At 58.9% G+C, this 56,269-nt stretch carries 45 protein-coding genes and 16 pseudogenes (1 of these 61 running past the window's edge); 31 read left to right on the plus strand and 30 right to left on the minus strand.

Features of this window, described 5'->3' with window-relative positions; translation table 11 throughout:
• From YUA_RS0132310 to YUA_RS50450, 6 genes are all read left to right on the plus strand, one after another.
• On the plus strand, positions 1-376 hold the 3' portion of the coding sequence (locus YUA_RS0132310) for a Xaa-Pro peptidase family protein (RefSeq protein WP_027534402.1). Its footprint begins 788 nt before the window's first position; only the last 376 of its 1,164 coding nucleotides appear in the window; its start codon lies off the left edge, out of view; it ends in the stop codon at positions 374-376.
• An 83-nt stretch (positions 377-459) separates the two neighbouring features.
• Complete coding sequence (locus tag YUA_RS52410) at positions 460-582, plus strand: hypothetical protein (RefSeq protein WP_256375394.1); 123 nt, start codon at positions 460-462, stop codon at positions 580-582.
• A 506-nt stretch (positions 583-1,088) separates the two neighbouring features.
• The gene (locus YUA_RS0132320; protein WP_027534403.1) at positions 1,089-1,403 is read left to right on the plus strand and encodes an aldolase/citrate lyase family protein; all 315 of its coding nucleotides are present in this window, start codon (positions 1,089-1,091) and stop codon (positions 1,401-1,403) included.
• A gap of 345 nt (positions 1,404-1,748) precedes the next feature.
• A complete protein-coding gene (locus YUA_RS47225) occupies positions 1,749-2,051 on the plus strand; it encodes a hypothetical protein (protein ID WP_027534404.1) in 303 nt (100 codons plus the stop codon).
• 525 nt (positions 2,052-2,576) lie between these two features.
• Complete coding sequence (locus tag YUA_RS47230; RefSeq protein WP_027534405.1) at positions 2,577-2,852, plus strand: acetyl-CoA hydrolase/transferase C-terminal domain-containing protein; 276 nt, start codon at positions 2,577-2,579, stop codon at positions 2,850-2,852.
• A 116-nt stretch (positions 2,853-2,968) separates the two neighbouring features.
• Positions 2,969-3,340, plus strand: coding sequence for an enoyl-CoA hydratase-related protein (locus YUA_RS50450; RefSeq protein WP_027534406.1), 372 nt, complete (start codon positions 2,969-2,971; stop codon positions 3,338-3,340).
• 556 nt (positions 3,341-3,896) lie between these two features.
• Here YUA_RS50450 and YUA_RS45720 read toward each other — a convergent pair.
• The 3 genes and pseudogenes from YUA_RS45720 to YUA_RS49025 all read right to left on the minus strand — a co-directional run.
• A pseudogene (locus tag YUA_RS45720) lies at positions 3,897-4,379 on the minus strand (beta-ketoacyl synthase N-terminal-like domain-containing protein); the annotation flags it as partial.
• A 181-nt stretch (positions 4,380-4,560) separates the two neighbouring features.
• On the minus strand, positions 4,561-5,736 hold the full coding sequence (locus YUA_RS0132345) for a Xaa-Pro peptidase family protein (RefSeq protein ID WP_027534407.1): 1,176 nt from the start codon (positions 5,734-5,736) through the stop codon (positions 4,561-4,563).
• A gap of 87 nt (positions 5,737-5,823) precedes the next feature.
• Positions 5,824-6,630 (minus strand): annotated as a pseudogene (locus tag YUA_RS49025) (methylmalonyl-CoA mutase family protein).
• Between the two features lie 193 nt (positions 6,631-6,823).
• On the opposite strand from YUA_RS49025, the gene YUA_RS0132370 reads away from it, so the two are divergent.
• The 6 genes from YUA_RS0132370 to YUA_RS51295 all read left to right on the plus strand — a co-directional run bounded on the left by YUA_RS0132370 (position 6,824) and on the right by YUA_RS51295 (position 14,189).
• Positions 6,824-8,017 (plus strand): Xaa-Pro peptidase family protein, encoded by a 1,194-nt coding sequence (locus YUA_RS0132370; RefSeq protein ID WP_027534409.1) that lies wholly within the window; start codon positions 6,824-6,826, stop codon positions 8,015-8,017.
• 41 nt (positions 8,018-8,058) lie between these two features.
• Positions 8,059-9,240 carry an acyl-CoA dehydrogenase family protein gene (locus YUA_RS0132375; RefSeq protein ID WP_245285312.1) on the plus strand — a complete coding sequence of 394 codons (1,182 nt, stop codon included), beginning with the start codon at positions 8,059-8,061 and terminating at the stop codon, positions 9,238-9,240.
• A 6-nt stretch (positions 9,241-9,246) separates the two neighbouring features.
• On the plus strand, positions 9,247-10,758 hold the full coding sequence (locus YUA_RS0132380; RefSeq protein ID WP_035972387.1) for a class I adenylate-forming enzyme family protein: 1,512 nt from the start codon (positions 9,247-9,249) through the stop codon (positions 10,756-10,758).
• Positions 10,755-11,636, plus strand: coding sequence for an amidohydrolase (locus tag YUA_RS0132385; RefSeq protein ID WP_027534412.1), 882 nt, complete (start codon positions 10,755-10,757; stop codon positions 11,634-11,636). Before YUA_RS0132380 ends, YUA_RS0132385 begins: the two co-directional genes overlap by 4 nt.
• A 134-nt stretch (positions 11,637-11,770) precedes the next feature.
• A complete protein-coding gene (locus YUA_RS0132390) occupies positions 11,771-13,195 on the plus strand; it encodes a M20 family metallopeptidase (RefSeq protein ID WP_027534413.1) in 1,425 nt (474 codons plus the stop codon).
• Between the two features lie 280 nt (positions 13,196-13,475).
• Positions 13,476-14,189, plus strand: coding sequence for a hypothetical protein (locus YUA_RS51295; protein ID WP_027534414.1), 714 nt, complete (start codon positions 13,476-13,478; stop codon positions 14,187-14,189).
• Between the two features lie 308 nt (positions 14,190-14,497).
• Here YUA_RS51295 and YUA_RS52025 read toward each other — a convergent pair.
• From YUA_RS52025 to YUA_RS52030, 9 genes and pseudogenes are all read right to left on the minus strand, one after another.
• Positions 14,498-14,740 (minus strand): annotated as a pseudogene (locus tag YUA_RS52025) (ISL3 family transposase); the annotation flags it as partial.
• Positions 14,741-14,812: 72 nt separating this feature from the next.
• A pseudogene (locus YUA_RS45725) lies at positions 14,813-16,461 on the minus strand (IS66 family transposase).
• Between the two features lie 46 nt (positions 16,462-16,507).
• Positions 16,508-16,855 (minus strand): IS66 family insertion sequence element accessory protein TnpB, encoded by a 348-nt coding sequence (gene tnpB, locus YUA_RS0132405; RefSeq protein WP_027534415.1) that lies wholly within the window; start codon positions 16,853-16,855, stop codon positions 16,508-16,510.
• Between the two features lie 145 nt (positions 16,856-17,000).
• Positions 17,001-17,249, minus strand: coding sequence for a transposase (locus YUA_RS49040; protein WP_084293011.1), 249 nt, complete (start codon positions 17,247-17,249; stop codon positions 17,001-17,003).
• A 752-nt stretch (positions 17,250-18,001) separates the two neighbouring features.
• Complete coding sequence (locus tag YUA_RS0132415) at positions 18,002-19,054, minus strand: extracellular solute-binding protein (protein ID WP_198029545.1); 1,053 nt, start codon at positions 19,052-19,054, stop codon at positions 18,002-18,004.
• An 89-nt stretch (positions 19,055-19,143) separates the two neighbouring features.
• Entirely contained in the window at positions 19,144-20,199 is a 1,056-nt protein-coding gene (locus YUA_RS0132420; RefSeq protein WP_051383491.1) for an ABC transporter ATP-binding protein, read from the minus strand.
• Between the two features lie 2 nt (positions 20,200-20,201).
• Positions 20,202-21,002: an ABC transporter permease gene (locus YUA_RS0132425; protein WP_051383492.1), complete on the minus strand. Its 801-nt coding sequence runs from the start codon at positions 21,000-21,002 to the stop codon at positions 20,202-20,204.
• Positions 20,992-21,870 carry an ABC transporter permease gene (locus tag YUA_RS0132430; protein WP_051383493.1) on the minus strand — a complete coding sequence of 293 codons (879 nt, stop codon included), beginning with the start codon at positions 21,868-21,870 and terminating at the stop codon, positions 20,992-20,994. Before YUA_RS0132430 ends, YUA_RS0132425 begins: the two co-directional genes overlap by 11 nt.
• A 53-nt stretch (positions 21,871-21,923) precedes the next feature.
• Entirely contained in the window at positions 21,924-22,415 is a 492-nt protein-coding gene (locus YUA_RS52030; protein ID WP_027534420.1) for a hypothetical protein, read from the minus strand.
• 1,101 nt (positions 22,416-23,516) lie between these two features.
• On the opposite strand from YUA_RS52030, the pseudogene YUA_RS49050 reads away from it, so the two are divergent.
• The 5 genes and pseudogenes from YUA_RS49050 to YUA_RS52415 all read left to right on the plus strand — a co-directional run.
• A pseudogene (locus tag YUA_RS49050) lies at positions 23,517-23,801 on the plus strand (IS66 family transposase); the annotation flags it as partial.
• An 86-nt stretch (positions 23,802-23,887) separates the two neighbouring features.
• On the plus strand, positions 23,888-24,286 hold the full coding sequence (locus YUA_RS0132445; protein WP_027534422.1) for a transposase: 399 nt from the start codon (positions 23,888-23,890) through the stop codon (positions 24,284-24,286).
• The gene (gene tnpB, locus YUA_RS0132450; RefSeq protein WP_027534423.1) at positions 24,283-24,630 is read left to right on the plus strand and encodes an IS66 family insertion sequence element accessory protein TnpB; all 348 of its coding nucleotides are present in this window, start codon (positions 24,283-24,285) and stop codon (positions 24,628-24,630) included. Before YUA_RS0132445 ends, tnpB (YUA_RS0132450) begins: the two co-directional genes overlap by 4 nt.
• A 69-nt stretch (positions 24,631-24,699) precedes the next feature.
• A protein-coding gene (locus YUA_RS45745) for an IS66 family transposase (RefSeq protein WP_371259925.1) occupies positions 24,700-26,329 on the plus strand; the annotation gives its coding sequence in 2 pieces (ribosomal slippage) (positions 24,700-25,239 and positions 25,241-26,329; 1,629 coding nt in all).
• A gap of 1,213 nt (positions 26,330-27,542) precedes the next feature.
• Positions 27,543-28,070, plus strand: a complete 528-nt coding sequence (locus YUA_RS52415; protein ID WP_084293013.1) for an integrase core domain-containing protein — start codon at positions 27,543-27,545, stop codon at positions 28,068-28,070.
• Here YUA_RS52415 and YUA_RS0132470 read toward each other — a convergent pair.
• The 7 genes and pseudogenes from YUA_RS0132470 to YUA_RS52050 all read right to left on the minus strand — a co-directional run.
• A pseudogene (locus tag YUA_RS0132470) lies at positions 28,022-28,318 on the minus strand (IS66 family transposase); the annotation flags it as partial. The gene YUA_RS52415 and the pseudogene YUA_RS0132470 sit on opposite strands and share 49 nt — an antisense overlap.
• 72 nt (positions 28,319-28,390) lie before the next feature.
• On the minus strand, positions 28,391-28,624 hold the full coding sequence (tnpB, locus tag YUA_RS52040) for an IS66 family insertion sequence element accessory protein TnpB (RefSeq protein WP_371259926.1): 234 nt from the start codon (positions 28,622-28,624) through the stop codon (positions 28,391-28,393).
• Positions 28,590-28,739: pseudogene (gene tnpB, locus YUA_RS52790) on the minus strand (IS66 family insertion sequence element accessory protein TnpB); the annotation flags it as partial. The gene tnpB (YUA_RS52040) and the pseudogene tnpB (YUA_RS52790), both read right to left, overlap by 35 nt.
• Positions 28,736-29,032 carry a transposase gene (locus YUA_RS52795; RefSeq protein ID WP_371259927.1) on the minus strand — a complete coding sequence of 99 codons (297 nt, stop codon included), beginning with the start codon at positions 29,030-29,032 and terminating at the stop codon, positions 28,736-28,738. The gene YUA_RS52795 and the pseudogene tnpB (YUA_RS52790), both read right to left, overlap by 4 nt.
• Positions 29,033-29,216: 184 nt before the next feature.
• Positions 29,217-29,587: pseudogene (locus YUA_RS45765) on the minus strand (IS66 family transposase zinc-finger binding domain-containing protein); the annotation flags it as partial.
• Between the two features lie 122 nt (positions 29,588-29,709).
• On the minus strand, positions 29,710-30,036 hold the full coding sequence (gene tnpB / locus YUA_RS0132490) for an IS66 family insertion sequence element accessory protein TnpB (protein ID WP_156947410.1): 327 nt from the start codon (positions 30,034-30,036) through the stop codon (positions 29,710-29,712).
• Positions 30,037-30,328: 292 nt separating this feature from the next.
• Positions 30,329-30,499: pseudogene (locus YUA_RS52050) on the minus strand (transposase); the annotation flags it as partial.
• A gap of 1,973 nt (positions 30,500-32,472) precedes the next feature.
• Here YUA_RS52050 and YUA_RS0132505 point away from each other — a divergent pair.
• The 5 genes and pseudogenes from YUA_RS0132505 to YUA_RS0132535 all read left to right on the plus strand — a co-directional run bounded on the left by YUA_RS0132505 (position 32,473) and on the right by YUA_RS0132535 (position 37,108).
• On the plus strand, positions 32,473-33,816 hold the full coding sequence (locus tag YUA_RS0132505; protein ID WP_027534428.1) for an LLM class flavin-dependent oxidoreductase: 1,344 nt from the start codon (positions 32,473-32,475) through the stop codon (positions 33,814-33,816).
• Between the two features lie 235 nt (positions 33,817-34,051).
• Positions 34,052-34,228, plus strand: a pseudogene (locus tag YUA_RS49075) (hypothetical protein); the annotation flags it as partial.
• A 93-nt stretch (positions 34,229-34,321) separates the two neighbouring features.
• Positions 34,322-34,732 (plus strand): annotated as a pseudogene (locus YUA_RS45775) (transposase); the annotation flags it as partial.
• Positions 34,733-35,152: 420 nt separating this feature from the next.
• Positions 35,153-35,679: pseudogene (locus tag YUA_RS52055) on the plus strand (transposase); the annotation flags it as partial.
• A 430-nt stretch (positions 35,680-36,109) separates the two neighbouring features.
• On the plus strand, positions 36,110-37,108 hold the full coding sequence (locus tag YUA_RS0132535; protein WP_027534432.1) for an NADPH:quinone oxidoreductase family protein: 999 nt from the start codon (positions 36,110-36,112) through the stop codon (positions 37,106-37,108).
• A gap of 584 nt (positions 37,109-37,692) precedes the next feature.
• On the opposite strand, the gene tnpB (YUA_RS52800) is transcribed toward YUA_RS0132535, so the two are convergent.
• The 6 genes and pseudogenes from tnpB (YUA_RS52800) to YUA_RS49095 all read right to left on the minus strand — a co-directional run.
• Positions 37,693-37,815, minus strand: coding sequence for an IS66 family insertion sequence element accessory protein TnpB (gene tnpB, locus YUA_RS52800; RefSeq protein ID WP_084293016.1), 123 nt, complete (start codon positions 37,813-37,815; stop codon positions 37,693-37,695).
• Entirely contained in the window at positions 37,788-37,949 is a 162-nt protein-coding gene (gene tnpB, locus YUA_RS52805; protein WP_084293017.1) for an IS66 family insertion sequence element accessory protein TnpB, read from the minus strand. The genes tnpB (YUA_RS52800) and tnpB (YUA_RS52805) overlap by 28 nt, the downstream gene beginning before the upstream one ends.
• Positions 37,946-38,341, minus strand: coding sequence for a transposase (locus tag YUA_RS0132540; protein ID WP_027534433.1), 396 nt, complete (start codon positions 38,339-38,341; stop codon positions 37,946-37,948). The genes tnpB (YUA_RS52805) and YUA_RS0132540 overlap by 4 nt, the downstream gene beginning before the upstream one ends.
• Positions 38,342-38,365: 24 nt before the next feature.
• Positions 38,366-38,551 carry an IS66 family insertion sequence element accessory protein TnpB gene (gene tnpB, locus YUA_RS45785; RefSeq protein WP_035972380.1) on the minus strand — a complete coding sequence of 62 codons (186 nt, stop codon included), beginning with the start codon at positions 38,549-38,551 and terminating at the stop codon, positions 38,366-38,368.
• The gene (locus YUA_RS0132550; protein WP_027534434.1) at positions 38,548-38,961 is read right to left on the minus strand and encodes a transposase; all 414 of its coding nucleotides are present in this window, start codon (positions 38,959-38,961) and stop codon (positions 38,548-38,550) included. The genes tnpB (YUA_RS45785) and YUA_RS0132550 overlap by 4 nt, the downstream gene beginning before the upstream one ends.
• A gap of 277 nt (positions 38,962-39,238) precedes the next feature.
• A pseudogene (locus YUA_RS49095) lies at positions 39,239-39,477 on the minus strand (helix-turn-helix domain-containing protein); the annotation flags it as partial.
• A 539-nt stretch (positions 39,478-40,016) separates the two neighbouring features.
• Here YUA_RS49095 and YUA_RS50465 point away from each other — a divergent pair.
• From YUA_RS50465 to YUA_RS49105, 3 genes and pseudogenes are all read left to right on the plus strand, one after another.
• On the plus strand, positions 40,017-40,787 hold the full coding sequence (locus YUA_RS50465) for a hypothetical protein (RefSeq protein WP_156947412.1): 771 nt from the start codon (positions 40,017-40,019) through the stop codon (positions 40,785-40,787).
• A 1,051-nt stretch (positions 40,788-41,838) separates the two neighbouring features.
• Positions 41,839-42,340, plus strand: a pseudogene (locus tag YUA_RS49100) (transposase); the annotation flags it as partial.
• 395 nt (positions 42,341-42,735) lie between these two features.
• Positions 42,736-44,040, plus strand: a pseudogene (locus YUA_RS49105) (IS66 family transposase); the annotation flags it as partial.
• A gap of 226 nt (positions 44,041-44,266) precedes the next feature.
• On the opposite strand, the pseudogene YUA_RS45800 reads toward YUA_RS49105, so the two are convergent.
• The 5 genes and pseudogenes from YUA_RS45800 to tnpB (YUA_RS0132605) form a co-directional block, all read right to left on the minus strand.
• Positions 44,267-45,445: pseudogene (locus YUA_RS45800) on the minus strand (2-isopropylmalate synthase); the annotation flags it as partial.
• Positions 45,446-46,027: 582 nt separating this feature from the next.
• Complete coding sequence (locus tag YUA_RS0132590; RefSeq protein ID WP_027534438.1) at positions 46,028-46,885, minus strand: isocitrate lyase/phosphoenolpyruvate mutase family protein; 858 nt, start codon at positions 46,883-46,885, stop codon at positions 46,028-46,030.
• 418 nt (positions 46,886-47,303) lie between these two features.
• A complete protein-coding gene (locus tag YUA_RS0132595) occupies positions 47,304-47,555 on the minus strand; it encodes a hypothetical protein (RefSeq protein ID WP_027534439.1) in 252 nt (83 codons plus the stop codon).
• A protein-coding gene (locus YUA_RS45805; protein ID WP_156947416.1) for an IS66 family transposase occupies positions 47,552-49,206 on the minus strand; the annotation gives its coding sequence in 2 pieces (ribosomal slippage) (positions 47,552-48,733 and positions 48,736-49,206; 1,653 coding nt in all). The genes YUA_RS0132595 and YUA_RS45805 overlap by 4 nt, the downstream gene beginning before the upstream one ends.
• A 69-nt stretch (positions 49,207-49,275) precedes the next feature.
• The gene (tnpB, locus tag YUA_RS0132605) at positions 49,276-49,623 is read right to left on the minus strand and encodes an IS66 family insertion sequence element accessory protein TnpB (protein WP_027534440.1); all 348 of its coding nucleotides are present in this window, start codon (positions 49,621-49,623) and stop codon (positions 49,276-49,278) included.
• A 1,599-nt stretch (positions 49,624-51,222) separates the two neighbouring features.
• Between tnpB (YUA_RS0132605) and YUA_RS0132615 the strand changes: the two genes are divergently transcribed.
• The 6 genes from YUA_RS0132615 to YUA_RS0132640 form a co-directional block, all read left to right on the plus strand.
• Positions 51,223-52,458, plus strand: coding sequence for an FAD-binding oxidoreductase (locus tag YUA_RS0132615; RefSeq protein ID WP_027534441.1), 1,236 nt, complete (start codon positions 51,223-51,225; stop codon positions 52,456-52,458).
• Positions 52,459-52,555: 97 nt separating this feature from the next.
• On the plus strand, positions 52,556-53,398 hold the full coding sequence (locus YUA_RS0132620; protein ID WP_027534442.1) for a transporter substrate-binding domain-containing protein: 843 nt from the start codon (positions 52,556-52,558) through the stop codon (positions 53,396-53,398).
• A gap of 4 nt (positions 53,399-53,402) precedes the next feature.
• Positions 53,403-54,374: a proline racemase family protein gene (locus YUA_RS0132625; RefSeq protein WP_027534443.1), complete on the plus strand. Its 972-nt coding sequence runs from the start codon at positions 53,403-53,405 to the stop codon at positions 54,372-54,374.
• A 12-nt stretch (positions 54,375-54,386) separates the two neighbouring features.
• Entirely contained in the window at positions 54,387-55,040 is a 654-nt protein-coding gene (locus tag YUA_RS0132630; protein ID WP_027534444.1) for an amino acid ABC transporter permease, read from the plus strand.
• Positions 55,040-55,906, plus strand: a complete 867-nt coding sequence (locus YUA_RS0132635) for an amino acid ABC transporter ATP-binding protein (protein ID WP_027534445.1) — start codon at positions 55,040-55,042, stop codon at positions 55,904-55,906. The genes YUA_RS0132630 and YUA_RS0132635 overlap by 1 nt, the downstream gene beginning before the upstream one ends.
• A partial coding sequence (locus YUA_RS0132640; protein ID WP_027534446.1) for a dihydrodipicolinate synthase family protein occupies positions 55,894-56,269 on the plus strand: 376 nt, incomplete at its 3' end. The genes YUA_RS0132635 and YUA_RS0132640, both read left to right, overlap by 13 nt.

The following is a 56,269-nucleotide window of genomic DNA, read 5'->3' on the forward strand; positions in this document are numbered from 1 at the left end:
GGGGGCGCACCCCGAGGCTGAGTCCCTGCATGCCGTGGCTGTGGAGGCGCTCGAGGCGGGGATTGCTGCGATCAAGCCGGGCGTCACGGCTGGCCAAGTAGACGCCGCGGTTCGCAGGGTCATCAATCGATCGGGGCGACCCGAACTGTTTCGGCACCGCGCTGGTTACCAAACGGGCATTCACTGGACCGAGCGCGGAAATCTGAGCCTTGAGCCAGATTCCGCTGACATCCTCCAGACTGGAATGACTGTGCATCTACCCGTTATCCTGTTCGGCGAGAGCGGGTATCTCTTTGGATGCAGTGAAAACGTGGTCGTCACGGAGAAGGGTGCTCAAGCCCTCAGTCGTACACCGCATACTCTTTTCCGCGCGTGACTCTCTGGCCAGCCCGCTACACACACACACTTGGTTGATACGGCAGCAAAATCTTGTCCGCCGCTCGCGTTAGCCAGCCGCTTATGCAGGTGAGCGCACTGTGGTTCAATCGCCCCATCGGCAAGAACCAGGCGATCCAGCATTCGCTGGCGGTGAACTGGATGGGGCTCGAGGCGGCGACCCTCATCGTACGCAAGGCGGCTTGACTCTACGACGGCAAGAAGCGCTGCGCCGCCCCCGCCAATGCGGCCAACTGTCTCACTGCGGACGCGGGCTGCCACGCATGCGAACGCGCCGTTCTCATCCACGGCGGCTTCGGCTACGCGAAGCAATATTACGTCGAATACTGCCTGCCTGCGTGAGTCGCTGATCCCGGGCGTCGCCCTCATCAGCTGCGAGCTGATCCCGTGCCACATCGCCGAGCGCACGCTCGGCCTGCCCAAGTGCTGGTGAACCCGATTTGTTGCGATCCTTCCTGCTGTCGCCCGCTGCCCGCCGCGACCTGCTGGCAAAGTTCCCGCGTTTCGGCGTCGACTACTGCGTAGTCGACTTGGAAGACGGCAGGAGGCGTCCGCCCGCTCCACACTGGCGCAGGCGGTGCGAACCGTGCGTGAAGGTGGATATTGGGGCGGGCTGACCGTGCGGTCAACGAACCCAACTCGCCACACATCTCGAGGACCTGGCGGCAGCCTTGGCCTAAGACATCGATGGCGTGGTGATCCCGAAGGGGGAGGAACCCGCGCAGCTGTCGCCGGTCTACCACCAGATTGCCAGGATCGCCGCCGGAGATAGGAACGCGCGGGCTAGGTTCATCATCGCCGGCATCGAGAGCGTGCGTGGTGTGCAGTCGGTGACGCAGCTCTGCCGGACCGAACTTGGCGTACGTGCCGTCTATCTCGGCGCGGAGGACTATGCCGCCGCGATCGCCGGTCGCCGCACGGCGGGAGGCCGGGAGGTGTTCGTTGCCCGATGCATAGTGGTGATCGCGGCCAAGGGGTCGGACTCGACGCCATCGAGCACGCGGTGATCGACATCCGGGACGACGTGCTCTATTTCGCGGACGCGACCGAGGCGCGGGAGCTGGGTCCACGGCAAGTGCTGCGTGACGCCTCGGCAGGTGAAACTCGCACAAGGTGTTTCTGCCCACCGAACAGGAGCGCGACTTCCCCCGCCGGCTGCTTGCCAAGTACAACCGCGCGCTGCGACCTTACGTCGGCGTGATTGAGTTTCGAAGGGCAAGATGGTCTCGATGGCCCCTTGCCCAAGCGCGCCCAGGCGGTGCTGACCGGGAGACGCTCCGTTACGAGCCACCATTCGTGCATCGAGGGATTCGAGTTCGCTCACTACGTGCGCCCCGTGATCCGCCGTTGTCATGGGCCAAGCTGTAGGCGAGCCGACCTCGCTCTCGCGCGCACTCGTGGACCAGAGGGCCACCCTCAGCGGCAGCAGCATCTTCCTGGGTTCTGCATTGTCCAGCAACTTCCAGCCGCTCCATGGCGACCACCTGCGCCTCCGCGGTTTCCGTGCCATCGGCACGGTGCGCAAGCTCGTGAGCGAAGGGCTGCTCGATCCGACTCCCTTCCATGTCTCCACCATCGCTCCCGCGATCGGGCAGGGCGGGATTGCCTGCGACGTGGCCCGGATCCATGTGAACCGCGCCAACGAGCGCGGCTAGCACAGTTTCGGCTGATCTCGGACTACGTACGTGCAGCAGTTGCGCGTGCCTCGGCAGTGATCGCCGAAGTCAACGAGCAGGTCCCATGGACAGTCTGTGAGGCGCCGCTGCGCACCGAGGAGATAGATGTTTGCGGGCACATCGACTGCGCGCTGACCGAGGGTCGCCGACGCCCTTCGGCGAGCGCCAGCGGCAGAGCACTGAGCTTGTGGCCGCGGGAGTTCCGGAACGCGCGAGCAAGTTGGCATCGGCGCGACACCCGAGGCGATCGTCGCGGGCCTGGCCGGACACCGCGATCTTGGCATTCACCCCGGGGTGATCGGCGACTCGGTGGCCGTTCTGATGGAGCGCGGCATCGTCACGAACGCCTGCAAGGGGGCATCGACGAGGGCGTCACGCTCACCGGCAGCCTGATCGGCACCTCTTTACCGCTTCGCCGACCAACGAGGCGCTGCAACTGCGCTCCTCGAGCTAGCTGCAGCGGCTGGTGTCCATCAATTCGGCGCTGGAGGTGGACCTCACCAAGTGAACGCCGAGGCGATCGGGACCGACAATTTACGTACCATTGGTGGCGAGGTCGATTTCGTCCGAGCGCCCGCGCAATCGCAGGACGGCCCGTCCGTGATCGCGCTGCCTGCTGTGGGCAAGCGCGGGGAGGCGAAAATCGTGACTTCCTTGTCGGGGCCGGTCCGCCCGCAGCGCTTGTGTGCGGCAGCGGGTACGCGCCGGTTCGCATCGCGGCACCGGAATATCGGGACGCGCTACTCGCTGCGGCGCGCCGCCCAATGGAAGGAGATCTGAGCGATGTCTGAAGACGTGTTGTTCAAGGTGAAGGGGCCGGTCGCCCTGATCACCCTCAATCGTCCGGCGCAGCTCAACGCCATCAACTCCGGCATCCGCAGCGGCCTGACACACGCATGGAAGTGGTCGAGCAAGACGAGGCGCCCAAGGTGGCGATCCTCACCGGCAGCAGCGAGAAGGTGATTTGCGCCGGCATGGACCTGAAGCAGGCGGCCACCTCGCGCCTGCTGAAGACCCCGCCACGCGACTTCTTCCCGGTGCTGGGCGACAACGTGCACGCTTCCACGCCCATTATCGCCGCCGTCAACGGTGTGGCGTTACGCCGGTGGCTGGCTTTTCGCGCAGATGTGTGGCATTTGCGTCGCCAGCGACAACGCTTCGTTCGGCATCACCGAGGCCAAGGTCGGCCGCGGCATGGCTTGGCCGACCCCACTGATCCATATGCCGCCAAGCGCATCGTGATCGAAAGCTCATCGGCTCACCTCTGAGTGCGCAACGGGCGCTCGAGCTTGGGTTCGTCAATGCCGTGGCGCCGCAGCAGGAACTGCGGGCTGCGGAACCGCGTGCATTCGCGGAAAAGCGGCCGGCGGAATGACAGGGCCGCTGATGGATATCAGCTCACGAAGAAACACGTACGCGTACGTGCCATAGCGCGGGCCTGGCCCCCAGCCGATGCTGATCCGGCTCGTAGTACCTGCGGCAAAAGGGGTAACTGCACTTCCACCCGTAGACGGTGCATTGGAACACAATAGTCGCTTGGAGATCAACCAGCTGCATCGATCAGCGATCGAGGCGCTGGCGTGGAAACTATTGCGCCCTCGAAGCCCTCCCGATGGCTTCCGTTCCGAGCGCGCCTGCGCTTGCTCGATGCCCATTGTCATGCCGGGTGCAGCATGGCGCGAATGTTTAGTTCCCGTATGGCCCCTCGCTGCTTCTGTCGAACAGCGCCACTTCAGAGGGCCGCAGAAGCGCACGGATTTATTTGCCTTAGCCTTCCTTTGAAGGAGCATCTATCGCTAGTCGGCGGCTTCGTCCGCCGCGTGTCATGGCGAGCGCATCGGACTGGTCGCCATGACACTGGAAATAGCTGGCCGCGATCTTGCCGAAGGCGCCCTGCGAACCACCGTCCTCCGGCTGAAAGCTTGCGCAGGTTCTTGCCGATCTCCGGCCCCCGCGTCTTTGTAATCTGCTCGACGCCCACCACGAGCACGACCTTGGCCTGCCGCCAAGAGGATCGCACGAACGCCCTGATGGGACGGCGGCCGAGCTGGTGGCGCAGGCATTCTCAACCCGCGTCGCCCGCTTGAAGCGCAGCGCTGGGTCAGCCTGCAGCACCAGCAAGGCGGTAAAATCCTGCGCCGAGAAGCTCGCGTTGAAATGGCCGATCACGATCTCATGGACTTGGTCGGCGGTGACATCGGCATCGACCAGGGCATCGGTCGCGACACGAACGATGAGACTCTCAATCGTGTCGGCATCCTGCTTGCCGAATGGCGTATCGGCCCAGCCGACGATCGCAGCGCTCATAAGGAACCTCCTTATCGATGACCCATCATGTTAGGCGCGCCAAGCCACGCTAATGGCGAGCGTCCAACCATTTCGGCCGGAGATGCGACGATTTGCCTGGTCGCTGCATCGGCTGGCAAGCTCAACATCATCGTTCGCAGCCAGGCCAACAGACCAGCATCGCCCGCACTCTCGACATGAGCTATTTGACGAATAGCCGTCGAGGCGTGGACGTGAGAGCCTCGTGCCCATTGTCGGTAACGGCGAATGACTGGGTTATCGCGATACCGACATTATCGAGCCATAGCCCCGGCATCATGTGGAACACCATTCGGGGCGCCAAGACCGTCTCGTCACCGCGTCGGAGACTAGCGGTTCGCTCTCCGACGGCAGGGGGGAAGCCAGCGCCGATAGAATAGCCAAGCCTCGCTTCCTTCTCAAAGCCATGACGGGCCAACGTTTCACGGAAGGTGGCTTCGACGTCCGAGCACGTGCGACCTGGCTGCACGGTTTGAAGGCCCGCGTTAAGGGCCTCGACCACAAATTTCGCAAGGTCGTGATAAGCTGGCGCGATCCTACCGACAGCGATGGAGCGGCTCAGGTTGACTTGATACCGATGCCGGTTGCCAAACAGCTCTAGGTTGACGATGGTCGCTCCAGGGAGCCGGTTGTCTGTCCATTCGGCGTGAGGGGCAATTTGCCGTTCACCCACGCAAAGGAAAGGAGGCGTGCAGGCGTAGCCGCCGCCATACTCCGGGGTGCCTGTCATCTGCGCGTGGTATATCACCGCCGCGATGTCACATTCGCGAACTCCCGGTTCGATCACTTCGACGGCCTTCCGCATCATGGAATCCGCGATTTCTCCGGCCTCGCGCATAATCGCAATCTCGGCCGGACTTTTGACAATGCGGATCCAATTCACTAGCACGTCAGCATCGACAAAGGTGGCGTGAGGAAGTGCGCGAGTCAGGTCAGCGTGAGCTTTCGCCGAATAGTAATAAGCGCCCATCTCGACCCCAAGCCGGGCCCTCTCGCCCCCGAATTCTTTGACGATGTCCGCCATGAAATCATAAGGCGACAACGCAGAGTGAACATACTTGTCGGCGTACGCTCTAATGTTGTCTTCCATCAAGTAAGTCGTCATCACCGCTGAAACGCGGTCCATGAATCTTCCTATCCAGATTGGTTCAGGAAGGTCGAGGCCCACCATAACCATCTGAGGGGCATAAAATGAATAAGCATTATACCCCGTTAGGTAATTGTGGTTCGCTGGCTCGGAAAGGAGCAAAAAATCAATGCCTCTTTTCGACATTTCCTTTTTTACATTATCGAGGCGTCCGACAAACTCGGCGCGCTCGAATTGTGTTTCTCTCTTCATCAAAGTCTGCTCCAGGCCTTGCTAAATGGGGCGCCGCCCAAGTATCGGCGTCATTTTTGCCGTCCATCAATACGGGTTCAACGGCGTTCAATCGTAGGATCGGATGTCGCGGTATTTCTGCTGATGTGAGCGCCAAATCGCGGAAATGCTGCCAACTGATCGTCCCATTTGCATACAGTCGCCGACTTGCCCCTCATAAGGATGGCCGCGATCTCCGAGCAACGCGAGTCGCCGCCGGCTGGTCAGGACTGCCGCCAGCTGACAGCCATCGATGTCGCCTTTTCCTGCGTCGCTCCAGCCTACTGTATGTGATAGCCGAGATCGAGATCGAGAACTTCGGCATGTTCGCCGAGGTGAGGGCGAGGATGTCGCCGATGATCCGCATCGATGGGCTGGGCGATAGATATAGGTGTTGCGGACCATGAACTCCTTAAGGATGTCGTTCTGGATGGTCCCTGAGAGGTTGGGCTGCGGTACGCCCTATTTCTCGCCGCGACGATGTAGAGCGCGAGCACCGGTAGGAAGAAGGGCACCGTTCATCGTCATCGACACGCTCATCTGGTCGAGCGGGAGGCGCGAGAACAGCGAGCGCATGTCGTAGATCGAGTCGATCGGGACGCCCGCCACGCCAACATCGGCGCCGACGCGCGGATGATCACTATCGTAGCCGCGATGGGTGGTGAGATCGACCGAGAGACCCTTCTAGCCGGCGGCGAGGTTGCGCCGGTAGAAGGCGTTGGAACCCTCGGCCGTGGAGAAGCCGAGAATATTGCCGGATGTCCAGGGTTGGGTTGACATACATCGTCCGGGGCCGCGCAGATAGGGCCGCAGGCCGGCAGGCTGGTAGACGAAGGGCAGTCCGTCGCGCTTCGGCCGCCCGAAGATTGGCTTCATCGGGCTGTCTCCCGGCGTCAGCCAAGGCTCGTCGGCAGGGAGAAATTGGGCAGCGCAAGTAGCGGAAATGGCGCAGTTTTTATGCGCGATATGGTCAAATTCAGTGGATGCCTGCGCTCCTACGTCCTTAGGCTTAGCAAGGCGCAGTTGACGTGGCGCCACAACCCGACAGGGCCGTAGACGGAGCAACCAAATGAATATCGAAAAGGCGCCGCTAGTGTTTCCCCGAGCGGAGTACGCGCGTAGACTTGAGCTCGTTAAGTCAGAAATGAGGCGTCGAGATATAGAAACTCTTTTCGTCTGCAGCTCAGCGAATATTATATACCTTACCGGATACACGGGGCGTTCCTCGTACGTCCCGCAGGGTCTTGTTATTAGCCTGAATGAAGATCAGCCGACGTTCATTATGCGTTCACAGGACGCTGTCGCGGGTTATCATCAGACGTTCCTCGACAAGGATAGGGTGATTGGTTACCCCGAAAGCCTGATTGGGCACGGTGACAAGGACGGTTATGACGCCGTGATCGAGTTTATTGCTGAGCGCGGGCTCGACAAGAACGGGATTGGCCTGGAAACGCTCACGCTGTCTATGCAAGGCAGGACCTATGCTGCTATGCCTACAGTGGCGAAGTTCAAGTCCCGCCTCCCGAACGCTCGCCTGGTCGATTTTTCGAAGGCCATTGATTGGCTCCGGCTGGTGAAATCTGATGCCGAAATCGCCATCATGCGGGAGGCTGCCGCGATTTCCGATGCTGCGATCGCTCGCGCCGCGGAAGTCATCAAGCCGGGAGTTCGGGAGGCAGACGCTGTCGCTGAGATTGTAGGGACTCTTATCCGAGGCGCGAACGGTAAGGCCGGCACTTTTCTCGCGCCAGTTTACTTTGTCTCATCTCCGAGAACTGGCACCTCGCACATTCCGTGGAGCGACGATAGCCTCCGTGCCGGGTCGCAAGTAAATCTCGAATGCGGCGGCATGCGTCACGCCTACGCGGCTGCAATTATGCGCACGTTTTCAATCGGTAAGCCTTCCGACGGGTTGCGACAAATGCATGAGGCTGAAATCGCAGGACACGCGGCCGCGCTCAAAGCTGCTCGGCCGGGCGCGACTTGCGGCGATGTAGCCGCAGCCTTCCGGAATGAAATGAAACGTCACGGCTTGGATAAAGATTCTCGCTGTGGGTATCCCATTGGTATCGAGTGGCTTGAGCCCACGGCAAGCCTGAAGGTCGGTGATGAGACCGAGCTGAAGGAAAACATGACCTTCCATCTCATGCTTGGCAATTGGGTGGACGATCATTTCGGGTACGTGCTCAGCGATACCATTCGTGTCACCGATAACGGTGCCGAGACCCTAACAAGTGCTCCGCGAATTATTTACGAAGTCTGAGCCCACGGCGGCGATTGTTTGGCAGCCGAGGAGGCAAGCCGTTGCGTGAATCGGCAACATCATTCAACCAAGAGTGTGGGGCGCCAATCGACTGCCCCAATAAAATCTGGCAACCTCTCGCGGATCCGGATTTTGTGTCGCAAGTGCGGAACTTCGCTCAGGCGCGTATCGCTCCAGAAGCGGATCGCATTGATCGAGAGGACGTGTATCCACTCGAAATCATCCGTGACTTCGCGAAGGCGGGCCTCACGCGCACAGTTGTCCCGACTGAATATGGCGGTAAGGGCGATTTTCGACTGACTGCCGCATTGTTTGAAGAAATCGCCTACGCGAGTTGCGCGGCCGCAATCTCGTTGGTTACGATCTTCCAAGCGATGACGATGATCCGGCTATTTGCCTCTCAAAGCCTCAAAGATCGCTACATACCAGAAATCGCGAACGGGCTCGCCTGCTCCTATTCGCTTACCGAGACGAGCCACGGTAGCGATATCCGCAGCCTTGATACAAAGGCTGTACGCGCGGGTGACGAGTGGATCCTCACCGGCGAGAAAAGCTTCATCACCTCTGGCGACAAAGCTGAATTCTTCGTGATGCTCGCCGAGACGCCGGTAGGGGTCTCCGCGTTCGCAATCCCCTATCCTCTGCCGGGTCTCGAAAAGTATGTTGGCGAACACAGTTCGACGTTTGGCATGCGCAACGGTCCGCACGTCAATATGCGCCTGAAGGAGGTGCGGCTTCCCGCCGATCATCTGATCGGCATTGAAGGTAAAGGCGTGCGCCAGGCTGCGACCACGCTCAACTATTCGCGCAATTGCGCTGCGGCGGTCAGCATTGGTATCGCTCGCTCAGCGTTTGACGGTGCGCTCGCGCGCGCGCGGGGGCGTATCGCCTTCGACAACACGATTCTGAATCTGCAAGGCATCCAGTGGTACTTTGCTGAAATGCTAGCAGATATCGATGCGTCGCGGCTGCTCGTCTATCGAGCGGCGCAGGCGCTCAACGATGACAACGACATCGATCGCTATTCGAGCGTCGCCAAATTAAAAGCCGGGCGTGTGGCTACTGAAACCTGCCTCACCGCAATGCAGATCTGCGGGGCGTGGGGCACTTCGGATAATACACCCTTTGGTCGATATCTGCGTGACGCTAAAACCTACGAAATCGGCGGAGGATCTGCCGAAATTCTTAAAAATACGATCGCTAAATACATCATCCGGGGATAAATGCGAATGAGTGAGGCCCCTTGGTCGATCGTCGATCTGCTCGCAGCTCATGCTGACCGCGAGTTTCTGGTGACCGACGACGACAGTTACAGTTTTGCGGAGATCGGCGATTGCGCTAGGCGCTTCTCGACGCAACTGCGCGATCACGGGATCATGCCGGGCGACCATGTTGCGATCCTGGCCGGCAATCACGCGGCGTTCTTGATCGCCTGGTTCGGGATTGTGATGACCGGTGCCGTCGCAGCGACGCTGAATAATCAGCTTCTATCGGATGGGTTACGTTATACCGTTTCTCAATCGGCGGCGAAGCTAATTGTCGCCGATCAAGCCTGGGTTGACTACGCCCACCATCATTTGAGCTCCGAGCAACAGACACTGCCACTCGTCCTCATGGCGGATGAGCGCTCATTCGTCAAATCGCTTGAAGCTTTTGCGCCCGCGGATCCGGTCCATATCCGTCGCGGCGATACGATGACGATCCTGTACACGTCGGGAACTACTGGCCTGCCCAAGGGTGTGATGAACAGCCATGCCGCCTATGCGGCAAGCGGAGCGCAAGCCGCGAAGCTGTTGGGACTGACGCCGGATGACCGCATTATGGTCTGCCTCCCCATGTTCCACGTCAATCCACAGATGATGGGTGTGATGAGCGCATTGACTTCCGGCGCGTGCATGATCTTACGGCCACGCTTTTCGGCATCAACTTTCTTTGCCGACGCAAAGGCATTTTCGGCGACCGGGTGCACCTATGTCGGTACTATTCTGGCTATGTTGGTCAATCGGTATCCTGACGAACAACGGGACCATTCCTTACGCTTCTGTTTTGGGGGCGGTGCCCCGCGCGAGGTTTGGCGTGCGGTCGAGGATCGATTCGGCATTCGCGTTCACGAATGTTACGGGATGACCGAGATTGGGGGCTGGACATCTTCCAACACTATCGAAGCGCCCCGCTTCGGTTCGACCGGCTTCGTGCGCGACGACATCGAGGTCCGGATCGTCGATGAGGGCGACGATCCCGTGCCTCCTGGTACACGAGGCGAAATCGTGGCTCGTCCCCGCGCCAATGACGTCATCTTAAAGGGCTATTGGGAGAAATCAGACAAGTTCGTTGAAAGCTTGCGCAATCTCTGGTTCCACTCTGGGGACTTGGGCTCTCTGGATGAAGACGGCTACCTTTACTATCATGGCCGGCTGAAAGAATTGATCCGTCGCGGTGGCGAAATGGTCTCGCCAATCGAGGTGGAAACCAAACTTATGACGATGCCAGGGGTGCTGGATTGCGCCGTCGTCGGCGTCCCGGATCCTGTCATGGATGAGGAAATCAAGGCCGTTATTGTCTCCTCTGACGAGACATTTGATCCGACGGCCGTGCGGCAATTCCTCAAAGAGCATTTTCCTTCTTACATGCTGCCGCGCTACGTCGAGCTCATCGACGTCATTCCAAAAACGGAAACGCAGAAGGTTCGACGCAACCTGCTACAGAATATTGGCGAAGCAGTAGTGGATCTTCGCGCATGAAGGTTGGCAGCTCTACTCCGCAAGTTTGCCTTTCGCCTTTTGAGCCGCGAGCACCACAGTGTGTTCGAGTTCCTAGAGGCGCGTGGGATACCCACACTCACGTCATCGGCGCTCCGCCAAAGTACCCGTGGGTGTCGCCGCGGAATTACGACCCGCCGAGTGCAAGCAGCGAGGCTTATATAGCCCATCTAGATGCTCTTGGCATCGGCTATGGCGTGCTGGTGCAGATCAGCGTACACGGGACTGACAACCGCGCTCTTGTTGAGGCGCTTACCGCCTACCCTGACCGGCTGCGCGGCATAGCTGTTGTAGCTCCGACGGTATCCGGCGAGGAGTTGGACACGCTAAACGCGGCGGGCGTACGGGGCGTACGCATCGTGACACTTGTTGCCGGTGGCGTCGGCTTGGAAGCAGTGCGCCCGCTTGCCGAGCGGATCGCGCCGCTCAATTGGCATTTGCAGATCGCTACCGATGGCGCAACGTTGGCCACGATCGAACCGATGCTCAAGACGCTTCCCGTCCCGGTCGTGCTTGATCATTTTGGCGGTTGCGCTCCTGCAGGGGGCGTGGAGGGAACTGAATTCCGCGCCCTTCGACGACTGGTCGACGGAGGAGCCTTCGTAAAGCTGTCGGGGGCATATCGACTAACTGAGCCGCCTTGGGACGCGATAGTGCCGCTAGCTCGACAGCTAATTGCCACAGCGCCGGACCAGCTCGTGTGGGCCAGCGATTGGCCTCATGTCGCAATTACCGATTGCAGACAAATGCCACGCACTGAAGCCACGCTTGATGTCTTGCAACAATGGACTGACGACGGAGAAATCCAGCGCCGTATCTTGGTCGAAAACCCGATCAAGCTGTACGGCCTTCCAGGCTAGGTTCGGCGATGAATGAGTTGCTAAGCTAACAAATTCTTTATTTGCGGAATGAATCACAGGATCGGGCGCCAGTGGAACACGAGTTCAGTGGCGCGGATTCGCTCGTATATTCTTGTCTGCGGGAGACATCGAAGATGCTAAGCAACAGCGCGAAGCCGGTTTGGGATATCGTTCAATCTCTCGAGGCTGGCTTTCACAAACTCAGTGATGACATCTGGGATCATCCAGAACTCAACTACCAAGAATTTTACGCCGCGAACGCTCACAGGGCTCAGCTCGACGCACACGGATTTCGTGTCACGGAAGGTCTAAGCGGCATTCCAACCGCTCTTATGGGCGAAGCCGGCGAAGGCGGGCCGGTCATTGCTATTTTGGGGGAGTTTGATGCGCTCCCGGGTCTAAGTCAGGAAGCTGGGCTTTCTGTTCAGCAGCCTATAGCTCTGGGCGCATCAGGTCATGGCTGTGGGCATCATCTATTAGGTTCCGCCTCGCTTCTGGCAGCTGTTGCCGTTAAACAGTGGCTCGTCGAAAACAAACTTCAAGGACGGGTTCGATATTATGGTTGCCCGGCTGAAGAAGGCGGTTCCTCGAAAAGCTTTTTGGTCCGTGATGGAGCGTTCGAGGATGTCGACGTCGCGATCAGCTGGCATCCCGCCGGATTTATGGGCGTATACAACCCCGTATCATTGGCATGCGTGGAACTGGAGTTCACATTCCACGGTCTCGCTTCTCATGCGTCGGCTGCACCTCACCTTGGTCGCAGCGCTTTAGACGCGGTCGAGTTAATGAATGTGGGCGTCAATTATATGCGAGAGCATATGCCGACCTCTGCTCGCGTACATTATGCGATGATCGATGGTGGTGGCATTTCTCCGAATGTTGTTCAGCCTCGAGCCGTGGTTCGGCACTTGGTGAGGGCTCGGACTCTTGGCGAAATGTGGGAATTGGTTGCACGCGTCAAAAAGATCGCGGACGGCGCAGCATTGATGACTGAAACTTCCGTCGAAGTAAATCAACTCTCGGGGGAGGCCAACATAGTTGCCAATGCAGTGCTAGAAAATGCGATGCAAGAAAACTTGCTTCAGCTTGGTGGCCCGGGCTTCGACGACGCTGATCGGCAGTTTGCAAAGCAGATTCAAAGCAGCTTGTCTATCGATGATATCAGAGCGGCGTATATTCGCTTCGGATTCCCCTCTAGCGACGAGTCACTATCGGAGCAAGTTGCCCCGCTCTATGGGGCCTCGACAGACGGGATCGGGTCAACCGACGTCGGAACAGTCAGCTGGGTCGTCCCTACAGTCCAATGTCGAGTTAGCTGTTACGCAGCGGGCACCCCGTATCATTCCTGGCAACTGGTCGCTCAGGGGAAGGCGCCAGCCGCCCACAAGGGATTGACGCAGGCCGCAAAGGCCATGGCTGGGCTCGCCTCCGATCTTATCAAGCAGCCAGCTTTGCTTACCGCGGCCAAGGCTGAGTTCGCTCAGTTCAGAGAGAATCACTCATTCATAAATCCGGTTGGTCCTGAGGCAAAGCCAGCCCTCCGCATGTCAATGAAATAGGTGTTGCTATCACGCAGATTGCGATTAGGCATCGGCTCCGGCCGCTGCCTCTCTGAGATGCTGAAGGCGGCCACTTTTCCTCTCAAGAGATTCGCCTGCATCAGGCTTCGCGTATCGTCGCGTGCATCTCTGGCCGCCAGTATTAATAGCTCGCAATCCTTTTGCGCGAGCTACGCGCCGACGAAGACACTGCGCAGAAGACCTGCACAAGTTTCTCCTGTAGAGCCGATTCAATCGCAAAAAAGCTGTATTGCCGATCGGAATGTACTATGTTAGCGGCATGACAAACGCCACTATGAAATCCTTGGGCATCCTCCGCTTGGACCGGTTCTTGCCGCCGGGTACAGTCGCGGCCGATCCGCCCGACGGCTCAATCCTCAACCCATCAACCTTTGATTTTCCCACGATTTTCGAAGTCGTGGAGGGGGCGGGTGTGGAGCGGGTTGTTAAAGGCGACGTTGCTTTAGAGCCGGCCTTCATTGCTGCGGCCAAAAGAGTAATTGATAGGGGTGCGGTAGTTATCGCTACAACGTGCGGCTTTGCTATTAGGCATCAAAGAGCAATATCGCAGGCTGTCTCCGTTCCTGTCGTAACTTCAAGTCTACTTCTGCTGCCCCTATTGCTTCGACAGCTTCCGCCGAAAGCTAAGATTGCTGTCCTAACCTACGACTCAAGGCACTGCAGCGAAGATTTGTTTGATCTCGAAAAACGGGAAGATCGTGGCCGAATTGTAGTCGGTGGCATCGAAGGTGGCAAGTTTTGGCACGACGAGCTGAAGTCGCCTCCTCCTCCGGTTGACGTTCAATCGATCGAAGCCGACGTTGCTGCTTGCATACAGCGGTTGCGGAGCTCCAAGCCGGAAATCGCTTTGATCTTGTTCGAATGTGCCGCGTTTCCGTCCGTCTCAGCCTCGATCCGCCGTCTGACCAGGCTGCCACTCTATGACATTACCGACCTGTGCCGTATGAGCATGGCCGCTGTCAGACAAGGCTGATCACTATCTTTGCGGCGGCCTCGCTCTTCGGGGTACCGGGGCATCGACGACCCCGCTGGACCACTTTGTCCTGCTAGGTGTCGAGCAAGCAAACTTGCCCTCTGACGCACATTTGATGACGGCAGAGCTGATCACGCGGCGCCCAGCCATCGCGCTTCGAGAAGGTATAGCTTTGCGAGCCCATGACGAGTTTGAGTTTTATAATCTGTGCTTCGACCTAACCGTTTGACCAAGGCTGCGTGATCGCAGCGCGCACGGCAACGGCGATTGCGATAGCGGGCGAACGATCAGCTCGTGGGGTCGTCCGGCCGTCGTACAACCCGAAGCAAACGTATCGTTGCTGACCGGCAGCATCAGCCGCCTGGCAAAGTTCGCTGCTGGGCCGCCGCCGAGTGCCCGCCCAGATGATGGATGATGCATTCTAGCCGTGCCGTCCAGCGCGACCGGTTCGGGAGAACATCGTCTCCGAACCGTTCAGCAATAATTCGTCGCCGACAACAGGGCACCTCGCAAACGAACCGCCGCGCGATCATGCGGAGGCGTACCGTACGCATACGACGAAGACCGCCTGATTGATGCATGCGCGCGGGCACGGCGAGTTCTATGATGGCGACGCGTGAAGGTCAGGCGGCTTGCTGATCGGTGGAGTTACGGGCTTGGCGCAGCAGCTTCCATTCCCAGGGTAGCAGCTCGTGCAGACGCGATGCGGAAAGATCGGCGATGCGGGCAAGGATGTCGGCGAGCCAGGCTTTGGGGTCGACGTCGTTCAGGCGACAGGTCGTGATCATTGTCAGCATGATGGCGGCGCGGTCGGCGCCGCGCAGGCTGCCGGCGAAGGTCCAGTTGCGCCTGCCCAACGCGATGCCGCGTAACGCTCTTTCAGCGGCGTTGTTGCTGAGGCAGATCCTGCCATCGTCGAGGAAGCGGGCGAAGTCGTCCCAGCGCCTGAGCATGTAGTTTATGGGCTTCAGAACCTCGGAGGAGCGCTATAGGGTTTCCCGCTCACAGAGCAGCCAGGCGTGCATGTCGTCGAGAAGCGGCTTGCTCTGCTCCTGGCGTACGGCACGCCGCTCGTCGGCTCTGCGGCCGTTGATGGCGCGCTCGATCTCGAACAGGGCGTCCAGACGCCTGACCGCCTCCAGCGCGATCGGGGAGACCCGTTTGCCTTTCTGTCCGTCCCGGGCAGTTTTCTCGATGTCGGCCAGCTCGAAGAAGCCCCGCCGCGCATGGGCCAGGCAAAATGCCGGCGTGATCGGCATCGCTTTCTTTTGCGGGTCGAAGAGCGGCTCGAAGCCGCTATAGCAATCCGCCTGCAGGATGCCGGCGAAGACGGATGCTTCTGGGGATGCTCACCCCGTCGGTCGCTCGAGGCGTAGTAGACCGCCGCCGGCGGCGCAGGCCCACCGTAGGGCCGGTCGTCGCGCACATAGGTCCAGATCCGGCCGGTCGTGCACTTGCCCTTGGCCAGGATGCGGATGGTGGTGTCGTCGCCATGAAGGCGCTCGGCCGCGAGCACGTGACGCTCGATCAGCTGGAAGAGCGGCATGACGGCGAAGGTTCCGTGGCCGACCTGGTCGGCCAGCGTCGACAGCGGCAGGTCGATCCTCTCGGCCTTAAAGCGCACACTCTGGCGGTTGAGCGGGATATGCATGCCGAACTTGTCGAACAGGATCGTCGCCAGCAATTGCGGACCGATGAAGCCGCGCGGCGTGGCATGGAATGGTGCCGGCGGCTGGCTGATCTTCTCGCAATCGCGGCAGGTGAACTTTTCCCGCACCGTCTCGATCAGCTTGAACCGGCGCGGGATCTCCTCCAGCGTCTCGATCACATCCTCGCCCAGCTTCGCCAGTCGCGATCCTCCGCAGCAGGCGCAGTTCGTTGGCGCCTCAATGACGACGCGCTCGCGTTCGATGTCATCCGGCCAGGGCTTGCGCACCGGCCGCTTACGCGTGAAGGCGCGCACGCTCTGGGTTTTCGCCGCGGCGGTACGTGCGGCAAGCTCATCCTCGCTCGCCGTGGTGATGAGTTCTTCGAGCTCCAATTCCAATTGCTCGAACAGCCGCGCCGTGCGCTCGGAGCGCTGCCCGCATAGTTCGCGCTTGAGCTTCTCGATCCGAAGCTCAAGATGCACGATCAGCGCCTCGTTGGCCGACAGCTCCGCCCGCGCACTGGCAGCTACCGCCTCGGCTTGCAGCCGCGCCTCACGCTCGACCTGCAGCGCCGCCAGGGCACTCACGAGGTCCGATGGAACGTCGTCCGGCTTCGATGTCATAAAGCCATTGAATCAGATCACGTTGCAGATTCAAACCGTAAAGCGGCTATCCGACCCGCGTTGGTCGCAGCGTTTCTTGAGGGTTGCGCCAATCGATTCCGGACAACACGTAGTTCATCTGCGCCGGTGAGATCGTCACTGCTTCGCCCGCAACCGATGGCCAGATGAACCTTCCTCTCTCGAGTCTCTTGGTAAACAGGCATGCTCCTTGGCCATCGTGCCAGATCACCTTCACAAGATCGCTTCGGCGAACGCGGAACACGAACAGATGACCGCTGAGCGGGTCCTTGCGCAGCACCTCCTGCACCTGGAGTGCCAACGACGGAAAGCCTCGGCGCATGTCCGTGTAGCCTGTCGCGAGCCAGACTCGCGCGCCCGTCGGAACCGGGATCATCGGCGTACCAAAGCATCGAGAACGCGACGTAGCGCGTCTCCATCAACGTCGCCATCGACCCGGATGCGGTGCCCGCTACCAAGATCAATCTCGATGATGCCCTGGCTCTTCCGTCGACGCGCCGTCGTCGTCAATGGCGCTTCGGCTACCTCCCGCGGCGGCACAGACGGCCAATCTCGACCGGCACGAACGGCGCTATACTCGTTTCACCGTGCTTGCAAAGCTCCTTGCGCCACCTGAACAGCTGGCTCACATGAAGCCCGGCCATGCGTGCCACCTCGGAAACATTGGCTCCGGGCTCGAGCGATGCCGCAACAAGCCGTTCCTTCTCATCCTGCGACCACCGGCGCCGCCGCTCGACCGACGTGATAACCTCTGCCCGCGAAAACATCATAGCGCTTCTCCTAGGATTACTCCTAGGATCTGCAGCCCTCGCGTCCCTCAAGCAAGGCGGCCTTTGGCGGAGGGATACGGCGTACCTGCTTGCCCGCACAGAGTAAATCTGCGGCTTGTTTGTCCTATCGGCTATGGACTCGGCGCGATTTCGTCCCGTACAACGGGGCACTCGACCATTCCGAATTTGGATCGGACGGCTAAATTAATCGAATCAGATGAATCACTTACGCTCTCGATAACTAGCCCATCCGGCACAAGCGATGAATTCGAATACCGGCTCGCATGGCGCTGACTTCTCGTGGAGCCAAAAATCATCACATGTGGCCCAATGTTGCCCCTCGATTAGCTGAGGCGGTTAGGAGGCGGCCCGGCGAAGCGGGCTGGGATTGCTCAGCCCGGAAACCATCGTGCCCTTGATGATCCAGGCCTTCCGGCCATCGCCAGCTGATCTGCCCGCTCCTGCCGGCGAACGCGGTGTCCCACCGCCACCACTCTCTGGGACACGATCGCATGCAACGATCGGACGAACAAGAAAGGCGCCTGAATCGTTTTGTCAGCATGAGCTGATCAATCGAAATGCATTTCGCCTGCAACACGGTTTCCTGGCTTCTACGAAGTGATCCTGAGTAGGAGAATCGGGCTCTGCTTACATAGTTGTTTACCAGGGCTCGTGTCGTTCGATCCAAATGGAGAAGCCCTGGTGTCCTTTTAAAATAAAAGGGGGCTAAGAGCCCCCTCCTAATCATATTTTTAGCCTCGAAGAACTTTATTCATGCGCTCCATCAGCTCGCCGCGCTGTTTCATGAGCGTAGCCCAGTCAACCTTTCGCTTCATTGCGACCCGCTCTGGTGAATTCAGCAGAATTTGAGATGCCAAATCGCCGAGAGCCACGTCGGTCGTCGGCCCGTACCGGTAGGCAGTAGGAAGTGTAATCTGGCCTTGGTCTGAAAGGGCCTGCTGAATATAAGCTAATGCGGCCTCGCGATTGCGGCCACCTTTCACAACGTTAACGTACGAAAATACCGAGTAGATCCCCTTTGTTGGAACGACAGTCTGTATGGGCACGCCAGACGTGCGGAGCTCGTGGGCGCGTCCGTCCCAGAAGATGCCCGCCTGCGCTTCGCCTTGGCTGAAAAGCTGAAGTTGAGCAACGGTGCTGTTCGGGGTTGCCATCACATTATCCTTGGCTTCCGCCAGGATTTTGAAGGCAGGCTCCATATTGGTAACGGATCCGCCATTTTCTTCGGCAAGCGCAAGAAGCATCAACGGCGCCGAACTGATACCGGTGCCAAGGATCGCGACTTTGCCCTTCAGATCCGGACGCGCGATATCGGAATAGGCTGTAAGGGGCGTGCTGATCGTCTTCGAATTGAAAACCGGAACCTGAGATGCGACCGAGAACGGGGTGCCGTAATCGCCGAATTCGCGGTATCCGGGGAGAATTCGCGAAACATTTGGCACGTCGGCCGTAGTTATAGGCTCTAGAACGTCAGCGGCAATGAGCTCCGGCATCAGGTTGCTGTCAATCATAAATAGATCCAGGTGCGGATTGCCCTTATTTGACATAAGCTTCACAGCCTCTCCCGGCCCGGACGCGGCAATGTACTCCACTTTTAAGCCGGTCTTCTCTTCGAGCGGCTTGGCAACTCCTTCCATGAGCGCCTTGTCATAGTTGCCACCAAAGCCATTTATCCTGAGAGTCACTCCTGCAAATCGCTTCTGCTGGGCGTGAACAACAGGCGCCGTAATAAATGGCAAAGCTGTAACTGCCGCGGATGTTTTGAGAAAGTCACGTCGTTTCATAGTACTCCTCCAGCGTGGATTGGCTCGTCCAACGAGCCGCTTAACAAAGGATCTGCTGATTGTTGGATGCGTTTCTGCCAGCATGATGCCTATACTTGATTTGGCACGACGCGAACGCCGCCCGGATCGATAGCGATCTTAATCGTATCCCCCCGCTGCGGCTTCATGCCGACCGGGAAACGCGCGTCCATCAGAAGTTGGTCATATCCAATCGAAAGTTGCAGACGACTGACGTGACCATGATAGTCGCTTGCTTCGACGCGAGCGTGATGCGCTTGAAGTGTCGCGAGCTCATCCGCTCGGCGAACGAATTCCGGACGGACGACAACTGTGGCGGGGCCAGGATTCGCCTTCGTTGGAAGTCGCAATCCGCCGTTGGAGGTAAAAAGACCGCTTCCGTCGATATTGCCTTCAAGCAGTGCGCACGTTCCAATGAATTGCGCCACGAAGCGTGATGCAGGCGCATCGTAGACCTCTTCTGGACTCCCGATCTGTTCGACGAGACCCTGGTTCATCACCACTATGCGATCGGCGAGTGTTAGCGCCTCTTCCTGATCGTGAGTCACGAAAAGCGTCGTCATGTTCAAGGACTTGATTAGCCCGTGTAGGTCCTCGCGAAGTCGAACGCGTAGTTGCGCATCTAGGTTGGAGAAAGGCTCGTCGAGTAGAAGCACCTTAGGCTGAAGCGCCAACGCTCTCGCAAGCGCGACGCGCTGCTGCTGACCGCCTGAGAGCGCCCTCGGGTAGCGGTCGGAGAGGTGCTGCAGTTCGACCCGCCGGAGGATATCTTGGATGCGCTCACGACGTTCGGCCTTCCTCATTCCGATGTTTACGAGGCCGTATTCCACGTTCTTGGCCACTGTCATGTGCGGAAACAAGGCGTAGTTTTGAAACACGATACCAATATCGCGTCGGTAAGCTGGGAGCTTTGTAACGTCCTGGCCCTCGATTGAGATATCGCCGCCCGTGGGATCAATGAAGCCTGCCAGCATGCGCAGGGTGGTTGTCTTGCCGCAGCCCGAAGGCCCTAGAAGGCAAACCAGCTCTCCTTTGCGAATGTCCAAGGAGATTGCGGCGACAGCCTTTACCCCACCATACGTCTTCTGGATGTTTTTGAAAGAAACGACGACGTTTTGCGCTTGCATTGTCAGATTACCGGTTTCGATCCTGAGAGCCTATCAGCCAGGAAGATGGTGAGCACCGTTACGAAAATCACGATAGAAGAAACGGCAGCAACGAGGGGGTCATAATTTTGCTCGACATACGTGAGAACGTGTACGGGAAGCGTAATCTTATCTTCGTAACTTAAGAATATGGATAGTGTTACGTTCCCGAAGGAGGTGACAAAGGCGAAGACCATTGCCGAGATTATACCTGGAAGCAGAAGCGGAATGGTGATCGTGCGTATGACGGTTGTAGGCGTCGCTCGCAGGCTCATTGCGGCTTGCTCAAGATTGCGGTCGAATAGAACCATGCTCGCGGTCAGCGTCCGAACGACATATGGAAGCGTAATCACGATGTGTCCGAGCAGAAGTCCGGCAAACGTTTGGTTCAAGCCTATCCATACGAAGAACTGGATCAGGCCAAGGCCGAGGACGACCGTTGGAATGAGGAGAGGGGAGAGTAGGAAGCTCTGAATCAAATCCCGCCCGCGGAAGGCGTGGCGATCTAGCGCAAACGTCGCGGCCAAACCAATGACGAGTGAGCACACCGTCGCTAGAGCTGCCAGCTTCAGGCTCAAGCCGAGCGCATTCATGAACAGCGAGCTTTCCCATGCGGCGATGTACCAGCGCAGCGAGATGCCGGGCGGAGGAAAGGTCAGCGTTGTGCCTGGTGTCAAGGAGGTGGCCACAACGATTATGGCCGGCAGGAGCAGCATCGCATACACCAGCCAGCGTACCAAAGCGCCGATGACGCTGAGCAATCGATCATGGAGATCAACGGACATGGAGACCTCGCGCAAGCGGGCGAACAATCAAGGCGCTGACTGTCGCCAAGATCCCAAGGCCGACCGCGAGTAGGATGAATGACATCGCTGCTCCGAACGGCCAGTTGAAGGTGATCAGGACCTCGTCATAGACCAACCCGCCGATCATATGAGTCCTTGGTCCTCCGATGAGCCGCGGGGTCACAAACGCCGAAGCCGTCATGACAAAAATAAGGGTGAAGCCCGAAATAATACCGGGAGCAGCGAGTGGTATCACGATCTTGGCAAACGTCTTCAGCCGCCGCGCTCTAAGACTCGTGGAAGCTTGTTCAAGAACAGGATCGATCTGAAGCACCACGTTCATGACCGAAAGTATCATGAAGGGCAGGAACTGCTGTACCAGAACCACGAGGACAGCAGAACGGTTGAAAAGAAGCTGCTTCGGCGTATTGGTGAGGCCCAGACCGATCAGAATGTTGTTGGCTAAACCCTGTCTACCAAGCAGGACGAGCCATCCGAAAACAACGACGACTAGACTCAATGTTAGCGGCACGATGATCAATATCATGCGAACGCGTCTTTTCGCCGGCGGCAACCTCGCTAGCGAATATCCGACGGGAAAACCCAAGAGAAGGCATCCAACAGAAGTAATAATAGCATAAACGACGGTCTCCATTAAAACGGATAGATAGAAGCTGTCGGCAAAAAACTTATAATACTGATTTAGCGAGAAACCCGATGATCCTATCGCAGTAGTCCCGGGATAAAAGCTGGCCCGGAATACCGAAGCCATGGGCAGGACTAAGAATACGACCAGCAGCAACATTGCTGGCGCGATGAGAATGATGAAATTTATTCTGTCGTACCGTGGGTCTGCCGTCTGCGACATACTATATCCTTCGCTGATAGGTTCGAAGCTGGCGATGCGAGATCCAGCTGCCGCTAAACGGACATCTCGAGCGGCGGCTTTGCGTCAGCTCCGACGGGATCTCTGAACGTAGCGTCCTGGCGAAACCGAACGAACGCCTCCTTTGCTGCGGAGAGGAGTTCCGGCATAGCAAATAGGTCGCTGGCCACGCCGGCTATAGGCTCAGGGGCGCGGGTCATCCCCTTGTGGGCCCCCGGCGCTCTTCCCTGCGCCAAGAGCTGCCAAAAGTGGTAGGGAATGCCCACTGCGTAAGAGGCGGTACGACATTGCACGGTCGAGACGACCCAGCTGACGGATCCCACATCCGTCGATCCGATCCCATCCGTCGACGATGCATAGAGCGGCTCGATCTGTTCCGAAAGCGCATGTTTATTGCTCGGGAGGCCGAAGCGTACGCAAGTTGCCTCGATGTCGTCGAGCGCGAAGCTCTGCCGTATCTGCTTTGCAAATTCTCGATCCGAATCATCGAAACCAGATCCCCCCAATTCGAGCATGTTGTCCTGCATGGCCAGCAGCGCGTTCGCAACCAGATTGGTCTCGCTGGAGACCTGTGGTTTCCTGTCATCAGCGCTGCGCCGTCGGCAATTTTCTTCACGTGATCAATCCCCATATCTCTCCCAAGCTACACCAAGTGCCGAACGACGCTGCGTGGCTGAACGACATTCGGGGAAATTCCGCCACCATCAATGAGCGCATAATGAACCCGCGCGAAACTAGGCATATGTTCCCGCATATAGTTAACGCAAACGTTCATCAGCTCGACCGCATCGAATGCGCTTCGTCCAAGATGTGGGGCGGCGGAGGCGTGCGAGGCGCGTCCACGGAAGGTGAACTTTAACTCGACGCAAGCCAACGACACGGGGTTGCAGACTCCTGTAAATGCCGCGGGATGCCAGCTGATAGCCACGTCGACGTTGTCGAATGCTCCGTCGCGAACGAGGAAGCTTTTCGACGACCCTCCCTCCTCGGCAGGGCATCCATAGTATCGGATTCGTCCAGGTAAACCGGTTTCTGCCAGCCAATTCTTGACTGCAATTGTGGCCAAGAGCGACGCTGCACCCAACAAATGATGTCCGCAGCCATGACCAGAGGCGCCATGAGCCTCCAAACGCGCCTTGTAGTTAGGCTCGGGGGGCTCACTCAGCTCGTGAAAGCCCGCCTTGGGCGCTTCTATGGTGTTCCAAACAGGCTTGGTACTGCTTCTCAGCATCATAGAGACCTTGGGCAAATTCGCGGGTAGAGTTTCCGCCGCACTGGCCAAACGGTCTGCTGCCACTTTTCATAGCGACGGCCTCCTTTCAGTAAAAGGCCACGCCGAGAGTATCGTGGTTTGATCGCCGTCCCTGTGAGCTTATTTTGCTCTACAATACTGGCCGCATCGCGGCTAAGGACTGCGTATCTTGCGATAATCGTGATGTAATTCGGCATTTGAGTTACTTTTGGCGCGGAATTTCTGCATCTAGAATTCCGATCAACTGCAGTTTGTCGCCGCGGTGACGGAGAAGTATGATGTGGAGGGCGACTGTCGCACGGGGCAACAAGAAGCGCGGCGTTGGCGTCGGCAATGAATAGTTAGCCCCACAAGGACGGCAGCACGCCAATCAGCGCACCCCGAGCATTTCCAGCGCGAACATGTGGTGATCGATCCGTTCGCGGCTTGCGAGTGCGGCGGCAGCAACCGCCCGCGAAAGCTCGGCGTGGACGTGACGCGGACGCTGGAAACGGCGCGCGCCTGGAAGGGCGTCGAGACGGTGCGGGAGAAGTTCTCCTGGCGTGACTGCGAGAAGATCAGCCAGACGCCGGCGCCGTTCCATGCGATCGCATGAGGATGCGCCGGCCCAAGCCCTCTAGCCATGATCATGTTCGACAAGTTCGGCCAACATCAGCCGCTGAAACCGCTGGGCCGAGCCGCGGGCTCTGTCTCCCTCCGGTGTGGGCCGTCTTGTTGGGTTAGGTCTATTGCGCTGTAACAGTCCTTATGGACGGCCATAAGCGCAGTACTCATATCGAACGGTTAGAGGTTGTCGAGACGGGCCGGCGGCGGCGCTGGTCTGATGACGAGAAGCTTCGGATCGTGTTGGAGAGTTTGGAGGCGCCGCGAGCGATCTCATCGACGGCGAGGCGCCACGGGATATCGCGCTCGTTGTTGATGACGTGGCGGCGTTCGTTCCGCCCTGAACCAGTTGGCCCTGACGTAAAACACACTGGCTTCGTGCGAGCGATGGTTGTTGCTGCCGAGACAGTGGCAGCTGAACCCGACCCGCCGGCGAGCGGGCACATGGTAATCGAAATCGGGAAGGACCGCCGTGTGATCGTCGATGCCGGCGTTGACGCGGTCGCCCTGGAGCGGGTGCTTCGGGTCCTGGAGCGTCGATGATTCCGGTTGCTGCAGGCGTGCGGATCTGGATCGCCACCGGTCACACCGACATGAGGAAAGGTATGAATGGCCTGGCATTGCTGGTGCAGGAAGGCCTTGGCCGCGATCCGTTTGCGGGCGACGTGTTTGTGTTCCGCGGTCGCGCGGGTTCATTAATTAAAGCCCTGTGGCATGACGGGATCGGCTTATCGCTGTACGCCAAGCGGCTGGACCGCGGTCGCTTCGTGTGGCCGACGACGGTGGACGGCGTGGTGGCGCTGAGCGCGGCCCAGATGAGCTACTTGCTTGAAGCGATCGACTGGAGAAATCCGCAACATACCTGGCGGCCGCAGAGCGCCGGATAGACAAAAAAATGCTCTGAGCAGCAGAAGAAATCCGCCGCAAATCGCTGCTTTTGTGATTCCATCGGCGTCATGGAAGGTCGCCTTGAACCTCTATCAGACGACGTCAAAGCGCTGAAAGCGGCCTTGATTGTCGATCGCGCGGAGGCTGCCGCCGCCCGGGCTCAACAATCCGATGACCAGGCGCTGATCGCCCATCTGAAGCTGCAGATCGAGAAGCTGAACCGTGATCGCTATGGCCCGCACTCGGAGCGCACCGCGCGGCTTTTGGATCAGCTCGAGTTGACGCTGGAGGAACTGGAGAGCTCGGCGACCGAGGACGAACTTGCCGCCGAAATGGCGGCGGCCAAAACCACAAAGGTGGCGTCGTTCACGCGCAAGCGGCCGTCCCGCAAGCCGTTCCCGGATCATCTGCCCCGCGAACGCGTGATCATACCAGGACCTGTGGCTTGCGCCTGCTGTAGCGGCGCACGGCTCTCCAGGCTGGGCGAGGACATTACCGAGACGCTGGAGGTGATCCCGAAATCCTGGAAAGTGATCCAGCACGTTCGGGAGAAGTTCACTTGCCGGGACTGCGAGAAGATCAGCCAGGCGCCGGCACCGTTCCACGTGATCGCCAGGGGGCTGGGCTGGGTCCAGCCTGCTGGCGATGGTGCTGTTCGAAAAGTTCGGCCAGCACCAGCCACTGAACCGGCAGGCCGAACGCTATGCCAAGGAGGGCGTGCCGATCAGTTTGTCGACCCTGGCCGACCAGGTCGGCGGCTGCACGGCTGTGCTGACGCCTTTGTTCAAGCGCCTCGAGGCCTACGTCCTGAGTGCGGGGCGATTGCATGGCGACGACACCACGGTGCCGGTTCTGGCCAAGGGCAAGACCGACACCGGCCGGATCTGGGTCTATGTACGCGACGACAAGCCGTTTGGCGGGCCCGCCCCGCCGGGGGCGGTGTTCTATTACTCGCGCGATCGTGCCGGCAAGCATCCCCAGGCTCACTTGGCCAACTACACCGGGATCTTCCAGGCTGATGCCTATGACGGCTATCGCAAGCTCTATGAGCCGGGCCGCGCGCCTGGCAAAATCCTGGAGGCCGCCTGTTGGGTCCATGCCCGGCGTCCGTTCTTCGTGATGGCGGATCTGGCCGAGAACGCCCGTCGGAAGGCGCAAGGCAACAAGCCGGCAGTGATCTCGCCCTTGGCGCTAGAGGCGGTCCGCCGGATCGATGAGTTGTTCGAGATCGAGAGGGCGATCAACGGCGAAACGCCCGAAAGGCGCAGGGCCGTTCGACAGGAGCTCAGCGCGCCGCTGGTCGCCAATCTGGAGGCCTGGATGCGCGAGCAGCGCGCAAAACTCTCGCGCGGCAACGATGTCGCCAAGGCCATGGACTACATGCTCAAGCGCTGGGCCGCGTTCACGCGCTTCCTCGGCGATGGCCGCATCTGCCTCTCCAACAACGCCGCCGGGCGCGGCGTGCGCGGTATCGCCCTGGGGAGAAAATCCTGGTTGTTCTGCGGCTCTGATCGTGGCGGCGAGCGGGCCGCGGTGATGTACAGCCTGATCGTCACGGCCAAGATGAACAATATCGATCCGCAAGCCTGGCTCGCCGACGTTCTGGCGCGCATTGCCGAGCACCCGGTTCACCGGCTCGACGAACTGCTTCCGTGGAATTGGCGCGACCGAAACAAGCAAGTCGATCAGGCAGCCTGAGTGACCGCTACGCGGCCTTCACCGGATGCTTACAGTGCTCTCGAAGGCGTCCCGAATGCACTGTCGACCATGGTGAATGCTGTGGGATCGGTCGTGATCCCGTGCTTCGTATGGTCGAAGCCCATCTCATGGTGGCCGAGCGCGTTCATGTGCTGCAGAAGCACACAGAAAGGACGATTGAGATCATTAAGAATCGGCGTGACTACGCTGGTAGCGATGACGGCAGGCCCCTCAGGATCGACTTTCAGGAGTAGGTCTCAAATCATTTCAAGCGGCTTCGCTTAAGAGGCGCGGGCGACGACCTGCGTTGAGGGCGCGTGAATCGGATGCAGGCGCTGCCGCGGAACTGCAGGAATCAGTCACTCCGATGGAAAAGGAGAAGCACAACCGGAGAAGGCCGCGAGGCGAGTTTACCGACGCGGAGCACTGGGACGGACCGATCCGTATTAGCGACGAAAGCTCGTAGTGGGGCCGGATAGAAGGGATCGGATCGTGGGCTGGTCATCGTCGCAAACTGACAACAGGAGGACGACGGTGAACTACCCGCAAACCGTTCAACATCGACAAGAGTGAAGTGTGCGAAGCAATATCTGCAGGTGCGATCCAATGGTGGCGCGGCCGGCGTCGACGGAATGACAATTGAGTAGTTCGAGTCGGACTAAGAGAAATCTCTACAAGATTTGGAATCGAATGAGCTCAGGCGCTTATTTCTCACCGCCTAATAGTGGGGGCCAAAGGATCCTCGGGGGTGCCCCACTTGTGGCAGACCGAGTGGCAAAGATGGTTGTCAAACAACTGATTGAGCCGGCTCTCGATGTAATCTTAGCCAGGAGGTCCGGAAGATGAGCGCGCCGGATCGCCGAGGATTGCTTCAGCGCGATCATGAGAGTCTATCGATCCGCCGGCAATGCCAACTGCGGAGAGTTGCGCGATCGAGCGTATATCGGCCGCCGCGGCCGGCCAATGACAACGACCTTGAGCTGATGCGACGGATCGACCAGCTGTTCACGGCCTGGCCGTTGCTGGGCCCGCGACGGACGACGGCGATTCTCAATGGCGAAGGCTGTCGCAATCAATCGCAAACGCGTGCAGCGGTTGATGCGCAAGATGGGCATCGCGGCGCTGGGACCAAAGCCAGAACCAAAAAGCCGGCGCCGGACACAAGATCTTCCCGTATCTCCTGCGCCACATGGTGATCGACCGGCCAAATCAAATGTGGGCGGCCGATATCACCTATGTGCCCGTCGGCCAGGGCTTTCTATATCTGGTGGCGATCGAGCCGTGCGGTGCTAGCCTGGTGCCTGTCGAACACGATGGAGACATCGTTCTGTGTGTCTGCGCTCGAAGAGGCCTTGGCGCGGTTCGGCCGGCCTGGGATCTTCAATACCAGGGCAGCCAGTTCACCAGCGCCGCCTTCAGCGGCACGCTGGCGGCCACTGGCGTCAGGATCTCGATGGCCGGTGGCGGCCGCTGGATGGAGAACGTGTTCATCGAGCGGCTGTGGCGCTCGCTCAAACACGAGGACATCTATCTCAAGGATTATTCGGATGGCCACGAGGCCAAAGCCGAAATCGCCCGAGGGATCGCGTTTTACAATTTCCAGCGCCCCCATCAGGAGTTGGAAAACCGCGCGCCGATGGCGGTCTGGCGGACCGGCCGTCACCGGCACATTCAGCGAAGAGGCAGTGGATATGACGCAGCCCGTTCCGCCGCAAGCTCGTCCTCGGTGGCGTCGGCTTGAAGCTCCTCGAACGTTAGCGCCAACTGGTCGATCAACCGCGACGAACGCTCCGAGCGCTGTCCGTAGATCTGACGCTCGAGCTTGGCGATCCTAAGCTGCTGCTGCGCGATCAGCGCGCTATCTTCCGAGGCTTTTGCGCGGGCGACCGCGAGTTCTGCCGCGATCTCCAGGGCCTTCGCACGCTCGAGCGCCAACGCCTCTTTCAAGGCAGCAATGTCATCCGGTATCGCTTCGCGCTCAGCATCCATGCGACGCAGTGAATCACAGATTGGATACGTTGTGATTCCCCAAAATGGCCGGCACCCCGCAAATTTCTTTGCTCAGCCCGCGCTCTCTGGCCGCCACGTTAGTTGAGGGTTCCTCCAGTCGATTCCTTCCAGCATATAGGCCATCTGCGCGGCCGAAATCGACACCGCGCCGGCCGACGCTGAGGGCCAGATGAACTTGCCGCGGTCCAGGCGTTTTGGCGTAGAGCGACATGCCCAACCCATCGTGCCAGAGGATCTTGACCAGATCGCCGCGACGACCCCGGAAGATATAGAGATCGCCGGCATGAGGATCGCGCTTCAAGCTCTCCTGAACCGCAAGAGCCAGGCTGTGCATCCCACGGCGCATGTCGGTGTGGCCAGTGGCGATCCAAACCCTGACGCCGCTCGGGATCGGGATCATCGCCGCCTCAGGAGCTCAAGGAGCCGCTGCAGCGCCTCGGTGTCCACGTCACGGTCAACGCGCACCCGACAGCCGCCAAGTTCGATCTCGATTATTCCGGCCCTTGCGCGCTGCGCAGGAGGCGAAGATGACGGCAGCGGTGCGCACGCCGATGTCGGAGCCGGCGTGGATGTGATCTCGACGGGAACAAGAGCCGGCATAGCCTCGCCGCCTAGACGGCCCTGGCGCGCCTGCCGACGCCAGGTGAACAGCAGGCTCTGAGCCATTCCATGCCGGCGCGCAACGCCGCACACAGTCTCGCCAGCTTGCAAGGTCTCCTCAACCAGACGAACCTTTTCGTCGTAATTCTATCGGCGCCGACGCTCGGCACCCAGCACCTTGACCTGCATTCGCCACATGACCTTAAGGCTAGACTTAAGGTCACATCCTCAGAAACGCCGCCGAACTCCACAAGGCGGCCGTCGCCTGAGGAAGACATTTGGGCCGCCGGGTCACGAGGATCCGGAACTGCGCCGGGACCAGGTCCAACCGCTCGCTCTTATCCTCGCCGATCCAGTGCAACTCGCCCTGGCAGCAGGGACAAGTTTTGTCCTTGATGTTGACGACGACCTCGATCCGCGGCAGGTGCATCGGCAAGGCACCACGGTTGCCGCGGCGCTTGCGAGCCCGCGCCTCACGGCCTTCAGGTATGCTAATGTCTTGCGCCGTCTCGCTGTACGGCGCGACCTGCTCGACGTCTTCCGACCCAGCAGCATCTGATCTTCAGGCAGCGTCTCCGCCCGCCGGCCAAACCGATGCCGCTGCAATTCCTTGATGATCTGACTCTCGCACCGCTCGGCGAGCAGCATCGCTTTCAGCGTCTCGGGATCGTCAGGCAGGGCGTCACTCACACCCAATTCAGAGCATATTCGCCGCCATCTGGCGACGCGTCTGACGCTCCTGATTCATTTCGCCGCACCGGTGCCAACGACTATCCAGCTTCCTTTGGCGCCGGCGTCTCCCGTGCCTCATGCACAAGCCGCCAGTCGAGGCCGTCCAGCAGCGCCGACAATTGCGCCGCCGACAGACGCATCACATCGTCCTCGATCTTCGGCCAACGGAAGATCCCATGTTCGAGCCTCTTGGCGAACAGACACAAACCCGTTCCGTGCCAGAACACCAGCTTGATCCGGTCCGCCCGCTTGGCCCGGAACACATAGACAGCTCCCGAGAAGGGATCTGCCCGCATGTTCTCACGCACCAGGGTCGCAAGCCCCTCCATGCCCTTGCGGAAGTCTACCGGTTTGGTCGCCACCATTACCCGGATCGCACCCGACGGACTGATCACCGGCTCGCCTTCAGCGCCTGGACGATCGACGCAATCATCGTCGGATCCGCACCACGACCGGCCCGGATCGTAATGCCGTCAACTTCCATCTCGATGATCCCGGAATCCGCCTTGCCTTGCAGCGTACCGCTTTGCGCTCACGGCCGAGAACCGACGCCGGCACTACGGCATCCACCACCGCCGGCACAAACTGTACTTCTTCGGTTTCAGAAAGACCGCCCGCTGCTCCACGCAACTGACGTCGCCAGCCAAACAACTGCTGCGGTGACAGTCCATGCCGGCGGGCTACCGAACAGACCGAGTCGCCGCTCGCAACGATCTCAGCAACAATCCGCGCTTTGTCCTCGTCGCTCCACTTCCGTCGACGACCGGCCTCGGTGAAGACCTTAAGCCGCCGCACTGGCTCCGTGATAGCAGTATGCACTGTCTCCATTCTAAGACCAACTGTTCAAACAAACCGCAGACTCGCAGATCACCCCGTCATCCGGTAGGCGGCCCTTGAACAGCGCTTACGATCAAGCTTCGGGTATATTACTGCGCAGTCTGCTCCGTGCTCTCTGACCGGTGTTTCCTTTTAGGTTGCAAAAATATCAACCGCAAACGTGAACGTCGATTGTGTTTCCGATTTCGATAGCCGCAAGGCCGAGACCGCCGACCGATCCAAGCACAAGGGAGTCTCGCCGCTTCTCAGCGCACCTCTTTATTGGAGAATAAGCCCGGAGGCTTCGTCGGAAGGCATTTCGTCCGATATCACCACGCATTTATGGCATCTTCGGCGCCATCGCCCACCATCTGGAAACTCCCATGACGCGTTCACCAAGTGGAAACGAACATTCTTCGCTACCAATCGCTTCCACAACGCCAGAAAAATTCCGCGCCAGCCGAAATTAGTCGTTTTGACTTGAGTTGATACTTATCTTCTATGATCAATGCATGGGGAAAGTTACTCCGCTTGCTTTGGCGCGAACGACAACTTGACCGGCTGCAGCCACAGGATCGTCAATCTTTTCAAGCACCAGCGTCCCGGGCCCCCGATCGATCTGCTCATAGTCGCTTTCACGTGCACCCGCGGGAGATGTGTGCAAGTAGCCTCAAACCACAGAAGCGAATAGATGTGCCAGCACCATCAGGTGCACCTTCGATGTTTGGGCTTGTAACGACCCTTCTAGGGCGTAGCAACAGCGACACAACACTCGCGCATCACTGTCCCGCGGCGCTGGCGATAACGAATGTCTAAATCAACTCGCTTGCGTCGATCCCTTTCTTGGCTGCAGCGTCGTCATGTACTTGAAGGAAGCGCGAGACGCACAACGAGTTAACCGCGATTGCAACTGCTGCAATTGTCCTACCGTGATGAACTGCGTCCTTCGGCATTTCGGGACTAAGATGCTCGACTCTGGTGAGGAGTATTGTTTCGCCTTCTTGAGGTGCCGGTCTTGGTACACATCGAACCTCCTCCCGTCGCAATTTTGGAGAGCCAGAACTGGCGAATGAAAGCACGTCAACGTCCGTTGGTCACGTTGGATTACAAGCATTTGGGCCGCCGAGCTGGTGGCGTCCAGGATTCGTTCGATAGCATCGGTGGCGAAGGAGATCGCTCTGCGCGCTTCCGTGCTGCAATGCTCGTGGAGAAGTTCAGGCAGGAGCGACGGCCGCCGCCGCGCAGCGCCCCCACCGCGCAGTCGACGCAGACGTCGGCGGATCTGTGGAGGTCGGCAGGTTGCGCCAACAGAACGAGCGGCTGCGCATGGAGCGCGACCTTCAAAAAATCGATAGTGATCTTTGCCAGAACTCCGGACATGAGCTTCCGTTCCATTGAGGACCATTCTATCCGCGCGCGATGCCTGAGACCTCGCCGGCCGGTTCTATGCTTGGCGCGGGCGTCGGCAGAGTACTCGCGCGACCGGTGATACGACGAAGGCGTACTTTTTTAGTCTGCTGCTGCCAACGATCAAACGTTCTCGTGATTATCGGAGCTTGGCTGAGTCCCGCCCAATCTAGCTAAATGCAAGCAATTGTTACCTCGGTCAACCACCAACGTTAGTAGTTGAGCTAGATAGCAGAGGTATGTCACCTATCGGTTCAAATTGACCGGTCAGGCTGGCCGTCTTTCGCACGGAATTCAGCATGCAACATAACCGCACTTTTGTTACTAAACGCTCGACAGGCGCGCTCGCTGGCGTCGCCGCGAAGCTTCATGGAGCCAATTTGTCGAAGTAGTCGCGTGCATCGTAGAATTCGGTGACGGAAGACGTGTATCGTGGACTTTGTCGGATGGCGCACTCTGGAGGTCTCAAGTGCCTGCGAAAAGTCGAACGTTGAGGCACACTGTTCTGTGGCACCAAATGAACGCCGCTCACCAGCTGAACGCGTTGCGCGGGAATTTCAACTCAAAGGAGGTGCGGCATGCGGCGCAAAGATGAAATGAAGCTCGGACTGTTCCTCCGTCGAGTGGGATTTCACGAGGGAGCATGGCGCGATCCTAGCGTGCCAGCGAAGGGCGGAATCGATGTTGACCATTATGCTCATCTCGCAGAACTTGCCGAACGTGCGGCATTTCACTTCATATTTCTCGACGATAGCCCAAGCGTAATAGAACGAGATCACGCACACATTGCACGTGTAAGCCGAAACGACGGGTTTGAGCCAATCACGCTGTTGTCGGCGCTTTCGTCGAGAACCCAAAAGATCGGACTGGTCGGGACGGCAACGACGACGTACCACCACGCTTATCATCTTGCACGTATGTTCGCCTCACTTGACCACCTATCGCGAGGACGAGCAGCTTGGAACATTGTGACCTCGGGATCTGCATTGGAAGCCCCGAATTTCGGCGAAACGGAGCTTCCAGATCATGATATGCGCTATGCTCGAGCTCGAGAATTTGTAGATGTGGTGAAAGGGCTTTGGGACACGTGGGGAGATGACGCTTTCATTCGCGACAAGAAAAGTGGCATTTTCGCTGACACCACGAAGCTGCATTTGCTTAACCACCGAGGCAACTACTTGTCAGTCAGAGGTCCACTGAACATCGCAAGGCCGCCGCAAGGGTATCCCGTGTTGGTTCAGGCTGGAGCATCTGATGCCGGAACACAGTTCGCTGCAGAATTCGCCGAGGTGGTGTTTACGGCCGAACCGTCTTTAGAAAACGGTAAGCGATATTACGCAGCCCTCAAAGAGAAGGCGCGCGCTGTTGGGCGAGAGGACGATCAGTTGCTGGTCATGCCGGGTATTGTCCCGATCATTGGGAGGACCAAGCAAGAAGCGTCTGAGAAGCTTCAAAGACTACAATCGTATACGCACATCGACGTGCAAATTGGATTGGCTGATCGTATGCTGGGGTTCGTCACCGACTTGAAGTCAATGAATCTCGACTCGATAGTGCCTGCGACTTTACCACAGACGAATGTCACCCAAAGTTATCAGAAGTTACTTCTCGATCTAGCAGTACGCCAGAAATTGACCTGGAGACAACTGATCCGCTTGGTGTCGGACTGCAAGGGCCAGCTAATGATTGTTGGAACACCGGACGAAATCGTCAATGCCATGGTGGATGCGTTTGATGAATATGCAGCTGACGGATTCAACGTAATGCCGGCTAGCTTTCCCGGCGGGCTCAAGGACTTTATTGAGCTCGTTGTTCCTGAATTGCGCAAGCGAGGAAAATTCAGATCGGAATACTCCGGACAAACACTACGTGAGAATCTCGGTCTCATGCGGCCAGTCAATCAGTTCACTCACGCAGCGTGAGCAGGTCTGTGAAATGGCGCTTACGCCGTATCCCATTGGGATCGAGTGGCTGGAACCCACGGCAAGGCTGAAGGTCGGTGATGAGACCGAGCCGAAGGATAACACGAGCTTGCACCTCATGGTCAGTAATTGGGTGGACAATAATCTTGAGTACGTGCTCAGCGATACCATCGCGAATTGCGTGGCCGCAATCTCGTTGGTTAGATCTTCCAGGCGATGACGATGATCCGGCTATTTGCCTCTCAAAGCCTCAAGATCGCTACATACCGGAAATCGCGAACGGCTCGCCTGCTCCTACTCGCTGACCGAGACGAGCCACGGTAGCCATATCCGCAGCCTTGATACAAAGGCTGTACGCGCGGGTGACGAATGGATCCTCATCGGTGAGAAAAGCTTCGTCACCTCTGGCGACAAAGCTGAATTCTTCGTGATGCTCGCCGAGACGGCGGTAGGAGTCTCCGCGTTCGCAGCCCCTATCCTCTGCCGGGCCTCGAAGAAGCGCAAGAGCATGATCGGGCTGCTGTTGCTCAAGCATATTTGCGGGCTCTCCTATGAGGGGTTGTTCGAGCGGTGGGTCCACGACCCGTATTTCCAGTACTTCACCGGCGAAGAGTTGTTTCAACACTCATTCCCGCACGAGCGCTCGGACCTGAGCCATTGACGCAAGCGGCTCAGCGACAGACCGGAGCTGCTGCTGGCCGAGAGCCTGCGGATGGCACACGAGGCCGGAGCATTACGCAGCCAAGTCCTGAAGCGGGTCACAATCGACGGTGCAGCCAAAGGCCATCACCTTCCCGACCGATGCCAAGCTGCTGCGTGCGGCTGTCAAGGGGTTCAACTGCCTGGCGAGGACGCACGGGGGCAAGCTGCGGCAGTCCTGCCTTCGCATTGCCAGACCGCGGCAATGATCGCGGGACCTACGACCATGCCAAGCCAAATGTAATGATAGTGGCTAATTGCAGCGATCGCTCCTAAACTCATGCCATGATACCCATTTGTGAATGAAATGATATTTTGGCGCCCTGTGGACCTTGCGTGAGAGCTTTAACGCTGCCTCACGTCCCGAAGACCTGCGCTTGGTGCGCTTCGACAATAACGCAGTCGGGCGCCAGTTGAGATCCAGGCCTGTGCCGACCGCATGGTGATCCGTAATCGCTGCGGAGCGTCAAGTCCTATCGGCAGGGCGGCAGGCTCTACCCTGGCTCTTCAATATTCGTCGGGGGACAACGGGCTTTCCGACGGGCTGCATGTTGACGCACGACTACTGGGGCGTGCGCCAGACAAAGGAACGCCGCTACTCGTCCGATACGGTTTCGAGTGCGCACCCAGGATGCTTTTGGGAGGCAAGTTGATCGCGCGCACGGAGGAGCGCGACACTCATGTCGAATGGCTGAGATTCCTAAAGCAGATCGACCGCGAAACGCCCATGGAACTGGACATCCATCTGATCCACGCCTCACACCAGGGGATCTACTCGTGAAGCGCAGTCTCGAACATGCTCGTGCCGGTCTTAGACAACTACGCCACTCACAAGCACCCGAAGATCAAGGCGTGGCTCGACCGCCATGCACGCTTCAAGTCCCACTTCACGCCGACATCGTCGTCGTGGATGAACCTCGTCGAACGCTTCTTTGCTGACTTGACCGCGCACGTGATCCGCTCCGGGAGCTTCGCCTCGATCAGTGAACTCGTCCGCGACATCGAAGCTATCTTTCCGATCGCAACGCCGCCCCAAAGCCCTACACTTGGAAAGCCGAAGGCGCCGCAATCCTCGAAAAAATCAACGGTGCCCGCACCGCCCTCGATAAAGTCGAGGCAGCACGAGTTATTATAGCGCATTTGAGAGTCAGGACGCTAGACTAGCGTAGCGCGCAGCTCTCATCAATCTCAAGAGAATACTCCGTCGACTGCAGTTGAGGGCTGCTACGTACCATCACCGCTTCCAAAAACATCATTTCATCATTTCCCACCAGAGTAGGTAGTGTCTCGTGCATCGTCGCTGGTGTACGATCAGTCTAATGTGGCCCCGTATAGGATACAACGTAGTGCGTCACCGTAGGAGAAGCGCAAGAATGAAAGGCGCAGGTTCCAATCCACTACATGTCTCGCGCTTCCTTTAAATATATCACAATGCACCCGCCAAAACGGCATCAAGCTTTTGATGCGATTCGATTTAATGAGTACGTCTCTATTAGACAGTCCGCTCCAAACAAAAGGGCCAACATATCCAAACTTCCGCGCAGATCGGTCGTCTGGTTCGAGTCGCTTCCCGCTTTGGTTGAACGGAGTACGCATGAAAGCGATTATGAGTAGATCGATCGGCGGCCCAGAGACGCTGGTGCTAGACGAAGTTGACGATCCCGTTGCTGCCCCGGGCCAGCTTGTTGCTCGGGTTAGAGCATGTGGGGTAAATTTTCCGGATACACTTATCATAGAAGATAGATATCAATTCAAGCCAAAACGGCCATTTTCGCCAGGAGCCGAGTTCTCTGGCGTGGTCGAAACGATCGGTGACGGAGTACGTTCGTTTGAACCTGGTGATCGAGTCATGGGAGTTTCTAGATGGGGATCAATGGCGCAGAAGATTGGCGTAGACGCGAGCCGTTGCGTGCTGATACCGGACAAAATGCCGTTTGATGAAGCCTCTGCGTTCATCCTCACGTACGGCACCGCCCACTACGCACTGAAAGAGAGGGGTGCTCTAAGAAGCGGTGAGACTCTCCTTGTGCTTGGAGCAGCTGGCGGCGTTGGCCTTGCCGCAATCGAAATTGGAAAAGCGATGGGCGCTCGCGTTGTGGCCGCAGTGTCTACAACTGAGAAAGCGACACTAGCCCGAGAGCACGGAGCAGACTGCGCAGTGATATACCCTACCTCTCCGTTTGATCTATCTTCCCGGAGAGACGCAACGCGCCTTTTCAAAGAGGCGTGCCACCCTGACGGCGCTCACGTCGTGTGCGATGTCGTAGGTGGCGATTATTCAGAGGCGGCTTTGCGCGCCATAGCTTGGGACGGTCGTTTCCTCGTTGTAGGATTTGCCGCAGGCATTCCGCGAATCTCGCTCAACCTTCCCTTGCTTAAATCTTGCCAGATCGTCGGCGTGTTCTGGGGGCCGTGGCTTGACCATAGTGCTGATCATCTTACTCGCAGCGCGGCCGAGCTGCTAGAGTGGTATCAAAATGGCAAGCTGAGACCATGCATATCGGCGCGCTTTCGGTTGGCGGAAGCCGGCGATGCGATTGCCCAATTGGCAGCTCGAAAGGCGATGGGAAAGATCGTCATCGATATCGATTGAATTCCTCTGCGGGATTTGAGCGCGCGAGCTCGACGTCGTGACCGCAAGCGACGACGTCCACCAATCATTCCCTGCTGCGCTTGTAGCTGGAACGTCAATATCCTAGCCATACATTGCTAACATGTGTCCGGCAAGAATTAGCAGAGTGCAGTTATAGGCTGGCCGGACGGGCGCCTTCGCAAGAAGGTGTCGGGACGCTGTTCAGCTTTGAGCTATCCTGGCCGCTCGTCTAAAAGTCGCCGGCACTTCACTGGCGAGGCGCTTTTTTTCAGACACGACTTTCAGGATTAGCGCTCCGGCTCTAGTCATCGGCACAGCGGCTCGCCACCAAACTGAAGCATTTGCGGGCCGAAAGTCTACGGCTGAAGGATAAGTCCGGGCGCGCCGCAGAAGCGCGTTCTCAAGCAAGTGATGCAATCCCACCGTTCAATGGACGCGAACGCCTTCGCGCCCGACGCCGATCTCATCGGTGTGGCGGTCAATCGTAAGCGTCGTTCCGGTCCCACCTTCTCGCGGCACATAGGATAGGCGAGTTTCATGATCTCTTTGAAGGGATCGGCTTGTGTCTATGCTTGACCATACGCTTAAGTCGGACGTGACGGCGCGCCGGCTAAACGGCCACGGTCCAGCCGCTTGGCGTAGAGCGACAATCCAATTCCATCGTGCCACAAGGCCTTGATTAGCGAACCGCTGCGGCCACGGAACACGAAGACATCTCTCCGGCGAACGGATCACGACCAAGGCATTCCTGCACCAATAACGACAAACCCTGCATGCCCTTACGCATGTCGGTGCGGCCGGTCGCAATCCAGATGCGTGCACTCGAAGAGACGGGGATCATCGACGCTCCAGAACCTGCAGCACCCGCGCCAGGGCGGCCGCATCGACGCCGGCATCGACAATCACCCGACGATCCCTGCCAACGACGATCACCATCCGCCCGCTCGTCGATGTGGCAGCAACCGCCGGCTCGACCTGAGCGGCAAGGACAACCCGCGTAAAGCCGCATTGCTCGCTTTGAGGGCTAATCGGCTCGGAACCGGACGAGCGCCGCCACGTCATCAGCAACGAACGTGATATGCCGTGGCGACGTGCCGTCGACGATATCGCGCGCGGCGCTTCAAAGCTCTCGGTCACGATCCGCAGCTTCTCGTCATCCGACCAGCGCCGACGACGACCAGTCTCGACCACCTCAAGCCGTTCAAGCTGAGTACTGCGCTTATGGCTGTCCATAAGGACTGTTACGCACCAATTGGACTAATTCAACAAGGCGGCCCTCGCCGGAGGGAGACCGCTTTTGCCACGGAACACATAGAGGTCGCCGCCGTGCGGGTCCCGCTTGAAGGCTTCCTGCACCAATAAGGCCAGCGAGTTCATGCCGCGGCGCATGTCGGTGTGGCCGGTCGCAATCCACACCCGCACGGCCGGTGCAATGGGGATCATCGCGGCTGTCCATCAGCCAGCGCCGCAACCGCGGCCTTCAGCGTCGCCGCGTCGACCGCGCCCGTGATCCGCATCCGAACCCCGGCAGCAAACTCGATCTCGATCGACCCGCCGCTGCTGGCCGGCGCGACTGGACCATGCGTTACGCTGGAGTCCGGGACCACCCTCGCTGGTACGAAGCCCGTTTGTTGCCCGGAGGCATCCTTCGGCTCCGGATGAAACGACCGTCGCCATCGGAGCAGCAATGAGCGCGAAACACCATATCGCCGCGCCGTCGCCGCGACCTGGCGCGGCGCCTGTAAGCTCTCCAGGACGATCTTGAGCTTCTCATCCTCGGACCAACGTCGCCGCCGACCCGTGTCCACCACTTCGAGCCGCTCGACTTGGGCACTGCGCCTATCACTGTCCATAAGGACAGTTCTCAACAACGCGCCTCACTCGACAAGGCGGCCGTCACCGGATGCGTACATGCTTGGCAAGGGCCTGTGTAATGGGGCATGCCGCCTTTGGCCACTTTCCGACATCTGTTGTATTCAACCGAACCTAAGCGACACGAGGGACATGAATGCTGATCACCTCTCGCCTCAAGCTTGAACATGCGCTTGAGGAAGGCAGGGCAGGTCATTACCTGGATGCAATTGGCACAGGTGAGTTGTCCAGATCGAGCGATTTGTCAGCGCGTCAAGCGGCAACCTGATCGTCGTCGATGGTGCGAGGGTGGGCAGGGGGGCTTGATCAAGCAAGCCATCCCAGCGATCCTTCAAAAATCGACGGCGCCACTTGTCAACGGTGTGTTCATGGATGCCGAGTTCGGCGGCCACAGACTGGCTTGGCAAGCCATCAGCGCATCGCAGGATCGGGCGGCATCGCTCAGATAGCGACCGCGCAGCACGATGACTACTCGACCAGCAGTCTGCCGCAGTCAGAAGATTGCGACTCGCCGGCGTTCCAACACATCGAGAACCCGCGCCAGCGCCTCCGGGTCAACTTGCGTATCCACCCGGATGCGTAGCCGGTTGCCACGATGAATCTCAATCAATCCGTTCGAACCGCCAATAACGGCCGCATCCGCCTATCATCTTCGGATAGCTGCTTTGCAGGTGCAGACGTCGTGGTAATCTGCAACGACAAGAAACATGGCTCAACCGCGACCCTCCCAGTACTTCGACGCGCATCGCCCGTTGACTTAACGCTAGACTCACACGCTTCGCGAAATCCGCCGCCTCAAACAAGACATTGCTCTTCGGATTCGTGCGCCCGTGTCGTGATCGCTCGATGCTCAGCTCAGCGACACATCCGCCGAACACCCTGTCGCGCGCGGTTGAATGCTGATACGTGCCAACAATGATTCCTCAAATAGTCCTCACCAGAGTAGGTAGTGTTTAGATCCCCTCGTAACTGCTTTAGTCATCAGCTAGTACACCGCCGTATGGCTAGGCGCACTTGATCACTGAAAGGCGCAGCAATGACAAACGTCGTTAATCCGTTGCAAGTCTCACGCTTCCTTCAAATACATGATGACGCCGCCGCACAGAAAGGCATCAAGCTTTCGATAGGATTCGATTTTCATAAATACGTCTCTATCGCACGGATCACTCCAACAAAGGGGCCAACATATCCAATTTTCCGGCCAGATCGCTCGCCGATTAAATCAGGCGACGGATATTGGATCATAGGCGTCGACAAGAACAAAGATGTCGCGCTTTTAGAGGCTGCTCGGCTGTTTGACCTTTCGCATAGCAACTTTGCAGCACATCTTCAGTCCTTGAAGGCGTTTTACGCTGACCCGACCGTACACGCACATCCTCAGGACCGTTGTACGTGTAGAGCACCAACCGCGAAGAAGATGACAGGAAAAGTAGCCTACCACGGGGACCGTTGGGTGCGCAGAGACTTTAGGGGACAGGGAGTGCCCAAGATCATGGCAGGAATATCGCGCGGCGTGTCTCTAGCCATGTGGGCTCCTGACTTCTTATGTGGGCTTGCAGCGCGCCGATTATTGGAAAAAGGAAGCGTATACGGATATGCGCACTATGAAGCCGAGGGGTCGATACTGCAACTGATAGAAGAGAATATTGTGGACGACGATTGGCTTGTCTGGCTCACCGGCGAGGAGTTGAGAGGCCTTGTTGATCGTCGTGATATAGGCGCGCCGATTGTGGTCCCGTCATTTTCGGCGGCATCGGGCGGTAGTGGTGAGCCTGATGGTGCCCTGTCCCATGAATTCGGGGCATAATTACTACCTCGGTTTTGGGGATACTGATCGAAGGACATACCCGATGCGATCCGGACAGCCGAAGGCGTTGCTCACATTGTCGAGCGGCGAACGCGCATTGTCAGCCCCCATACGATCGGTAATGAGGCAAATGCTTCATCGCCGATCGGATCGAGGGACTCGATGACGAGATGCCGCACCGGCAGTCCCGCACCGTCGAGGGCGAGGCGTGGCCGAGCTGATCACCAAGAAACTCGCTCGCAAGCCCAAAGCCGCAACCACTGGAGCGTACGCGCCATCGCCAAAGAGACCGGGGTTACCAACTGCACCGTCCATCCCTTGTTCCAGCTCTTCGGTCTGCAACCTCACCGTTCCGGAGCTTCAACTTTTCGACCGATCCGTTCTTTGTCGAGAAAGCTGCGCGACGTGGTCGGGCTTTATCTCAATCCGCCCGACAGGCTGTAGTGCTTTGCGTCGATAAGAACAGCCAGATCGAGGTGCTCTTACGCATTTAAACTCTGCTTCCTACGGGGGGCGGCTGTCACGTGCGACTATCAGCGTCCTGGTAGCACTCCCCTGTTCGCCGCCCTCAACCTGCTCGACAGAGCGGTCATCGCCCAATGCAAGCCCCGCCATCGTCACCAGGAGTTCCTCGCCTTCCCGCGCCACATCGAGTGGTGCCGGTCCAGCTGGACATCCATCTGGTCGTCGACAACTACGCCACCTGCAAGCACCCCAAGGTCCAAGCATGCCTCGCCCGCGGTCGGCGTCGGCACATTCACTACCGCCACTTATCCCTCCCGGCTCAACTAGGCCGAACGCTCTTCGCCCTCATCGCCCAACGCGCCATCCGTCGTGGCTCCTTCGACTGCCCCGCCGACCTCGTCAAAAAAATCGACCAATTCATCACAGCCCTTCATCTGGGCCGCTACTGCTGACTAAATTCTCCAGTAACTCACGCGACTTTGTTAGCGAGTTTCCGGGACAGAACACTAGCGCGCTGTTGAAAAACGCGCTCGCCGCGTACCGGCGACGGTGATTCGTTGGCTCCGACCAGATTCGGAGATAGTGCGTGCGCGGCGGCGACAATCGAACGGGGGATCTGCCAGTTGCGTTGATCTGGAGACGCAAGTGCGGGCGATCAATCGAGCGATCCGGACGATTGTTAAAGAGGCGCTTTCGACGCTGGAGCGCGAGTTCGCCACGCGGTCTTCGCCAGTTGGGCGGCCGTCGATCCCCCCGTTGAAGCTGCTGCGGGCGATGCTATTGCAGGCGCGTTATTCTCGACTGGAATACGGCCTGCTGTTCCCCTGGTTCGTTGGAATTGGCGTATGATGACGCAACCTGGCACCATCCTGCGTTCTCGAAGAACCGTGATCGGTTGCTGGAAGGTGACGTCGCGGCCAAGTTCGGAGGGGCGGTGCCGGCCCAGCCCCAGGGTGAGAAGCTGCAGTCGAGCGATCACTTCTTGGTCGACGGCACGCTCATCGAGGTCTGCCTTGATGAGGAGCGTCAATCCCAAGGATAGCTCGGGCGAGCCGCCAGCGCAAGGCGGCGGGAGCAATACCGAAGCGGGTTGCGCTCGATGAACGTGACGCCGCGTGTTGCGCTGACATCAAGCATACAGAAGCGTCACCGGATGATCGGCGCGGCGCGATCTTCGATGAAGCGGAATCTGGCGTCCGTACTCCGACAAAACGCGCCGTCGACTTCCAAAGAACCAGCCGGATCGGAGTCGGGCGATCGCGGACTGTCGGCGTGGCAATCCGTCATTCAATGATGAGTAGGAGGATATCCGATACGTGGGGTCCAGCAGTCCGGATCCGGTCAAGGTGTTATTTCGATCCTAGATGGATTGGAAGTGTGTCCGGACCCTACCGGTCGAGCCGCCGGAGAATGTTGGCTAAAAGCACTGCGGCGAAGTGAATCGGTGAGCTGCAAGAGCGAGAGGATCGAGGCAAAATGTGCTCTGGTCGGGCTAACGACGTCGCCCGATCTCAGCCTCCCGAATGAGTAGAGATGTTGAAAGCCATGGCGCTTGCCATGGCCGGGAAGTCGGTTCGCGCCGATGCCGCTGCGCGCATCGAGCGGCTGACGCAGAGCCTGCAGGCCTTCGACCGCGCCCGGTTCGGCCGACGATCGGAAAAGCTTGGCTCTGCGAATGACAACGATGAACAGCAGGCTTTTGTCTTCGACGAGATCGAGACCCGCATCGCTGCGATCACGGCCTAGGTCAGCAAGGGCGGTCAGCAAGCGCAAGGCAAGCGAGCACCGCGTCGGCGCAAGAGCTTTGCGCCCATCTGGCACGGATCGAAGCCGTCATTGAACCGGAAGAACTGGCTGAGCATGCCGGTAAGCAGAAGGTGCTGATCGGCAAGGATGTGTCGAAGCGTCTGGATGGGTGCCGGCCAAGTTCCGTGTGATCGTCACGCGCCGTTCCAAGTATGCCTTTAAGAACGAGGACGGCGTGGTCCAGGCGCCGGCCCCGGCCCATATCATCGAGGGTGGCATTCCAACGGAAGGACTTCTGCTCAGATCATCGTCTCCACGTATGCCGATGGCCAACCAGCCTACCGGCAGGAGGCCATCTACGCTCGCGACAAGGTCGAACTCGACCGCAAGCTGGTGGCGCCATGGATGGGCAAGCTCGGCTTCGAGCTGAAGATCGTGGCCGACTACATCTTCAGCGAGGTCAAGAAGGCCGAACGGAGTTTTGCCGGCGAAACCAACTTGCCGACGCTCGCTCCCGGCCCCGGATCGACGAAGACGGCCTATTTATGGGCTTATGCCAGAGATGACCGGACCTTTGGCCGTAACGGTGTTCCCCGATCGTGGCTTATCGCTTCGAAGACAGCCGCTCCGGCGAATGCGCGGTCCGGTATCTGAACGGTTATCGCGGTACCTGCAGGTGGATGTTATGCTGCCTATAAAAAGTTGTGCGCGACCCGATCGCGGAATGATGCCAGCACGTTGGCTGGGCTGCTGGTCACACAGCAGACGCAAGTTCTATGAGCTGCATGTTGCAGGAAGCTCCAAACTGGCAGCCGGGACGGTCGAGCGGATGGCAAAGCTTTGGCCGGTCGAGAAAACCGTGCGTACCCAAGGCCCCGACGCACCCGTTGCCGCGCGTCAGCCAGCCTCCGCAGCGGTCGTCGCAGATCGCTTCGATTTCTGGCAGCAGACTTTGCGGCGATTACCCGGAAATGTGGCCGAGACGATTCGCTATGCCGTCTCACGCCGAGTCATCTTCGAACGCTTCCTCACCGACGGCCGCAGCATCAGCCCTTGAACTGCCAGTGCGAGCATTCGCTCCGGAAGACATGCCGATCGCGATGCCGTAACATCGGTCTGAGGCGCTTGTCTCCCGCTTGGCCTTAAACCCACTTCTTCCCGGGAAGACATGCGGCTTGCAGCCAAAGCGAGTGACGTGCTCCTTACAGCTGTTCAGGACCATGAGTGGACGGTCGCATTGCATCTGCCGCGTCCTTCCGGAATTACCGTCGCGCCAGCTCGGCAGCAACTAGGCTTCTGATGTCGTCATCAGAGATGTGTTTCTTTCGGTCTGCCAAAGCCTTAAATTGTAGAAATGCATATTCTAAGGCGGGCTCTGAGTGCGGGTAGCCAAGCTCCTCCACCTTTCGCGCGAATGCACGGCGGCCGGAATGCTTTCCCATTACGAAAGACGTGCGTTCCGCGCCAACACTCTCCGGATTCATAATTTCATATGTCTGCGCATTCTTCAACATACCGTCTTGATGGATCCCGGCTTCATGCGCGAACGCATTCCGGCCGACGATCGCTTTATTGTACTGTACGGGAAATGAAGTTGCCTCACTTACGAGCTTAGAGGCGCGAGCGAGCATCTGAGTCTCAATGTTGGTCCGATAGGGAAGCACATCGTTGCGAACGTTAATGGCCATGACGACTTCTTCCAGCGACGCGTTGCCTGCGCGTTCTCCAATTCCATTTATCGTGCACTCAACCTGTCTAGCGCCAGCGCAGATCCCAGCGAGCGAGTTCGAAACAGCCATCCCAAGATCGTTGTGACAATGTACCGAAAACGTCGCCTTGTCAGAGTTGGGCACGCGTTCCCGCGCCATCCTGACCATTGCGGCGTATTCTTCCGGCATGCAATAACCGACAGTATCCGCTAAGTTGATCGTGCTGGCTCCGGCTTTGATCGCTGCCTCAATGCAACGGCATAGGAACTCGTAGTCGCTTCGCGTGGCGTCTTCGCTGCACCACTCTACATCGTCAATATGAGTTCTGGCCCTTGTTACTTGGGCGATTACCAATTCGTAAACCTGTTCCTCTTCCATCTGAAGCTTCCATTTCATATGGATTGGCGAAGTGGAAATGAACGTACTAATACGACCGCGCCTTGCGGGCCTGACCGCCTCCGCGCAACGGTCAATGTCATTGTGCGTGGCACGCGAAAGTCCACATACCGCGGCATTCTTTGTTTGTTTGGCGATCGCGTGTACTGCTGCATAGTCTCCTTCCGACGCGGCTGGATACCCGCCCTCGATGACGTCAACCCTCATTTCGTCGAGCATTTCTGCTATCTGAAGCTTTTCTTCAAGATTCATTGTCGCGCCTGGCGCCTGCTCACCGTCACGCAAGGTTGTATCGAGGACAATGATTTGCTCCTTCTCAGGAGTCGAAGTTATTGACGTCATAGAGTCGTCCCTCTACTTCGCTTGCCTTTGTTCAAAAGCAATTTCTACGCTCGAGTCAGATCACAAGGGAATGCTATCTCGTGCCACATGTCCAAAAAGGATCCATCGAGCGGGCTCCTCCGCAACCGCCAACGGAGCGTTCTCTGTTCGTAATGGTTGGCTTCAGAGAGCGACCCACAGCCTCCACCTCTGCTCGTTCGCGTACACGGCGTCCTCATCGTTGGCTCCCGGTAGTTCGTCGCGGATTACGAATGTGTTTTACCGCAACACCTGCCCCAGCGGGCGCCCGCTTCTCCTTCTCCAAGCGATGCTAAAGCACCGGACCTGTCGCGCATACTATCAACTTTGATAGTACTTCCTGGATCGCGAGTGGAAACTGATCCGCGATCAAGCGCAACAACTGCACCGATTACGTCCTCTTTGGCTACTTTCATTGATGAGGGTGACAGCCCTGTGTGAGGTGCGCCATTTCCGAACACGATCACCCTTGATTGCAGTGCTCGGATATGTTGGCAGCCGATGTAGGCAACCAGTTCGCTGGGGGCTTGATTGATAATGAGATCTTGCTGCGTGAATGAGAAGTCATCGCTCTAGGCCAGCAAGAGGAAGATTACACGCTTCCGCACGGGCAAGTTCGTCATACATCAACAATTCAAAAAGCTCGTCGAACACTGCAATATTGGAGTTTGTGCCCTCAGTGATGACGCGACCGCAGAACTGCTGCATGGCCGCCATTGCGGCTAGCATGGAGTGGTTGGCCCAGATCACTGCGGAGATGCGGGCATTTCGATACGTAGAGAGCGGCGTTCGACAGTACTTTGTTGGAACTATTATGACCGGCGACCTGTTCTGCCAAGCGCTTGAAAACGAAAGGATCTCTTCCGCAGTGCTCTTTAGCGAGCGAATGAAGATCGCATCGGCTCCCGCCTCTGCGTAGGCGTGAGCGCGCAAAACTGCTTCATCGACTCCATGCCCGGTAGTCAAAGCCTCGACCCGGGCCACGAGGACCAAGTCGTCCGCGACCGTGTCCTTCACGGCACGTAAGCGGCCGGAGAATTCATCGATATCGGCGAGGCGGTGCCGCTCGCCAACAAACGAGTTCATCGTCGGAAAGTAGCTGTCCTCTAGCGCAACTCCCGCAGCGCCACGTTGACAGAGTTTGCGAGCGCGGAAGCGTGCATTGTCGAAATTGCAGAATCCGCCATCTCCATCAACCAGGACAGGCAGTTCGGTCGACCCAACTATTCGCTCGACTATACCGACTAGTCGACTCCATGACGCTTCATTGGCATCCCCGTATCCGAGAGAGCACGCAATTGACAGGCGCGACGCCCAGAGGCCTTTGAAGCCCGCGCGCTCGGCGATGGCGGCGGAGAGGCCGTCATGCGCTTCCATGAGGAACGAGAGTTCGCTGTTGGAGCAAACCTGCTTCCGCAGCAGGTTAGCAAGCGAAGAATCAGCGGATTGATCAGCACTCTTGACGAGGACAGATTGCGATTGGTCGTGCATCCGAAATCCTTGCGCGTGTGACCGGCGAACGTTCATCAGTCGATAGGTGACATGTTCCTGTGGTCTAGATCGACTACTACCATTGGTAGTTGATGCGGGTTTTACGGGCAGACAAGCGCCGGCCCTCAAGCAGCGGTCGTGGAGTGCGGTGATGGATCCGTCGGGGTGCAGTGAGTTGAGCTAGTACCCGGTATCAGAACTGAGTGATACGTCGGTCTTTGAAGCGGCGTTGGCGGACCTTTTTCTTGGTCCGGTCGAACGCATAGCACAATGGCCTTCTCGGGCGGGGCGACATAGAGGCCGACAACGTCGGCGGCTTTGACCGTACGCATCCGGCGTAGGCCGCAGGCTATTCGGGCGTCCAGCGCTTGAGCAGCTCTGGATTTTCTTTGTAAATTTGGATGAGCTCGATGAGGCGTTCGATGCCGAAGTCGGTGAACGCCTGGACGCCATCTTCGCCAACGCCAAACACCCATATGGCTCCGTCCTCGATCTCCATTTCATTGGCGACGTCTCGTAGCCAATCTTCGTCTTCGCCGAGGTCTCTCGCGACCTGGGTGATGGTGGTGACGTGATGGACCTTGTTGACGTGGGTGGTCATGCCGCCGCTCGAGCCGAGAGCGCTGATGCCGGCGTCCAATTCCAGGGCAGCATCTCGTCCAACCGATGAGCCGGGTGGGCCGCAATACGGGCAAGGACGTCGGCCAGCCAGGCTTGCGGATCGACGCCGTTCATCTTGGCTGTGACGACTAAGCTGTATATGGCGGCGGCGCGTCGCCCGCCGCGATCCGACCCGCAGAACAGCCAGGATTTTCGGCCAAGAGCAATACCCCTCAGCCCTCGCTCGGCGGCATTGTTGGAGAGGCACACGCGTCCGTCCTCCAGGAACAGCGTGAAGCTCGCCCAGCGCTTCAGGATGTAGTTGAACGCCTTGGCCAGGTCGTGCCCACGGGAGAGCTTGGCGAGTTGGTCGCGCATGTAGACCTGGAGATCCTCGACCAGGGGCCGGCTCAGCGTCTGTCGCACCTGAAGACGCTCCTCGGCGTTTTTGCCGTTGATGGAGCGCTCGATTTCGAACAGCGTATCGATCCACCGCACGACCTCGATCGCGATCGGCGAGAGCGGGATCTCCTTCTTGCCGGCGGCCTTGCGCCGGGCAATCTCTTCAATGTCGGCCATGGCAAAGAACGGCCGCCGTCCGTGTGACCAGCAGGCAGCCTCCCGGATCGGCCTAGGCTGGCGTCCCGCCAGATAGAGCTGGTTGTACCCGTCATAGGCGTCGGCCTGCAGAATGCCGGCATATCGGACCAGATGCGCCTGGGGATGCTCGCCCTTGCGATCACGCGAGTAGTAGAACATCGCCGCCGGCGGACCCGCACCGCTAAACGGCCGGTCGTCCCGGACGTAGATCCAGCATCGTGCCGTATCGGTCTTGCCCTTGGCCAGTACTGGCACGGTCGTATCATCGGCATGAAGGCGCTCGGCCGCCATGACATGGGCATCGACCAGGCGCAGGAGGGGATCCAGCGACGCACAGACCGATCCCACGGCGTCCGCTATGGTTGATAGCGCGACCGGCACGCCTTCCAGGGCGTAGCGCTCGGCCTGGCGGTTCAACGGCTGATGCTGGCCGAACTTCTCGAACATGATCATGGCCAAAAGGCTCGAACCAGCCCATCCCCGGGCGATGGCATGGAACGGCGCTGGCGCCCGGCTGATCTTCTCGCAGTCGCGGCAGGAGAACTTCTCCCGGACCGTCTCGACCACCTTCCACTGGCGCGCGGCACCACCTCCAGCGTCCGCGTCACGCCCTCGCCGAGTTTGCGCAGGCGGTTGCCGCCGCAGCACTCGCACGCGGTCGGCGGGTCGACCACCACCCGCTCGCGTGGCAGGTGGTCGGGGAAGGTCTGACGCTCGGGGCGCTTGCGCGTAAATCCACCTACCGTCGTCGTCTTGGCCACGGCCCGTTCCGCCGCAAGCTCGTCCTCTGTGGCGTCGGCTTCCAGCTCTTCGAACGTCAGCGCCAACTGCTCGATCAGCCGTGCCGAACGCTCCGACCGTTGCCCATAGATCTGATGCTTCAGCTTGGCGATCTGCAGCTTCTGCTGGGCGATCAGCGCACCGTCTTCGGCAGCTTTCGCGTGGGCGACCGCGAGCTCGGCGGCGATCTCTAAACCCTTCGTCCGCTCGGCTGCCAGCGCCTTTTTCAGGGCGGCAACGTCATCCGGAGCAGCGTCGCGATCAGCATTCATGCGACGCAGTGAATCACAGATTGGACGCGATGGGACTCCCCAAAGTGCAAAAAGCTGCGGTTTCTGCGCTCAGCCCGCGCTTTGCGGCCGCCAGCTCAATTGCGGATTCCGCCAGTCGATCCCTTCCAGCATATAGGCCATCTGCGCCGCTGAGATCGACACCGCCCCATCCGACGCCGAGGGCCAGATGAACTTTCCACGGTCCAGGCGCTTGGCGTAGAGCGACATGCCCAACCCGTCGTGCCAAAGAATCTTGACCAGATCGCCGCGGCGGCCCCGGAAGATATAAAGATCGCCGGCATGAGGATCGCGCTTCAAGCTCTCCTGAACCGTAAGCGCCAGGCTCTGCATGCCGCGGCGCATGTCGGTGTGGCCAGTGGAGATCCAAACCCTGACGCCGCTCGGAATCGGAATCATCGCCGCAGGAGCTCAAGGACCCGCTGCAGCGCCTCAGTGTCCTGCCTGGCTATCATGCCAAATGATTTTGACTATCGCCGGCGTCGCCCCCTAAAAACATATAGATCGCTAGCGTGGGGATCGCGCCTCAGATCAGACGCGCAAGGCTCGGGAATCCGCGTCGCATGTCGGTATGGCCGGTCGCAAGCCACACCCGAACATTGCCGGGTATCTTAATCACCGGCGCTCCAGCACGTCGAATTCGCCAAACACCTCGACCCGCATCGCCGGATGACCTCAAAGCTAGACCTAAGGTCACACGCTTCGCCAAATATCCCGCGTCAGACAAGGCGGCGCTCGTCGGATGCGTATTACGCACACGTGAAGAAGAACCGCGCGCGTATCGACGGGGCCGACTGTGCTCTCTCACCAGGGTGGCGTTGTGGTCATTGGGGCAAATGATGCGTGGCGTCTACGTTAGACGATGAATTACTCCGTCGCTGAGGCGCTTGATGAGTTCCGGTCCAGACCGTGCTGTGACGTGCCTCAGTTCGCCCCAGTGAACCACATCACGACCTGTCAGCGGATGGTTTTCGGGGAGAGCGGCGACGACGCTTTCGCTTCAGACTGCTGATGACCTCTCGTTGTATCTTGAATTGGCCTCGGCCACGACGGTGACGTCAGTGGCGAAATTGGCGATATCGGAGTCGGCCACATAAGTATCGAATCGGGGAAGGGGTGCCGGTGGTCGAGAAGGGGCCCGGAGATTGCCGGCTGAGAGTGAGGCGTGGACGCTGATCGTCAATCGACCCCTCTCACCTCGCGAGCGGGTCTTGAGGCGAGCGGCAATTGCTTCTGTTCATCCACGATGCGCTGGGCCGCATTGAGGAATTCCTGAACTTCAATTCTCGCTCTCGTGCCGCCATCGGTCCGCTCGAACAGACTGTTGCCCAACTGGGTTCGAGATTGCGCAGGAACTGGCTAAGAGTCGACTGCTTGATTTGGAGCATCTCTGCCGCTCGGAGAAGGCTCCGGTACTGGGACGTGACGATTACCGAGCGTAGATCTTGAAATCCCACAGGCGCGGTCGAAGCCCGATGACGGGGTATCTGTGACCAGGCTTTTTCTCGAATAGGTCATTTCGTTTGCTTGCACTGGTCCAGCACGTCCTTCGCTTCAGCCCTGAAGCGACCGTCGACTTCACGAGTAGGACGCGCACGCCAGTTGCGCTTGCTGATGGCGCCGTCGTTCGCAACCTGCTGCCACTTGCGTGGGCTATCGCCAGCCCAACTTGGCCGCACTCGGGGCTTCGGCAAGTGACGGCATCGCGTGGGACAGATCATCCGTCCGCCTTCTGCCTTGCGGTCGCAAATGCGGCAACGGCCTCGGCCGGTTGCGGCTAACAAGGTCAAAACGAGATGACCATGGCCAGTGAACATATTACCGTTGAATCTCGCCGCGAACTATGATTGAACTGTATCAATATGCCAGATATTGTTCATAATGTACTATGTCAGTGCAGAGACAAGGAGAGCTAGCCCGTGAAGATCACCCGCATCTATGTGAAGATTGAGGCGCCGTGGACCTCTGGGGAGGCTTGGCGCGCACAGGAGAAGTCGCATGGCTGACCTGCATACTGTCGCCGTCATTGGCGGGGGCGTAGTCGGCGTAAGTTGCGCGCTCATGCTAGCGCGCGAAGGGCATGTCGTCACTTTGGTTGAGGAGGGGCGCGTCGGCCATGGCTGCTCTTGGGGCAACGGTGCCCAATACAATGCTGGATCGGCTCTCCCCATCGCTTATCCCGGGGTCATGTGGCGTGCGCTGCGCTGGTTCGCTGATACTGACGGCCCCGTGCGCCTGTCCCCGCGTGAGTTGCCCCGCACTCTCCCCTGGCTCGTCCGCTTCCTGCGTACCGGGCGTCTGGAGGCTTGGGAGGCGGCGTATGCGGCGTTGCACACTCTCAACCAACCATGTGCCGCTCTCTATCGCGATATGCTCGGCGATGCCGACTGGGAACGGTTGTTCCGGCCGAACGGTGCCCTCCATGTATGGCGAGATGTATCACTGGGCGCCTTGGATAAGCTGGTGGATAGTCTGCGATCGAGACATGGCGTGGCCTTTGAGAGGCTCAACGCCGAGCAGTTGCGCGAGTTGGAGCCGGGTTTATCCCGGGAGTACAAGCGTGGAATCTTCTTTCCAGCCAGTGGTCATGTGACTTCACCTCCGGCGCTGGTGGAGGGCCTGATGAATCGTGCCGCCGCTCTTGGGGTTTCAGTTCGGACGGCGCGTGTTCAAGCTATAGAGCCTGGCACGGAAGGTGTAACGTTGCTGACAAGTACCGGGCCCCACCGCTGCGACAGAGTGATTATCGCAGCGGGTATCGCCAGCCGCGATCTAGCATGCTCCCTGGGAATTTCCCTGTCGCTGGCCAGCGAGCGTGGCTATCACATCACCATGCCCGGTACTTCCGGTGTCATCAGTCGCCCCGTTACCGACGCAGCTTCGGCCTTCGTTGCCACGCCCCTCGACGAAGGGCTGCGCATCGTGGGTATAGCCGAATTCGATGCGCCCGATGCGCCGCGCGATACGAAGCAGAACAAAAAGCTGCAGGCATACGCCCGCGCAATGCTGCCGGACATATCCATCAGCCAGGTGACCGACTGGATGGGCGTAAGACCATCGACGCCAGACAGTCTGCCGATCATCGGTCCCCATCCGAAACACGCCGGCATCTTATTCGCCACTGGCCATGGTCACATGGGCATCAGCGGAGCCCCCATGACTGCGGCCATTATCTCCGACCTCGTCGCGGGCCGCGCGCCCCGGATTTCAACCGCGCCGTATCGGCTGCGATAAAGCTGCTGGCGGGCGGCTCAAGTTTAATCTTGCGTTGTCCAACAAAGATGATATGGTTCAATTGTAAATTGACATAGTTCAATACGAGGAGACCTCAATGAGCAGTTGGATAAGTGCGATCTTCGCTGTTGTCATTGGTGCAGCCGCACTGTTCGGGCCAGCCTCGGTGCCGGCTCGCGCCGAAAGCCCCTCCCTGGTGCTCGACCGGATCAAGGCGAGTGGCAAGCTCAAATTTCCAGTGATGGTCGCGGAGGAGCCGGGCTACATCAAGGATCCGCGCACGGGCGAATGGTCCGGATTCTTCGTCGACTGGGGCAAGGATATCGCCAGCTTGCTTGGCGTTCAGATCGAATATTACGAGACAACCTGGGGCAATCTTGCTGCCGACTTCCAGGCCGGCAAGGTGGATCTCGCGGTGGCGCTGAACCCCAATCCTCGTCGCGGCCTCGTCATCGACTATGTGCCAGGCGCCATCGTCGAGGGCATCTGGGCGCTCGTCGCGCGCCCCGGCTTCGCGCCCAAGACATGGCGTGAGATGGACAAGAAGGAAGTGCGCGTCGCCGTGCAGAAGGGCGGCACGATGCAGGTGATCGCGGAATCCGTCATCCCCAACTCGACAATCGTCGTCGTGCCCACGCGTGACCAGGCAGTGCTGGAGCTGCAATCAGGCAAGATCGACGCGATCATCGTTGCCGACCAGGACGCCGCGCTGCTCGACTCCAAGGGCGTCGGCAAGGCCGTGGTGCCCGCGCCGGTCCTGCGCAACCCGGCGACGATCGGCATCCGCCGCGAAGCTGGTAACGAGGGGTTCTCCAACTTCCTGGCCAACTGGATGTCACAACAGAATTCGCTCGGCCTCGCATGCTCGCGCATCACTCGCTACATGCTCGAGCGCGGCATCGACATGAAAGTGGTTCCTCAGTCCGGCAAGTATTGCTGACGCCATGCGTGCGAGTCGTCTCTTCACTGTCATCGACAGCCACACTGCAGGGCATCCCACCCGAACGGTCGTGGCAGGCATCCCTCCGCTGCGCGGGCACAGCGTGCGCGAGCAGCGGGACGATTTCCGCAGCACCCATGACGGCTTGAGAACGCTACTGCTCCATGAGCCGCGCGGGCACGCCGCCATGGCGGCCGCGGTGCCCGTGCCCTCCCGCGAGGCGGACCAGGGGCTGTTCTTCATCTTCTCTTACGTCTACGCCGACATGTGCGGTCATGCCACGATCGGTTACATCGCCAGTCTCGCTGCTATGGGAGCTCTACCGCAGGGCTTTGAGCAAAACGGCATGTCCATCGAGACCCCGGCGGGTGTCGTCCACGTGACCGGTACGTTCGAGGCTGGCAAGCTGACTTCCGTCCTGTTACGCAATGTGCCCTCCTTTGTTCTCGCCTCCGACATTGTCTCGGAGGTCGCAGGTCTCGGCAGGGTGACGTGCGACATTGCTTATGGCGGTATTACATACGCGCTAGTCGACGCTGACCAAGTCGATCTCCCCTTCGACATCGACCATGCCACCCGATGGTGTCGCGCGGGCATGCTCATCAAGGAAACGCTAAATGCCGGCAGCGGAGTGCCGCAGGTCGGCAGCGTTCTTTTTTATCATTCTGTCGAGGGCGGCGCCCGCCATCTGGTCATTTTGGCCAGCAACAAGTTCGACCGTTCGCCCTGTGGCACCGGTACCTCCTCCCGGCTAGCCCAACTTCACGCCCGCGGGCAGCTGGCGGTAGGCGCTCCATACCGGGCCGAGAACATCCTCGGCGTGCCCTTCGAAGCCAAAGTAGCAGATTTGACTAAGGCTAGTAACGGCAAGCCCGCTGTAATTCCGGAGGTGCGGGGCATGGCTCATGTCACCGCATTTTCTACCCTCGTTTTGGAATCAGACGATCCGCTGCCCGCCGGCTTCCTTCCCAATTGACGGAGAGTACGAATGAAATTCGATCCGTCCATCGTCTTCGCAAATTGGGACATCCTTGCCTACGGCCTGCTCGTTACTCTGAAGTACACGATTTACACCTGCGCCATCGGACTAGCGATTGGTCTCTTTGTGGCGCTGCTTCAGCTTACTCCTTGGCCACTCGTGCGCTGGACCGGTCGAATCTGGGTCGAGTTCTTCCGTAACATCCCGCTGCTGGTGTTGCTTATGTGGACTTATTATGCGCTGCCAATCTTTCTTCAGATCCAGATCGGCAAGGAAACGGCGGGCATCCTCGGTCTCGGGTTCTATGCCAGCGGCTTCTATGCCGAGATCCTGCGCGCCGGTGTCCAGTCTATCGATCGTGGCCAGACTGACGCCGCCGTTGCACTCGGCATGGGGTACTTTCAGCGTATGAAGCGGATCATCTTGCCGCAGGCACTGCGCCGCATGGTGCCGCCGTTGATGGGCCAGACTATCATGCAGCTTAAAAATACGACGCTCCTCTCGGTGCTGACCATCCCTGATCTACTTTATCAGGCCGGCTACATTGCCAGTTTCACCTACCGGCCGATGGAGGTCTACACTGCCATCGGCGCCGTCTTCATTATCATGCTGTTTCCCCTCAGCGCTCTCTCGCGCCGGTTCGAACGCAAGGAGGCCGCGTGATGACCGCAACATCCACCGACGTCGTGCTGAGCGTACGCGGCATCGAGAAGTCTTACGGGAAGAATCATGTGCTCCGCGGCGTCGATCTTGAGGTCCATCGCGGAGAGGTGGTCTGCCTGATCGGCGCAAGCGGATCAGGCAAGACCTCGCTGCTGCGCTGCATGAACCTGCTGATGGAGCCGGACCAGGGCGAGATCGTCATCGAGGGGGCGCCTCTTTTCCGCAGCGCCAGGGGCGAGCGGCTGAAGCTCTCCGGCAGGCAGGTGAGTGCCGTGCGTATTAAGACCGGCATGGTGTTCCAAAGCTTTAACCTGTTCCCCCACCGCACGGCGCTAGAAAACATTATCGAAGCCCCACTCGTAGTGAAGAAAGTGCCGCGCGCCGAAGCCGAGACTCGGGCACGCGAGCTTCTCACTCGCATGGGTCTTCCCGACGCCGGGCATAAATACCCTTCGCAATTGTCGGGCGGGCAGCAGCAGCGCATCGCCATCGCCCGGGCGCTCGCTATGCAGCCGACCATTATGCTTTTCGACGAGCCGACCTCGGCGCTGGACCCGGAACTGGTGGGCGAAGTGCTTGCCGCCATCCGCCAACTGGCTGCCGAGGGAATGACCATGGTTATCGTCACCCATGAGATCGGCTTTGCCTATGAGCTAGCCGATCGGGTGGTCTTTATGGATCAAGGAGTCGTCGCTGCGAGTGGCCCTCCGCGTGAGCTCCTGCTCTCGAACGCCAATCCGAGGCTCGCCGCTTTCGTCGGACGGTTCACGGAACAGGCTCGTCTTCTCGGCCCCCTCGCTGCGCCGGCGGCCGCACCTTCACTAACGTATCTTCCAACAAAGGATAATGGATCATGTCCGATATAAACTGGGGAGGTATCTTCCCCGTTCTCGTTACTCCCTTCGGAGCCGACGGCTTCATCAATGAGACCCGATACAAGGCGCTCATCGACGATGCGATTGCTAATGGCGCGAAGGGCATCGTCGCGGCTGGCAGCACGGGAGAATTTTATGCGCTCACCAAGGCCGAGCGCGCGCGCCTCTACAAGTTGACGGTTGATCATGTGGCCCGGCGCGTGCCTGTCCTGGCAGGCGTCGCCGACTTGCGTGTCGAGGATGTGCTGGAAGCGTGCCAGTCGGCCGTGGCGTCTGGCTGCGCGGGCGGCATGATCCTGCCACCTATCTATGCCATGCCGAGTCCTCGTGAGATCGTGGCCTTCTTTGAGCACA

It is taken from the genome of Bradyrhizobium sp. WSM3983 (assembly GCF_000473045.1).
In the GTDB taxonomy this organism is placed as follows: Bacteria; Pseudomonadota; Alphaproteobacteria; order Rhizobiales; family Xanthobacteraceae; genus Bradyrhizobium.

Excerpts from the sequence above, each read along its gene's own strand:
- tnpB (WP_027534415.1), bottom strand. The coding sequence starts at position 16,855 with ATGATCCCGGTTCCGACGGGCGCGCGAGTCTGGCTCGCGACAGGCTAC.
- YUA_RS0132595 (WP_027534439.1), bottom strand. The coding sequence starts at position 47,555 with ATGACCACCCACGTCAACAAGGTCCATCACGTCACCACCATCACCCAG.
- YUA_RS52030 (WP_027534420.1), bottom strand. The coding sequence starts at position 22,415 with ATGCAGGACAACATGCTCGAATTGGGGGGATCTGGTTTCGATGATTCG.
- YUA_RS0132540 (WP_027534433.1), bottom strand. The coding sequence starts at position 38,341 with ATGGACAGCCATAAGCGCAGTACTCAGCTTGAACGGCTTGAGGTGGTC.
- YUA_RS0132620 (WP_027534442.1), top strand. The coding sequence starts at position 52,556 with ATGAGCAGTTGGATAAGTGCGATCTTCGCTGTTGTCATTGGTGCAGCC.
- YUA_RS50465 (WP_156947412.1), top strand. The coding sequence starts at position 40,017 with ATGACAAACGTCGTTAATCCGTTGCAAGTCTCACGCTTCCTTCAAATA.
- YUA_RS0132615 (WP_027534441.1), top strand. The coding sequence starts at position 51,223 with ATGGCTGACCTGCATACTGTCGCCGTCATTGGCGGGGGCGTAGTCGGC.
- YUA_RS52410 (WP_256375394.1), top strand. The coding sequence starts at position 460 with ATGCAGGTGAGCGCACTGTGGTTCAATCGCCCCATCGGCAAGAACCAG.
- YUA_RS0132345 (WP_027534407.1), bottom strand. The coding sequence starts at position 5,736 with ATGAAGAGAGAAACACAATTCGAGCGCGCCGAGTTTGTCGGACGCCTC.
- YUA_RS51295 (WP_027534414.1), top strand. The coding sequence starts at position 13,476 with ATGACAAACGCCACTATGAAATCCTTGGGCATCCTCCGCTTGGACCGG.
- YUA_RS0132415 (WP_198029545.1), bottom strand. The coding sequence starts at position 19,054 with ATGAAACGACGTGACTTTCTCAAAACATCCGCGGCAGTTACAGCTTTG.
- tnpB (WP_027534440.1), bottom strand. The coding sequence starts at position 49,623 with ATGATTCCGATTCCGAGCGGCGTCAGGGTTTGGATCTCCACTGGCCAC.
- YUA_RS0132635 (WP_027534445.1), top strand. The coding sequence starts at position 55,040 with ATGACCGCAACATCCACCGACGTCGTGCTGAGCGTACGCGGCATCGAG.
- tnpB (WP_035972380.1), bottom strand. The coding sequence starts at position 38,551 with ATGATCCCCATTGCACCGGCCGTGCGGGTGTGGATTGCGACCGGCCAC.
- YUA_RS47225 (WP_027534404.1), top strand. The coding sequence starts at position 1,749 with ATGGGCCAAGCTGTAGGCGAGCCGACCTCGCTCTCGCGCGCACTCGTG.
- tnpB (WP_371259926.1), bottom strand. The coding sequence starts at position 28,624 with ATGCCGGCGATCTCTATATCTTCCGGGGTCGTCGCGGCGATCTGGTCA.
- YUA_RS0132535 (WP_027534432.1), top strand. The coding sequence starts at position 36,110 with ATGAAAGCGATTATGAGTAGATCGATCGGCGGCCCAGAGACGCTGGTG.
- YUA_RS0132420 (WP_051383491.1), bottom strand. The coding sequence starts at position 20,199 with ATGCAAGCGCAAAACGTCGTCGTTTCTTTCAAAAACATCCAGAAGACG.
- YUA_RS0132430 (WP_051383493.1), bottom strand. The coding sequence starts at position 21,870 with ATGTCGCAGACGGCAGACCCACGGTACGACAGAATAAATTTCATCATT.
- tnpB (WP_027534423.1), top strand. The coding sequence starts at position 24,283 with ATGATTCCGGTTGCTGCAGGCGTGCGGATCTGGATCGCCACCGGTCAC.
- tnpB (WP_156947410.1), bottom strand. The coding sequence starts at position 30,036 with ATGGTGGCGACCAAACCGGTAGACTTCCGCAAGGGCATGGAGGGGCTT.
- YUA_RS0132625 (WP_027534443.1), top strand. The coding sequence starts at position 53,403 with ATGCGTGCGAGTCGTCTCTTCACTGTCATCGACAGCCACACTGCAGGG.
- YUA_RS0132445 (WP_027534422.1), top strand. The coding sequence starts at position 23,888 with ATGGACGGCCATAAGCGCAGTACTCATATCGAACGGTTAGAGGTTGTC.
- YUA_RS0132385 (WP_027534412.1), top strand. The coding sequence starts at position 10,755 with ATGAAGGTTGGCAGCTCTACTCCGCAAGTTTGCCTTTCGCCTTTTGAG.
- YUA_RS50450 (WP_027534406.1), top strand. The coding sequence starts at position 2,969 with ATGGAAGTGGTCGAGCAAGACGAGGCGCCCAAGGTGGCGATCCTCACC.
- YUA_RS0132505 (WP_027534428.1), top strand. The coding sequence starts at position 32,473 with ATGCGGCGCAAAGATGAAATGAAGCTCGGACTGTTCCTCCGTCGAGTG.
- YUA_RS0132390 (WP_027534413.1), top strand. The coding sequence starts at position 11,771 with ATGCTAAGCAACAGCGCGAAGCCGGTTTGGGATATCGTTCAATCTCTC.
- tnpB (WP_084293017.1), bottom strand. The coding sequence starts at position 37,949 with ATGATCCCCGTCTCTTCGAGTGCACGCATCTGGATTGCGACCGGCCGC.
- YUA_RS0132370 (WP_027534409.1), top strand. The coding sequence starts at position 6,824 with ATGAATATCGAAAAGGCGCCGCTAGTGTTTCCCCGAGCGGAGTACGCG.
- YUA_RS0132425 (WP_051383492.1), bottom strand. The coding sequence starts at position 21,002 with ATGTCCGTTGATCTCCATGATCGATTGCTCAGCGTCATCGGCGCTTTG.
- YUA_RS0132550 (WP_027534434.1), bottom strand. The coding sequence starts at position 38,961 with ATGGACAGTGATAGGCGCAGTGCCCAAGTCGAGCGGCTCGAAGTGGTG.
- YUA_RS49040 (WP_084293011.1), bottom strand. The coding sequence starts at position 17,249 with ATGATGTTTTCGCGGGCAGAGGTTATCACGTCGGTCGAGCGGCGGCGC.
- YUA_RS0132380 (WP_035972387.1), top strand. The coding sequence starts at position 9,247 with ATGAGTGAGGCCCCTTGGTCGATCGTCGATCTGCTCGCAGCTCATGCT.
- YUA_RS0132630 (WP_027534444.1), top strand. The coding sequence starts at position 54,387 with ATGAAATTCGATCCGTCCATCGTCTTCGCAAATTGGGACATCCTTGCC.
- YUA_RS52415 (WP_084293013.1), top strand. The coding sequence starts at position 27,543 with ATGTGGGCGGCCGATATCACCTATGTGCCCGTCGGCCAGGGCTTTCTA.